Below are 56,421 nucleotides of genomic sequence, written 5' to 3'. Positions count from 1 at the left end.
GGTGCCCTTCGGGCCATCTAGCGCAACAAATAGCGGACGTTTCATTCTTCGGTACGGTGGGGAGCGGGTCTGGATAAGGAGATGGCCATGATGCACTGAAAACTGGCCACGGTCTCGCTTGTCGGCCTGATGGCGGTTATCAGGCAGGAGTACAAGTGTACTCCTCCCGTGTTTCGCCTTGATGATGCTCAGATCTGCGCCTGGCCACCGTCCACGAACAGCTCGGCGCCGTTGACGAAGCTGGCATCATCGCTGGCCAGGAACACCGCAGCATTGGCGATTTCTACCGGTTCCCCTACGCGGCCCAGCGGCACCTGTGCTGCAAGGTAATCGAGCAGGCCCTGCTGTTGCGCGGCATCCGGCCCGGCGAGGTCGACCAACCCTGGCGTACGCGTTGCGCCCGGGCTGAGGGTGTTGACCCGAACGGCGCGATCCTTCAGGTCAAGGATCCAGCTACGGGCAAAGGCCCGAACGGCCGCCTTGGAAGCCGAATACACGCTGAATGCCGCCGTGCCGGAGCTGCCGGCCGTGGAGCCGGTCAGGATGATCGACGCGTTCTGCGCCAGCAGCGGCAACGCCTTCTGCACGGTGAACAGCACACCCTTCACGTTACGGTCAAAGGTATCGTCATAGTGGGCTTCGGTAATGTCACCCAAAGGCAGCATGGAACCACCGCCAGCGTTGGCGAACAGCACATCCAGGCGCCCCTTTTCCTGAGCGATGCGGGCGTAGAGTTCGTCCAGTTGCTCCAGCCGGGTGGAGTCGACCGCAATACCGGTGGCATTGCCAACCTGCGCCACAGCCTTGTCCAGCTCAGCCTGGCGACGCCCGGTGATGTAGACATGGGCACCCTCCTCTGCAAAGCGTTTTGCCGTGGCCAGGCCGATGCCGGTGGTGCCGCCGGTGACCAGTGCGATCTTGCCTTCGAGTTTCTTGCTCATGGTGTTTCTCCCGTTGAGATGGTGAGTAGCTGTAGGGAGAAGCGTATCGACTAGTAGGCCTTTTCAAAATAGAATCATTTGAAAGCCATCATTGCAGAAATGAAATGCCAAGAATTCCGGATTTCGAAGGCCTGGCGATGTTCGCCAAAGTGGCCGAAGAAGGCTCATACGCCGGCGCCTCACGCGCCATGGGCGTTTCGGTACCCACCGTATCGCGTGCCGTGGCGCGCCTCGAAGAGCGGCTGGGTGCGCGCCTGTTCAACCGCACCTCGCGCCAGCTCTCACTGACGGAATTCGGCCAGCGCATGGTCGAGCAAGCCAGCGCGCTGTATCGCCAGGCTGAAGAAATGGAAAGCGCGGCCCAGGAACTGTCGTTGCAGCCACGCGGGCTGGTGCGCCTGGCAGTGCCGATGTCCTTCGGCTTGCGTTGGGTTGCGCCGCTGCTGCCCGAACTGCTGGCACACTACCCTGAGCTCGAAATCGACCTGCACCTGTCCGATTCAACCGTCGACCTGGTCGCTGATGGCTTCGATGCCGCCTTGCGCATCGCCGCCCTGCCCGACTCTTCGCTGGTGGCGCGGCGTATCTGTCCGGTCAGCCAGTACCTGGTGGCCGCGCCGTCGTACCTTGCACGCCACGGTCAGCCCACGCACCCGCGCGAACTGGCTGGCCATGCCTGCATGAGCTACGCCTATCGCGCCCGTAGCCAGGTGTGGCGCTTCAACCACGGCGACGGCAGCGAGCAGGACGTGACGCCCCATGGGCCGCTGCGGGTGACCAATGCGGATGCCCTGATCGCTCCCCTGCTGGCAGGCATGGCGATTGCCGAGCTACCGGAATTCATCGCCGCCGAGTACCTGGCCGACGGCCGCCTTGTGCACCTTCTGCCCGAATGGCGGATGACCCAGGGAGGGCTGTACTTCGTGACCCCGTCCGCGCGCACCCGGCCGCGCAAGGTCCAGGCCGTGGCCGAGTTCTTTATCGAGCGGTTGTCGAACCCGCAGTGGCAATTGCAGCCGTCCGGGTAGCGTCGAGACGTTCAGCTGTACTGTGCGTCACTTCTTTCCAGCAAAAAAAGCCACGATCGCGGCTCTTTCTGTTTGGGCTCAAGCGCGCGGAATGCGTGTGTCGCCGGCCAGGATTTCAGGTGGTTGTTTTCCATCCACCATCAGCGCACCACGGCCAGCAGGCTCGCCGCGTCGCTGACTTCGAACTTGCCCGGCGCCTCCACCGCAATGTGCTTGACCACGCCATCGTCAACCAACATGGCATAGCGCTGCGAACGCCGCCCCAGGCCGCGGGCCGAGAGGTCCTGGATCAACCCCAGCGCCTCGCTGAACTCGCCATTGCCGTCGCCGATCATCTTCACCGCGTCGCCTACCTGCAGGCTGTTGCCCCAGGCGTTCATGACGAAGGCGTCATTCACCGAAACACAGAGAATCTCGTCAACGCCGGCCGCGAACAGCTCCGGCGCCGCGGCGACGTAACCGGGGACGTGGCGCTCGGAACAGGTGGGCGTGAAGGCGCCGGGCAAACCGAAGATCACCACCTTCTTCTGCTTGCAGCGCTCACGCACCGGGAACGCATTCGGGCCGATCGGGCAGGCACCCTCGCTGTTGTTGTATTCGTAAAGGGTAATGTCTGGCAGTTGCTCGCCTGGCTTGATCATCGCTGACTCCTGGGTAAGTGGATGGCCGAGCTGGCTATCATGCAGCAATCCATCAGGCCAGGTACATGAGTGGTTGGAGCTGCTTGGAGCAGCGCCAGCTCGGGATGCTCCTTGGCAACCTGTCACTCAGCCGCGCAGCTGATACCAGGTGGTCTTCAGCTGCGAGTACTTGTCGAACGAATGCAGCGACAGGTCGCGGCCGAACCCGGACTGCTTGCCACCGCCAAACGGCACGGTCACATCCAGCGCATCGACGGTGTTCACCGACACCGTACCGGCCTTGAGCGCACGGGCAACCCGGTGCGCGCGATTCAGGTCGTCGCTCCACACCGACGCCGCCAGGCCGTAGAGGCTGTCGTTGGCCAGGCCAATCGCTTCGTCCTCGGTATCGAACGCACTGACCGCCAGCACCGGGCCGAACACCTCGTCCCGGGCCAGGCTCATGCGCTTGTCGACACCGGCGAAGATGGTCGGCTCGATAAAGTTGTCCGAGGTCCCGATGCTCAGACGTTGCCCGCCACAGACCAGCCGCGCACCTTCCTCATGGGCCTGGCCGATGGCCCGGGCAATGCGCGTGGTCTGCTCGGCGTCGACAATGGCACCCGCACGGCTGGCCGGATCCAGCGGGTTGCCTGGCTGCCACTGGCGGGCCTTGGCCTGCAGGCGTTCGATGAACGCGTCATGGATCGAGCGCTGCACATACAACCGCGAGTTGGCCGAGCACACCTCGCCCTGGTTGAAAAAGATGCCAAAGGCAGCCTTCTCCGCCGCCAGGTCCAGGTCCTGACAGTCGGCGAACACCAGGTTCGGGCTCTTGCCGCCACACTCCAGCCACACCTGCTTGAGGTTGGATTGGGCCGAGTACTGCATGAAGTACTTGCCGACCTGGGTAGACCCGGTGAACACCAGGCAATCGACGTCCGGGTGCAGGCCCAGTGCACGCCCAGCCGTTTCGCCAAGGCCCGGGACCACGTTGAGCACGCCTTCCGGCAGGCCGGCCTCCAGCGCCAGCTGGGCCAGGCGCAAGGCCGAAAACGGCGATTGCTCGGCGGGCTTGAGCACCACACTGTTGCCGGCTGCCAGCGCCGGGGCGAGTTTCCAGGCGGCCATGTCGAGCGGGAAGTTCCACGGCACCACCGCGGCTACCACACCCAGCGCTTCGCGGGTGATGGTGGCCAGGGCATTGGCGGCGGTCGGCGCGACCTGGTCGTAGAGCTTGTCGAGCGCCTCGCCATACCAGGCGAAGACATGGGCCGAACCGGGCACGTCGATGTTGTAGGCATCCATCACAGGTTTGCCCATGTTCAGCGAGTCCAGCAGCGCCAGTTCTTCGCGATGGGCCATGATCAGCTCGGCCAGGCGCAGCAGTACCTTCTTGCGCTCGACGGGCGCCATGCGCGGCCAAGGCCCTTGCTCGAACGCCTTGCGCGCCGTGCTGACGGCAAGGTCGACGTCGGCCTGGTCACAGGCAGCGACACGGGCTAGCAGCTGGCGGGTCGCAGGGTTGATGGCGTCGAACGTTGCACCGCTGGCGGCCCCCAGCTGGCGGCCGCCGATCGAGGCCTTGTCTGGCAAGCTAAGCCCTGCCGCGCGCTGTTGCCAGTATCCGAGATCGTACATACACACTCCTGACGACCGTCCGTGCGGTCCGATTGTTATGGGTCTGGCGAACATTCTTGGCCCAGCCACAGGCCCGGCGAAACCAGCTTTTTGTTGCCCCTTGCAGAGGAAAAAACTCGCCAGCGACGGGCGCCAGGGTTTACGCGACCAGCACGCAATGCTCCCCCCAAAGGGTGATTTCGAGGCCTCATCGAGTGTGGGAGCATTCGAGCCGCGCCATCCCAGCCCCACCCCAACTCCCTCACCAGTAGCGAGCCCGTTCGCCTACTGCAGCTTCCTGCATCCCATTTCAGGAGTCAGCCATGCATACAACAACAACTACAGCCCAGCCCCATCACCCTCAGCCTGCGTCAGCCAGCAACCCTGCAGGCCGCTTCAGAAAGTCCATGGGCATGACCGCGCTGGTCCTGTTCGGCCTCGCCTACATGGTCCCGCTTGCCGTCTTCACCACCTATGGCCTGGTCACCCAGATGACCAAGGGTCACCTGCCCATCGCCTACATCCTCACCCTCGCCGCCATGCTGCTGACGGCCTACAGTTACGGCCGCATGGTCCAGGCCCATCCCTATTCCGGTTCCGTCTACACCTACACACGCAAGGCGTTCGGCAGCCACTTCGGCTTTATCGCCGGCTGGACCTTGCTGCTCGACTACATCTTCCTGCCGCTGCTCAGCTATCTGTTGATCGGCATCTACATGTCCGAGTACTTCCCGGCCATCCATGCCTGGGTATGGGTGGCCGGGTCGATCGCTCTGGTGACCTTCCTCAACCTGATCGGCATCGAGTCGATCACCCGGGTCAACTGGGTCCTGGTGGTGGCTCAGCTGGTGTTCATCGTGGTGTTCGTCGCGCTGTCGATTCGCCACATGGACAGCCAGGCCGCGCCGGTGTCGCTGCTGGCGCCGTTCCATCATGAAGGTTTCAGCGTGCCACTGATCATGACCGGCGCGGCGGTGCTGTGCCTGTCGTTCCTCGGCTTCGATGCGGTGTCGACCATGGCCGAGGAAACCAGCAACCCGACCCGGCGCATCCCGCAGGCGATCATGGCGGTGTCGTTGATCGGTGGCCTGCTGTTCCTGGTGGTGTCGTACTTCGCGCAGATGGTGTTCCCCGACTGGGCCAGCTTCGCCGACCCGGATTCGGCGTCGGTAGACGTGATGCGTCGGGTCGGCGGCGAATACCTGGTGACGGCCTTCACCGCGACCTATGTGGCCGGCTGCTTCGCCTCGGCGATGGTGTCCCAGGCCAGCGTATCGCGGGTGCTGTTCGCCATGGGCCGTGATGGCGCGCTGCCGCGGATGTTTGGCCAGCTGGTGACCAGGAAACGCGTGCCGGCGACGGCAATCATGCTGGTCAGCCTGCTGTCGCTGGTGGCGCTGTTCATCACCTTGGATACCGTGGCCAACATGATCAGCTTCGGCGCCCTGTTCGCCTTTTCGGCGGTGAACCTGGCGGTGGTCAAGCACTACCTGGTGGACCAGCAGTTGCGAGGGATGCGCAACTGCCTGCTGTACGGGGCGATCCCGGCGCTCGGCTTCCTTGGCACGATCTGGCTGTGGACCAGCCTGTCGAGCATGTCCTTCACCATTGGCTTGAGCTGGATGGGCGTGGGGTTCCTTTGCCTGCTCGGGTTGACCAAGGCATTTCGGGTGAAGTTGCCGGAATTGCAGATGGCCGATTGAGCGGGTGCCAGGCGCTGCAAAGCTGTCGTCCACCCCCCCTGCCCCCTCGAATGGTATGATCCCTCATTAAACGTTTCAGCATGTTTCATAAGGGACCGCAATGTCTGTTCAGGAATTACCGCCGCTCGCCACGACCAAGGGCAAGGTCGGCAAGATGGAAGCTGCCATGGCGCTGGGCAGCTTCGCCATCGGCACTGGCGAATTCGCCATCATGGGCCTGATGCCCGATATCGCCAGCAACTTGCAACTGAGCGAGCCGCAAGTTGGCCATGCCATCAGCGCCTACGCGCTGGGTGTGGTGGTCGGCGCCCCGACCCTGGCCATCCTCGGTGCCAAGCTGCTGCGCAAGCACATGCTGCTGTGGCTCATGGCGCTGTATGCCATCGGCAACCTGGCCACCGCCTTTGCCCCGTCGTTCACCAGCATGGTGGCCTTCCGCTTCATCAGCGGCCTTCCCCATGGCGCCTACTTCGGCATCGCCGCCGTGGTGGCGTCGAGCATGGTGCCGAGCAACCAGCGCGCCGGCGCCGTGGCGCGGGTGATGATGGGCCTGACCCTGGCGATGCTGCTGGGCAACCCGATGGCAACCTTCCTCGGTCAGTTGTTCGGCTGGCGTTCGGCGTTCATCCTGGTCGGCACCATTGCCCTGTGCACCATCGCCCTGGTCTGGCGATACGTGCCGCAGCCCGACGATGAGCCCCGCAGCGACCCGCGCAAGGAACTGCAAGCCTTTACCCTGCCGCAGGTATGGATGGCCTTGGGCATTGCCGCGATCGGCTTTGCCGGCATGTTCTGCGTATTCAGCTACCTGGCGCCGACCATGCTGCAGGTTACCCAGGTGGCGCCGGAATGGATCCCCTTCGGCCTGGCCGCGTTCGGCGCTGGCGGCATCATCGGCAACATTGCCGGCGGCAAGCTGTTCGACCGCCTGCAGTTCCGCGCCGTGGGCATCGTGCTGGTGTGGTCGGCGGCGGTGCTGCTGTTCTTCAGCTTCGCCGCCCAGGCGCTGTGGTCGGTGCTGTTGGGGATCGGCCTGGTCGGCACCATGATCGCCCTGGCCGCGCCGCTGCAGATCCGCCTGATGGACATCGCCCATGAAGCGCCAAGCCTGGCGGCCGCTTCCAACCATGCCGCCTTCAACCTGGCCAACGCTCTGGGCCCCTGGCTCGGCGGCATGGCCATCAGCGCTGGCCTGGGCTGGACCAGCACCGGTTACATCGGTGCTGCAACCGCCTTGGCGGGGTTGCTGATCTACCTGGTGGCACGCCGCATGAAGGGCGGGCACTGAGCCCCTTTACCGGCCTCTTCGCAGGCTTGCCGCGACGGGGCCGGGATCAACGCTGGGTAATAGCCAGCAAACGTTCCAGCGAGACCCTGGTCGACGGCGCCAGTTCGACTTCCTGCGCCGCACTGCCGTGCAATGCCTTGCCCACCATGTACAACGCCGTGACGCAGTGCGGCGGCAGGTAGCCTTCGTTACTCCAGGCATGCAGCTGATAGGCAAAGAACGCCGTTGCCTGGGGTTTGTCGGCGACCATATCCTCGATGCGCGCCAATAGCGTCTCCGAGAGCTCCTCGCGCTCACAGGCCTCCGGGCTTTGCGACAAGGCTTCATTGATGCGCGCAAACAGTTCGCCCGCGCGCGGGCACATCAGCTGCATCGCGCAACTCCTCAACTGCTGTTGTGGCGTAAACGTCAGCGGCATTTTGTCTGGCACTCCCGTCATCCGAAAGAGATAACACGTAAGGGTGGGAGTGTCGTGATATCGAAAAAGTGGCACCGCTGTGAAAAAAAAATTTTGCAGCGGTCAATGGAACGCCTGCGGCGTCGCGAGCTGTGCTCGCGGCTGGTCTTTTTCAGCCCTGTTTAGGTCCGTGCAGCGAAGGTATTTTTCACATTCATCTCACTGCTTGATAACACAGCCTGTGTCATCTTTGCATGGCGCATCTTCTAATTAACGGCGCCCCAACTTTTCATTAACTTTTGTTTCATATGAAACCTGCATTTCGTTAATTGCCCCGCTATCAAACCGCCTGACAATCGCCTCCGCTCCGAGCTGAACGCCAGTCCCTGCGCGCTCCAGGCACGAGCTCAAACCTCGATAACAGCCAATAAACTTTTCAGAGGAAGTTTATGAACGCGCCTGCCCCACACATTAACTTCGACCTTCACGAACATATACTGCTGACCGGCGCCACCGGGTTTCTTGGCGGTTCGGTAACGGCCCAACTGATTGCCAACGGCCGTAGCGCCAACCTGTGTTTCCTGGTGCGCGCCGACAGCTGTGAGCAAGGCCTCGAACGCCTGCGCGACAACCTGCGCCAGCATGGCGTTGCCGAGCGTGACTGCCTGGCCCTGCGCGCCGACCAGATCCTGTGCGGCGACTTCCTCGATACCCGTTGGCTGACAGACGCCACACCCCGGCTGATGCAAATCGATCGGGTGATCAACTGCGCGGCGGTGGCCTCGTTCTCGAAGAACCCGAACATCTGGCCGGTCAATGTCGAAGGCACCTACGCCTTCGCCGAAGTGATGAGCCGCTCGACGCGCCTCAAGCGCTTCCTGCACGTGGGCACGGCGATGAGCTGCGGGCCGCAACGCGAATCGCCGATCAGCGAGTCCTGGGAGTTCCCGGCTGCCGAGCAGCAGTTGGTCGACTACACCGCCTCGAAGGCCGAAATCGAACGACGCATGAGCGAACAACTGCCGCAACTGCCGCTGGTGGTGGCGCGCCCGTCCATCGTGGTGGGCCACCGCACCCTGGGCTGCCAGGCCTCGGCGAGCATCTTCTGGGTGTTCCGCATGGGCTTTGCCCTGGAGAGTTTCACCTGCGAGCTGGACGAACAGATCGATGTGATCCCGGTGGACTACTGCGCCGAGGCGCTGATCGGCCTGACCCTCAAGCCACGCCTGGAGCACAACCTGTACCACATCTCCGCCGGCCATCAGGCCGCTTGCACCTTTGCCGAGATTGACCAGGCCTTTGCCCAGGCCAATGGCGCGGCACCCGTGGGCGAACGTTACCGCAAGGTCGATGTCGATGACCTGAAGAGCCTGGCGCAGGACTTCGAAGCGCGCATCGGCCCGGCCAACCCACGCCTGGTATTGCGCGCCCTGCGCCTGTACAGCGGCTTCGCCGACCTCAACTACCTGTTCGACAACAGCCGTTTGCTTGAAGAAGGCATCGCCGTGCCACCGCGGTTCACCGATTACCTGGATGTATGCGTGAAATCGTCCAGTGGTGTGAGCATCGCCACCCAGATGCAGTGGGATTTCAAGTAAGCCACCCTGCCAAGCATGACCCGGCCCACCGGTGGGGGGGCGGGCATGCCCGCGCCCACCGGTTTAGGCGTTACTGCACGTTGACAAGGTTCGGCGGACGCTGGCCTGCCAAGGCACTCAGCAGGTTGTCCACCGCACAGCGCGCCATGGCCTCCCGCGTCTCATGGGTCGCTGAACCGATATGTGGCGTCGCCACCACATTGTCGAGCTGCAGCAGCGGCGAATCGGCAGCCAACGGCTCGCGCACGAATACGTCCAGCCCTGCCCCGCCAATCCGCTTCTGTTGCAGCGCTTCGATCAAGGCGGTCTCATCCACCACCCGCCCGCGGGCAATGTTCACCAGTATCGCCTCGGGCTTCATCAACCCCAGCTCGCGGGCGCCGATCAGGCCCTCGGTCGTGGCACTGAGCGGCACCGTCAGGCACACATAGTCCGACTCGGTCAGCAACCCATCCAGGCTGCGATAACGCGCCCCATGGCGTGCCTCCACTTCTGGCTTGGCCCGCGAGCTGTGGTACAGCACACGCATGCCGAAGCCGGCCGCGCCACGCCGGGCCAATGCTTCACCAATGCGCCCCATGCCGACGATCCCCAAGGTCTTGCCGTGCACATCGGTGCCGAAGTGCGCCGGCCCCAGGCTGGCCTGCCATTTCCCCGCACGCACCCAACCGGCCAGCTCCACCACCCGCCGCGCGGTGGCCAGGAGCAGTGCGAAGCCGGTATCGGCGGTGGTTTCGGTGAGCACGTCCGGGGTATTGGTCAGCATTACCCCGCGCCGTGTCAGGTCCGCGATGTCATAGTTGTCGACGCCCACCGACACGCTGGCAATCACCTCCAGTTGCGGTGCCAGGTCGAGCAGTTCAGTGTCCAGGCGCAAGCTGGCGCCCAACAGGCCATGCGCCCCGGGTAGCGCATCACGAAGGCGTGCCAGCCCGTCCGCAGCGCGGGTGTCCACCCAGGTGACGTCTACCTGTTCCTCAAGCTTTGCCAGCAAGGCGTCGGACAGGTGCTTGTACAAGACGATGCGTTTTTTCATTGCAGCTTCCTATTGGCTCATGGCCAGGCGTGGGCCGCCGCGCTTGGCCCGGCCCGAGGTCTGTGAGGTTTTTAGTACCGCGGTCAGCGCCACGGCCGTCAGCAGTGCCCCCGACATGAACAGGTAAGAGGCACCCGGGCCGCCAGTGGCGCCGTTCAGGTAGCCAACCAGCCAAGAGCCAGCAAACGAACCCAGCGCGCCCATGCTGTTGATCAGCGCCATGGCCCCGCCGGCCACGTTGCTCGGCAGAATCTCCGGCACGATGGCGAAGAACGGGCCATAGGGTGCGTACATGCAGGCACCGGCAAGCACCAGCAGCGCGTAGGACAGCCAGAAATGCTCGGTGCCCAGCGCGTAGGAGCCATAGAACGCCACGGCGGCGATCAACAGCGGTGGCCAGACGAAACGCTTGCGCTTCTGCAGGCGGTCCGAGGCCCATGACACCCCGACCATGGCCAGCACCGCCGCCATGTACGGCACCGAGGCCAACCAGCCGGCCTCGACGATATCGACATTGGCTGCCTGCTTGAGAATCGACGGGAGCCACAGCACGAAGCCATATATACCGATGCTCCAGCAGAAGTACTGCAACGACAGCACGATCACCTGCGGCGAGCGGAATGCTTCGCGGTAGTTCTTCACCGGCTTGATGCCTTGCTGTTCGGCCGCCAGGGCCTGCTCCAGGCTGGCCTTTTCCCGCTCGCTCAGCCACGTCACCTGGGCCGGCCGGTCATCCACCAGGCGCCACCAGATAAAGGCCCAGAGCACCGCCGGCAGGCCTTCGATGATGAACATCCAGCGCCAGTCGAAGTGCTTGATCAGGTAGCCCGAGACCACCGACATCCACAAGATGGTCACCGGGTTACCCAGCATCAGGAAGGTGTTGGCCCGCGATCGTTCGGCGCGGGTGAACCAGTGGCACAGGTACACCAGCATGGCCGGCATCACCGCCGCTTCCACCACTCCGAGCAGGAAGCGGATGGCAATCAGCAGGTAGACGTTGCTGATCATCCCGGTCAGCGTGGCCAGGCCGCCCCAGAGGATCAGGCTGACGAAGATCAGTTTCTTCACGCTGCGCTTTTCGGCGTAGATCGCGCCGGGCACCTGGAAGAAGAAGTACCCCAGGAAGAACAGCGCACCCAGCAGCGAAGACAGCACGGGGGTGATTTTCAGGTCGTCGGCCATGCCCGAGGCCGCGGCGAAGCCGTAGTTGGCGCGGTCCAGGTAGGCCAGGCTGTAGGTGATGAAGACGATCGGGATGATGTACCACCAGCGACGTGGTGAGAGGCGAGTCGATTGCATGAAACGTTCTCCTGAGCTTGTTGTTTTTGTCGCAACAGGGCCGGCATGCCGGCGTTCAGCGGTTCAGGCACTTCTGCGCAGTTCGTGCGCTTGCAATTGGTGGCGGTGTGGCAGGCCTTCCATGTCGCCACGTGATTGCACGGCGCGGCTGCCGCACCAGTTGCCGCGCGCCACCGCGTCGGCCAGCGGGCGGCCTTCGAGCAGCGCGCTGACCACGCCGACGGCAAAGGCATCGCCGGCGCCCACGGTGTCCACCACCTTGGCCACCGGCACCGGGGCAACCTGCCCTGCGCCATGGCCAGTGCGGTAATAGGCACCCGCATCGCCAAGCTTGATCACCACGTGCTCCACCCCCTGGTCGAGGTAGAAGGCAGCGATGTCGGCGGGTGTCTGCCGGCCGGTCAGCAAACGGCCTTCTTCCAGGCCCGGCAGCACCCAGTGGGCCTTCACGGCCAGGGCGTTGATCTCACGGATCATGGTCGTGCGGTCAGGCCACAGTGACGGGCGCAGGTTCGGGTCGAAGGACACGCTGCGCCCGGCCTCGCGCATGCCCTCGACCAGAGCATGGGACAGTGCCCGGCAACTGGCCGACAGCGCGGGCGGAATGCCGGTGGCATGCAGGTGGCGGGCCTGCAGCAATGCCGGGTCGAGCAGCGCAGTGGAGAGGCGGCTGGCGGCGGAGTCGCTGCGAAAGTACTCCACAACCGGGTCACTGCCATCATCGCAGCGGCTTTTCAGCTGAAAGCCCGTCGGGCGGCTGCCATCGACTTCGACGCGGCTGCAATCCAGGCCTTCCTCGCGCAGGCTGGCCAGCACGAAGCGCCCCAGCGAGTCATCGCCCACGCGGCTCAGCCAGCGCACGCGAAAGCCCAGCCGGGCCAGACCGATGGCCACGTTGCTGTCGGCGCCGGCAATGCGCTTGCCAAAGCGGCCCACACTGGCCAGGTCGCCGGGCTGTTCGGCAACGAACATGGCCATGGTTTCACCGAAACACAGCACGTCATGTTCAAGCATGGCTCACCTCCTCGCCCAGCCCCAGCCTAGCCAGGTTGTGCACCTGGGCGCGGGTCAACGCCAGCAGGTCATCACCAACCAGCGGGTATTCGACCGCACGCACCAGCCCGGGGCTGAATTCATCGAACAGCGCCTCCCAGGCCAACAGGTCGGCCGCCTTTGGCGGTACGGCGTGCAAGCGGCCATCTGCGCCTGGCAGCACCGCCTTGCAGTGCACGTAGCGTACCCAGCGGCCGAGCTGGCGAGCGGCCTGCAGCGCGGACTCGCCCTGCCATTGCCAGTTGCCGATGTCGAAGGTCATGCCCAGCGGCAAGGCCCAACCTTGTGCGTGCTGGAAGAACCGCAGCAGCGGCTCGATGCGCCCGCCTTGTGCGGTCTGGTCATTTTCCACCAGTAATACAGGGTTACCCTCGCGCAGCAGCGGCTGCAAGGCAGCGACATCGCATTGCTCATGGTAATGCCCAAGCGAGACCTTCAGCGCCACGGCGCCCAGGGCCTTGGCCAGCGCCAGCTTCGCCGGCAGCTCCGGGGCTGGCTCGCCTTGCGCCGTCCACAGCTCCAGCGGCGAGGAGTACAGGCACTCAAGGCCCGAGGCAGCGATCGCTGCCGCAAGCGCGGCCGTGTCGGGAGCCTCGTCGAACAACTCTTCGCGCAGTTCGATGCGAGTGACGCCAGCAGCCGCCAGCAGTTCGATGAAGCCCATCTGGCCACGCTGCCGCACAAGGCTGGCGCCGTAGCTCGAGAGGCTGATGGAAACGGGGTTCTCATGCATTGTTGTTGTCCTTATGAAACCGGTTTCATTTTTGATTGCAGCCCTGCGGGCAGCCTGGCTGCCCGCAGTTATCCCTGTGCTTGAGTGGAACCTCGGGTGATCAGCTGCGCCTTGAAATCGATGCGTCGCGGCGCATCGCCACTGCCGCGCAGGCGCTCGAGCAGGCACTCGAACGCGGCCACGCCAATGCGCTCGGTAGGCTGGGCCAGGGCAGTGATGCCGCTGCCGACCAGCGGGTACCAGTCCAGTTCGTCGAGGGCAATCAGGCCCACGTCGCTGAACAGCTTGCAGCCTGAATCGTGCAACACCCGGGTAACCGCCAAGGTGGCCACGCCGTTGAAGGTGAAGATCGCCTGCGGGCCGTGGCCCTTGCTGGCCAGGAAGGCACCGAGCTTGGCCGGCAGGCCGGTATCGACCTCCAGCAGCTGCTGGCGCATGCCGTTGCGGTTGCTGATCGACGCGGTGAAGGCTTGCACCCGCTCCAGGCGCGAGCTGGTGCCATCGAGCGGTTCGGTGACCGCGAGAATGTCGCGGTAGCCTTGGGCCTGCAGGTGGTCCAGGGCCTGTTCGACGGCATCGGCGTTGTCCAGGCCGACCAGGTCGACCTTCAGCTCGGGGAGTTGCCGGTCGACCAGTACCATGGGGATGTCGCGCTGCAGGTTGAGCAGTTCGCCGGGGTGGCGGCCGAGGGTGTTCACGATCAGCCCTTCGACGTTGTACGACTGCAGGGCCGTCAGGTGATGGCGCTCCTGCTCGTCGTCACGGTTGGTGTTGCACACCACCAGGCTGTAACCGTGCTGGCGGCAGGCGGTTTCCACGCCATGCATCACGGCCACTGAATAGGGATTGAGGATATCGGCCACGAGCATGCCGATCAGACGCGTCTGGCCACGCTTGAGGCCGCGGGCCATCTGGTTGGGCCGGTAGCCCAGGCGCTCGATGACCTGCTCCAGGCGCTTGGCGGTCGCCTCAGCCAGCAGCTGGCGATCGCCGCCGATGTAGCGCGAGACCGTGGCCTTGGAGACCCCGGCCACACGTGCCACTTCACTGATAGTCACCCGCTCGCGGGGACTGGAGGGTGAATCGGTCATTGCGGGTCCCTTGTGATTGTTGTCGGTGACAGCGAATGAAACCGGTTTCAATACAGCAAAACCTTGCGCGTTCGTCAACCTGCCTTTTTGGGGAGTGTCACAGGGAGAATGAGGTAAAGCAACAGGTATGCTTCTTAACTTCTTGATCTTTATGAATATTAAATAGGAAAAACTTGTGGGAGCGGGCTTGCCCGCGAAGCAGGCAAATCGGTGTATGGCACCGGCTTCGCCGGTGTTCGCGGGCAAGCCCGCTCCCACGGTGGTTTTCTGCTGGGCTCAGCGGAGAGGTTTCACATCAGCGGCGCTGACCGGGCTGCCCTGGTTACCCCAGCTGCTACGAATGAAATTGACCACATCCGCCACTTCCTGGTCACTCAGGCGCCAGCCGAATGGCGGCATGCTGAAGTTCGACGGCGCCGTCTGCGTGGCCGGCACGGTCGCGCCCGCCAGCACCACATGGATCAGCGAGGTGGCATCGGCCGTCTGCACGACCGGGTTGCCGGCCAGCGCCGGGAACACCCGGCTGTAGCCATGGCCATCGGTGCGGTGGCACGCTGCGCAGTTGTCGATGTACACCGACGCCCCCGGCTTGCTGTCATCGCCCTGCCACAAGGCCTCGGCCACCTGCTTGTCATACACGTGCGGCGTGTCGTTCGGATCGCCTGGCGGCAAGGTCTTCAGGTACCGGGCGATGGCGGTCAGGTCGGCATCGCTCAGGTGCTGCATGCTGTGCTCGACCACATCGCTCATGCCACCGAACACTGCGCTGCGGTCACTGCGTCCAGTCTTGAGGAACTGCACCAGCTGCGCCTCGCTCCAGTTGCCCAGGCCGTCCTTGTGGTCGCCCCGCAGGTTCTTGGCGATCCAGCCCTCCAGCGGCGCACTGCCGGCCAGGAACTGCTCGCCATCCGCAGGGCTTAGGGCCTCCTCCTGCATTGTCAGGGCGCGCGGGGTGTGGCAGGCGCCACAGTGGCCCAGGCCTTCGACCAGGTAGGCGCCACGGCTGACCACCGGGTCCGCACCCGCCGGCGCCTGCCAGGCCTTGATCTCGGGGGCGAACAGCCCGCGCCAGATCGACAGCGGCCAGCGCATGCTCAGCGGCCACGGTATATCGGTCGGTTTGTTGGGCTGCGCCACCGGTTCGACGCCTTGCATGAAGTACGCATACAGCGCCTGCATGTCGTCGTCGCTGACCCGCGCATAGGACGGGTACGGCATCGCCGGGTACAAGGTACTGCCGTCCTTGGCAATGCCTTGACGCACGGCCCGGTCGAAGTCGGCGAAGCTGTACTGGCCGATGCCGCTGGCGTCCGGGGTGATGTTGGTGGAGTACACCGTGCCGATCGGGGTTTCCATCGGCAGCCCGCCGGCAAAGGGCTTGCCGCCCTTGGCGGTGTGGCAGGCCACGCAGTCACCGGCGCGGGCCAGATATTCCCCTTGCCTCACCAGGGCCTCGTCGGCCTGGGTGGCAGTGGCAGCGCCCAGCAGCAGGGTGGCGATCAACAGGTTCTTCATGTTCATCGCTCCTCAAGCCTGGACCAGCGGGCCGGGGTTCTTCAGGTACTGCTCGCGGATCGCCCGGGCCGACCAATAGGTCAGCGCCGCCACCAGGCCAGTGGGGTTGTAGCCCAGGCCCTGAGGGAATGCCGAAGCACCGGGGACGAACACGTTGTGCACGTCCCAGCTCTGCAGGTAGCGGTTCAGCGCGCTGGTCTTCGGGTCGTTGCCCATGATCGCGCCGCCGTTGAGGTGGGTGGTCTGGTAGTTGGCGGTGTTGAAGTGTTCCTTGACCTTCTTGCCAAGCACGGCGATCGACTTTGGGTTCATCGCCTGGGCGATCTTGCTCAGCTTGTCGACCATGAACTGGTTCATCCTGATGTCGTTTTCCTGCCAGTCGAAGGTCATGCGCAGCAACGGCTGGCCGTAGGCGTCGCGGTAGGTGGGGTCGAGGTCGAGGTAGTTGCCGCGGTACGACTGGTGCGCACCGTGGGCGTCCATCGACACCTGGTGGGTGTAGTAGTCGGCCGTGGCCTTTTTCCAGGCGCTGCCCCAGGCCGGGGTGCCCGGTGGCGTGCCGCCTCCGGCTATAGGCCGGGTGCCGGCCTGGTTCACCCACATCGGCGAGCCGCCGACGAAGCCATGCGGGCCATGGTCGAAGTTGTCGGCGTTGAAGTCGTCGATGGCCACGCCGTTGCCGCCGGCACCGATGAAGTTGTTGGTGTAGGTGTCCTTGTCGAAGAACGCCTTGACCGTGCCCATGTTCTGGTAGGCGAAGTTGCGCCCGACCACGCCTTCGTTCTTGATCGGGTCGTAAGGCTTGCCGATGCCGGACAGCAGCATCAGGCGCACGTTGTTGAACTGGAAGGCGGCGAGGATGACGATGTCCGCTGGCTGCTCCACTTCGCGGCCCTGGGCGTCGATGTAGGTCACGCCGGTTGCCTTGCGCTTGCTGTCGTCGAGGTTCACCCGCAGCACATGGGCGTTGGCGCGCAACTCGAAATTCGGCACCTGGCGCAGGGCCGGCAGGATGTTCACGTTCGGCGAAGCCTTGGAGTACATGTAGCAGACGTAGCCGCTGCAGAACCCGCAGAAGTTGCACGGCCCCATCTGCGCGCCGTACGGGTTGGTGTACGGCCCGGAGGTGTTGGCCGACGGCAGGTTGTAGGGCCTGTAGCCGAGGCTGGCGGCGGCCTGTTCGAACAGCTTGGCCGATACCACGTTCTTCTGCGCCGGCAGTGGGAACGGGCTGGAACGGTCAGGCGCGTAGGGGTTGCCGCCCTTCCCTTCGCCCACCAGCTTGCCATTGACGGTCCAGGCCTGGCCCGAGGTGCCGAACACCTTCTCGGCGAAATCGAAGTGCGGCTCGAGTTCTTCGTAGCTGACGCCGAAGTCCTGGATGGTCATGTCTTCGGGAATGAAGCGCTTGCCGTAGCGTTCCTCGTAATGGCTGCGCATGCGCAACTCCATCGGGTCGACCCGAAAGTGCACGCCTGACCAGTGCAGGCCCGCGCCACCGACGCCCTTGCCCGGCAGGAAGGCGCCAAGCTGGCGGTTGGGCAGCGCGACATCGTTGACGCTGTGGCGGATGGTCACCGTCTCAAGAACAAAGTGTTCGCCTAAGTACTTGCTTGCCCATGGGCCGCGCAGGCGGCCCATGTTCCGCAGCGTGCCGGCTGGGCCGGCGCGCTGCTTCCCTCCCCTGACCAGAGTGTTTTATGCCTGAAATCCTCAATGACCTTTCGCTGGCCGAGCTGGCCGCACCGATCGACGGTGGCAGTGGCGAAGACTTGAGCTTCTCCGCCTTGTTCGACCAGATCAAGGAGGCGCGCCGGGCAGACCCTGACTACCTGACCCAGGGCGACTGGCAGACCGACCTGAAAACCGCCGACTGGGAACAGGTCATCGCCCTTTCGGCCCAGGGGCTGGCGCAACAGAGCAAGGACCTGATGCTGGTCGCCTGGCTCTGTGAAGGCCTGGCCCAACGCGAGCATTTCGAAGGCATCAGTTTCGGCCTGGAGCTGACAGAACGCATCCTCGACACGTTTTGGGACAGCGTCTATCCGTCGCTCGAAGACGGCCTGGAGGAGCGCGCCGCGCGACTTTCCTGGCTCAAGACCACGCTCACCGACATTGCCGGTGGCTTGCCCATTACCCAGGGGCAGAATTTTGGCGTGCTGCGCTATGACGAATCACGCCATGTAGAAAACCTCGCCTTGCAGAACCCCAAGGCGATGCAGACCGCGCTGAACGAAGGCAAGATCAACGCCGAGATCTTCCAGCGCTCGGTCGCCCTCAGCGATACCGAGCACTTGCGCGCCAAGGCCTTGCAGATTGCCGCCAGCCTGCAGGCCTGCAACCGCTTGCAGGCCAGCACCGACCGCCTGTTCGGCCACGAAGCTCCAAGCTTCGCCAGCCTAGCCGACATGCTGTCGCGTGCCAGCCATCTGGCGGAAAAACTGCTCAAGGACCGCGGCGTCGAACTGCACCCGGTTGTCACCCCGGCCGCAGAACCCGTCGCCACCGTTGCCCCCTCCAGCGAAGCAGGTGAACCGATGAACACGTCCGTCCAGGCCACCGCGCCTGCGCCCATGCGCACCACGCCCCTGACCCGCGACGAGGCCTTCACCATGCTCGCGGGCATTGCCCAGTTCTTCAAGCACAGCGAGCCGCAAAGCCCCGTGCCCTACCTGATAGAACGCGCCATCAAGTGGGGCAACATGCCGCTGGAAGGCTGGCTGAGCGACGTGATCAAGGACAGCAATGTGGTGGACAACATCCGCGATGTGCTTGGCACCCGCGAGCCAAGGTCCTGATCCTGTGCAAGGCTTACGGGCCTCTTCGCGGGCAAGCCCGCTCCCACAGGGACCGCACATAGTCTGAAACCTGTGCAGTACGTGTGGGAGCGGGCTTGTCCCGCGAAGAGGCCGGCACAGCCAGCATAAATACTGCTACCTTGAGCGCTCTTCACTGCCAAGGACCGCCCCATGTTGCACACTCCCCCCGGCTTCATCCGCGTCCGTGGCGCCCGCGAGCACAACCTCAAGAACATCGACGTCGACATCCCCCGTGACGCCCTGGTGGTGTTCACCGGGGTGTCCGGCTCGGGCAAGTCTTCGCTGGCCTTCTCCACCCTCTACGCCGAGGCCCAACGCCGCTACTTCGAATCGGTCGCCCCCTATGCCCGGCGCCTGATCGACCAGGTCGGCGTGCCGGATGTCGATGCCATCGAAGGCCTGCCCCCGGCCGTGGCCCTGCAGCAGCAACGCGGCACGCCCAGCGCGCGCTCGTCGGTGGGCAGCGTCACCACCCTGTCCAGCTCGATCCGCATGCTCTACTCCCGCGCCGGCAGCTACCCGGCCGGGCAGCCGATGCTGTACGCCGAGGACTTTTCGCCCAATACCCCGCAAGGCGCCTGCCCCGAGTGCCATGGGCTGGGGCGTGTATATGAGGTGACCGAGGCGACCATGGTCCCCGACCCGTCGCTGACTATCCGCGAGCGCGCCGTGGCGGCGTGGCCGATGGCCTGGCAGGGGCAGAACCTGCGCGACATCCTGGTGACCCTGGGCTATGACGTCGACATCCCCTGGCGCGACTTGCCACAGGCACAGCGCGACTGGATCCTCTATACCGAGGAGACACCGACGGTACCGGTGTACGCCGGCCTGACACCGGCACAGACCCGCGCCGCACTCAAGCGCAAGCTCGAACCGAGCTACCAGGGCACCTTCAGTGGTGCCCGGCGCTACGTGCTGCATACCTTCATGCACTCGCAGAGCGCACAGATGCGCAAGCGCGTGTCGCAGTACATGCGCCCCAGCCCGTGCCCGCTGTGCCAGGGCAAGCGACTCAAGCGTGCGGCGCTGGAGGTGACCTTCGCCGGCCGCGACATTGGTGAGCTGTCGCGGCTGCCGTTGCAGGCATTGGCCGAGGTGTTCCGCCAGGTTGCAGCGCCGGGCTACCTGGAGCAGCACGACGACAACCTGACCCTGGAAAAGCGCCTGGCCGCACAACGCATCGCTCATGAACTGCTGGAACGTATCGACACCCTGATCGACCTGGGCCTGGGTTACCTGGCACTGGAACGCAGCACGCCGACGCTGTCGTTCGGCGAGCTGCAACGCCTGCGCCTGGCCACCCAGCTCAACTCGCAGCTGTTTGGCGTGATCTACGTCCTCGACGAGCCTTCCGCCGGCCTGCACCCGGCCGACAGCGAAGCGCTGTTCGATGCCTTGCAGCGGCTCAAAAAGGCGGGCAACTCGGTGTATGTAGTGGAGCATGACCTGGACACCATGCGCCGCGCCGACTGGCTGGTGGACGTCGGCCCCGCTGCCGGCGAGCATGGCGGGCAGATTCTCTACAGTGGCCCGCCAGCCGGCCTGGCACAGGTCGAAGCCTCGCGCACTGCCGCCTACCTGTTCACCGAGCAGCAGCGCCATGCGCGCACGCCACGCCAGCCACACGACTGGCTGGTGCTGGAAGGCATTACCCGCAACAACCTCGACAATCTCAGCGCCCGCTTTCCAGTGGGCTGCTTCACCTCGGTCACCGGCATTTCCGGTTCGGGCAAGTCGAGCCTGGTCAGCCAGGCTCTGCTGGAGCTGGTCGGCGCCCACCTCGGTCATGCCGGGCAGAAGGCCGAGGCTGACGAACAAAGCCTTGAAGACGAACCCGAGCAGTACAGTGCCGGGCGTGTGACTGCCGGGCTCGACAGCATCAAGCGGCTGGTGCAGGTGGACCAGAAGCCGATCGGCCGCACGCCACGCTCCAACCTGGCAACCTACACCGGGCTGTTCGATCATGTGCGCAAGCTGTTCGCCGCCACCGAACAGGCCAAGGCCCGCGGTTTCGATGCCGGGCGTTTCTCGTTCAACGTGGCCAAGGGCCGTTGCGAGAACTGCGAGGGCGAGGGCTTCGTCAGCGTCGAACTGCTGTTCATGCCCAGCGTCTACGCGCCCTGCCCGGTCTGCCACGGCGCTCGATACAACCCCGAGACGCTGGCGGTGAGCTGGCAAGGCATGAACATCGCCCAAGTGCTGCAACTGACAGTCGAGCAGGCGCTAGAGGTGTTCGCCGAGCAGCCGGCGGCGCGGCGTTGCCTGCAGGTGCTGCAGGATATCGGCCTGGGCTACCTGCGCCTGGGGCAACCGGCTACCGAACTGTCCGGTGGCGAGGCGCAGCGGATCAAGCTGGCCACCGAGCTGCAGCGCGTGGCCCGTGGGGCGACCTTGTACGTGCTGGACGAACCGACCAACGGGCTGCACCCGCAGGATATCGACCGCTTGCTGGTGCAGCTCAATCGGTTGGTCGAGGCCGGGCACAGCGTGGTGGTGGTCGAGCATGACATGCGTGTGGTAGCGCAGAGTGACTGGGTGATCGACATCGGGCCGGGGGCTGGAGAAGCCGGCGGTCGGGTGGTGGTCAGCGGTACCCCGCAGGCGGTGGCTGGGTGTGGGGAGAGTCGTACTGCCGAGTTTCTGGCTCGAGCCTTGTAGCGCCAGAGCCGGCCTCTTCGCGGGCACGCCCGCTCCCACAGGGATGGTGTGGATCCTGTGGCAGCGGGCGTGCCCGCGAAGAGGTCGGCGCAGGAGAAAAATTCCTTCCTATACTCCCCTTGGCATCCTTGCATGCCGACTGCCCAAAAATCGCGATACCTCACATAACAACAACCGAGGTGGCAAATGGTCTGGCAGCAAATCTACGACCCGTTCGCAAGCCCCGTGCTCTCGACGCTGATGGCCGCCGTACCGGTGGTGGTGATGCTGGCGGCATTGGCCTTCTTCCACATCAAAGCGCACATCGCTGCCCTGCTCGCCCTGGGCTCGGCGCTGCTGATCTCGATCTTCGCCTTCGGCATGCCGGCCAGCATGGCAGGCTCGGCGGCGTTGTACGGCGCGGCCAACGGCCTGCTGCCGATCGGCTGGATCGTGCTCAACATCATCTTCCTGCACCGGCTGACCACCGAGAACGGCTCGTTCAAGGTGCTGCAGGATTCGCTGGCGCGCATCACCGACGACCGCCGCCTGCAACTGCTGCTGATCGCCTTCTGCTTCGGTGCCTTCTTCGAGGGGGCGGCCGGCTTCGGCACGCCAGTGGCGGTGACCGGGGCGATCCTCATCGGCCTGGGCTTCTCGCCGCTGGCCGCGTCCGGGCTGGCGTTGATCGCTAACACTGCGCCGGTGGCATTCGGCGCGCTCGGCACGCCGATCATCACCCTGGCCAAGGTTACCGGGCTGGATGAAATGGAGCTGTCGGCCATGGTCGGTCGGCAACTGCCCTTCTTCTCGGTGATCGTGCCGTTCTGGCTGATCTGGGCCTTTGCCGGCTGGCGCAAGATGCTCGAAGTATGGCCGGCGATCCTGGTGGCCGGGGTGACGTTCGCAGTGCCGCAGTACCTGGTGTCGAACTTCCACGGGCCGATGCTGGTGGACGTGATCGCCGCACTGATCTCCATGGCCTGCCTCACCGGCTTCCTGCGGGTGTGGAAGCCGGCCAGCGTGCATACCTCGGCGGCGCTCACCGGGCGGGTCGACAATTCCAAGGTCGAAGACGACGGCAAGGCCGCTGCCGCGACGACCTTTGCCCAGAGCGGGCAGCGCAGCGTGTTCAAGGCCTGGTTGCCCTGGATCATCCTGACCGTGTTCGTGTTCGCCTGGGGCACGGCAGGCTTCAAGAACCTGTTCGACACCCGCCCGGCACTCGACCCGGCCAGCGGCACGGCAATGCTCGACCCGCAGGGCAAGCCGCTGCGTGAAGCCAACCCGGTGTTCGCCCCGGTGTTCACCTTCGACTCGATCCACCAGCAGATCGAGAAAGTGCCACCCGTAGTGCCCGCGCCGAAGAAAGAAGACGCCCAGTACAAGTTCACCTGGTTTACCGCCACCGGCAGCGGCATCTTTCTCGCGGCCATCCTCGGCGGATTGCTGATGGGTTACTCGCCTCTGGAGCTGGGGCGGCAATATTTACGCACGCTGTGGGTAGTGCGCTATTCGCTCATCACCATCGTCGCCATGCTCGCGCTGGGCTTCCTCACGCGCTACTCGGGGCTGGACGCGACCATGGGCCTGGCGTTTGCCGCCACAGGCATCTTCTACCCGATGTTCGGCACCCTGCTCGGTTGGCTCGGGGTGGCGCTCACCGGCTCGGACACGGCCTCCAACGTGCTGTTCGGCGGCCTGCAGCGGGTGACGGCGGAGCAGCTGGGGCTGAGCCCGGTACTGATGGCGGCCGCCAACAGCTCCGGTGGGGTGATGGGCAAGATGGTCGATGCCCAGTCGATCGTGGTGGCCTCCACCGCGACCCGCTGGTATGGGCATGAGGGCGAGATCCTGCGCTATGTGTTCTTCCACTCGATCGTGCTGGCGGTGCTGGTGGGTGGGCTGGTGACCTTGCAGGCCTATGTGGCGCCGTTCACCGCCATGGTAGTCGGTCACTAGGCCATTGTAGGAGCGGCCTCGTGTCGCGAAAGGGCTGCGAAGCAGCCCCAGCAATCTCTGCGTTCATGCTGATATCCTGGGGCCGCTTGGCGGCCCTATCGCGACGCAAGGCCGCGCCTACAAAAAACGCTTAAGGCAGTGCTAGAGTCAGCCCCATGGACAAATACACCCCACGCCAGTGGCTCCCGCACGAGAAGCCCAGCCTCCCCGGCTCCCCTTCCACGCCCCTGCACACGCCGGCCAAGCGCCTGGCCTATGGCGTGGTCGGCCTGCTGGTGGCCATTACCGGTGGCCTGGGTAACGCACTGGTCACCGCCAACCTGGTATTCCTGCAAGGCGCGTTGGGCGCGACCAGCGCCGAGATGGCCTGGTTGCCGGCGGCCTATGTGATGACCAACGTGTCGATCAACCTGCTGCTGGTCAAGTTTCGCCAGCAGTTCGGCCTGCGCGCCTTCACCGAGGTGTTCCTGGTGCTCTACGCCCTGGTCACCTTCGCCCACTTGTTTGTCAACGACCTCAACTCGGCCATCGCCGTGCGCGCCGCCCATGGCATGGTCGGCGCAGCGCTCAGTTCGCTGGGCCTTTACTACATGATCCAGGCCTTCCCTGAGCGCTGGCGGCTCAAGGCCATGGTGCTGGGCCTGGGTGCCTCGCAATTGGCCCTGCCGCTGGCGCGAATCTTTTCCGAAGACCTGCTGCAGATCGCCGAATGGCGCGGCCTGTATCTGTTCGAACTGGGCCTGGCACTGGCCGCGCTGGGCTGCGTGTTGCTGCTCAAGCTGCCACCCGGTGACCGCTTCAAGACGTTCGAGCCACTGGACTTTCTCACCTTTACCTTGATGGCCAGCGGCGTCGCCCTGTTGTGCGCCGCGCTGTCGCTCGGGCGTATCGACTGGTGGCTGGAAGCGCCCTGGATCGGCGTCGCCCTGGCCGCTTCGATCGCCTTGATCTTCACTGGCCTGGCGATCGAGCACAACCGCCAGAACCCACTGCTGATGACCCGCTGGCTGGGCAGTGGCGCGATCATCCGCCTGGGCCTGTGCGTCATCCTGATCCGCATGGTCACCTCGGAGCAATCCACCGGCGCCGTGGGCTTTCTGCAGCTACTGAACATGGGCAGCGAACAGATGCGCTCGCTGTACTGGATCATGCTGCTCGGCGCCGTGGCGGGCCTGGCCACCAGCGCATTGACCATCGACCCCAGGCACCTGGTGATCCCGCTGTTCATCTCGTTGTTGGCGATGGCCACCGGGGCGTTCATGGACAGCAGCTCGAGCAACCTCACACGCCCGGCACAGATGTACTTCAGCCAGTTCCTGCTGGCCTTCGGCAGCACCTTCTTCCTCGGCCCGTCCATGGCCCTGGGCATCAGCCACGTGCGTGCCAACCCACGCAACCTGGTGAGTTTCTCGGTGCTGTTCGGCATCTGCAACAACCTCGGTGGCCTGATCGGCGCAGCGCTGCTGGGCACCTTCCAGACCTGGCGCGAGAAGTTCCACTCCAGCCACCTGATGGACCGCCTCAGCTACCTCGAACCGCTGGTCAATGCCCGCGTGCAAAGTGGCGGCGCCGGTTACGCCGGGGTCCTCGCCGACCCGGCATTGCGCAGCGAGGCCGGCCTGCGCGTGCTGGCCAGCGCCGCCACCCGCGAGGCCAACGTGATGGCCTACAACGACGTGTTCGTACTGATCGGCAGCATCGCCGTGCTGACCATGATCTGGATTACCCTTCGCGGCTCCTGGCTATGGTATGTCGCCCGCCAGGCTGCTTCATCCGACTCCACCAGCGGTACTGCCAACCGATGACCGAACAAACCCGCACCTCGACTACCACCGCCATCGCCGAAACCCCGGAAGGCAGCACACCGCCCAGCGAACCGACCAGCCCGGTGCGCACACGGCGCGTGCGCATTCTGTCCTCGATCAGCTTCGCCTGTGTGGCCCTGGCCGGCATCCTGCTGGTGCTGTATGCCTGGAACCTGCCGCCGTTCAGCAGCACCATCGAAAGCACCGAAAACGCCCTGGTCCGCGGCCAGGTGACGATCATCGGCCCGCAGCTCAGCGGCTATGTCGTCGACGTGCCCGTGCATGACTTCCAGTTCGTCAAGGCCGGCGACCTGCTGGTGCAGCTGGACGACCGCATCTACAAACAGCGCCTGGCCCAGGCCATCGCCCAACTGCAACAGCAGCAGGCGGCGCTGGCCAACAACCTGCAGCAGCGCAACAGTGCCGAAGCCACCATCGCCCAGCGCCAGGCGGCGATCGGCGATGCCGCGGCCCAAGCGACCAAAGCCAAGGCTGACCTCGGCCGCAACCAGGCCCTGGTCAGCGATGGTTCGGTGTCGCGCAGCGCGCTGGACCTGGCCCGCGCCAGCGAGGCTGCCGCCGTCGCCAGCCTGGCCCAGGCCAAGGCCGCGCTGGAAATCGCCCGCCAGGACCGCGAAACGGTGATCGTCAACCGCGCCTCGCTGGAGGCCTCGGTGGAAAACGCCAAGGCCGCCGTCGAACTGGCCCGCATCGACCTCGACAACACCCGCGTCACCGCCCCGCGTGACGGCCAGCTGGGGCAGATCGGCACGCGCCTGGGGGCCTACGTCAACTCGGGCGCTCAGCTGATGGCGCTGGTGCCCGATACCCTGTGGGTGATCGCCAACATGAAGGAAACCCAGATGGCCGACGTGCGTATCGGCCAGCCGGTGAGCTTCACTGTCGATGCCTTGAACCACCTCAAGCTGTACGGCCATGTGCAACAGATTTCGCCGGCCACCGGCTCGGAGTTCGCCTTGCTGCAGGCCGACAATGCCACGGGCAACTTCGTCAAGATCGCCCAGCGCATCCCCGTGCGTATCACCGTCGACCCCGACCAACCGGATGCTGCGCGCTTGCGCCCGGGGATGTCGGTGGTGGTCAGCATCGATACCCGGGAGCCGCCAGGGCATCATTGAGCGCAGCTTTGTGAACCCTGTCCAGATGCCGTACTGCCATGATTGCGCCGCTCTAGCCCGTAGGTTCTAATGCCGCCCACAGGTTAACTTGCCTCCCAAGGACGCTTGATCATGTACAGGACGATCGCACCGCTGGCGCTGCTGGCCACCCTGGCCGGCTGCTCGGACACCCACAACGCCAACGAGGCCAATTTCCGCAAGGCGGCCCAGGCTTACCTCGACACGCAGTATCCCCATTGCTTCGTGGTCACTGACTTCCCCACCAAGACCCAGGACTTCGACGTCACCGGCACCAACAAGGCGCTGCATGCACTGGCCGCGGTCGGAATTGTCAGCGAGAAGGAAATCGCCCGCGTCGAAGTGCCGGAGCGCCTGTGGCAGCCGGCCCGCACCGATATCTACTACGCCTACGACCTCACCGATGAAGGCCGCAAGTACTACAAGGCCGGGGCCCGGAAGATGCTCAACGGCCAGAGCCGCGGCGGACTGTGCTTCGGCAGGGCCGAGGTCACGGCGATCGAGCAGTTCAGCGAGCCGGGCCAGATGCGAGGGCACACCGTTTCCGATGTGACCTATGCCTACAAGGTCACCGGGTTGCCTGAGTGGGCGGCCAATGACCAGGTCAGGGCCAGCATCCGTGATCTGGGTAATGCGCTGGCGACCCATGAAACGCCGGCGCGGGAAAAGCGCGTGATGGTGCTGACCAACAATGGTTGGGTGCACGAACGGCTGTTCGAGCAATAGCCCTGCGGCGTCTCGTCGCAGGCCCTGGCCCCTTGGGCAAATCGGTCGCAAGCCGTAGAATCGCGCTTCCTTTTCGCCCGTCGCCTTGAACGGTGGCAACCGGCAGCAACGACAGAGTCCAGGCCTGAACACATGACGCCCATGTGAACTAGGCTCAACCGACCCCGCCTGGCCCGGCTCTTGAGGGCCCAGCGGTTGAGTCTTGCCCAGGTCGCATCCAGCCCAGGCACATCCGTGCACCTTCCTCTGCCCTCGACGGGTCGGTCTGGCGTGCGCGCTCGAAAAGGCGTTTTCCGACCGCCACTCCAACTTGAGGTACGTATGTCTCCGCGTTTGCTGGCCATGGCGCTGGCGCCCCTGCTCGGGCTGTTCATCATTGCCCTGGGCAACGGCTTCATGTCTTCCCTTACCACCCTGCGCCTGGACGCTGCCGGCGAATCGGCAACGACCATCGGTATCGTCTCGTCGACCTATTTCATCGGCCTGACCCTCGGCGCCATCTTCAACGACCGGCTGATCCTGCGCATCGGCCATATCCGCGCCTACACCAGCTTCGCCTCGCTGATCGCCGCGACCATTCTGCTGCAGGGGCTGTTCTATGACGCCACCTGGTGGTCGGTACTGCGCCTGATCAATGGCTGGGCAGCCGTCGGCGTGTTCCTGGTGATCGAAAGCTGGCTGCTGCTGGCCGGTGACGCGAAGATCCGCGGGCGCCTGCTGGCGCTGTACATGATTGCCTTCTATGGCGCCGGTGTGATCGCCCAGGCAGGCCTTGGCGAGATCACCCACCTGGGCGACAGTGCCCCGTTCATGCTGGCCGGCATGCTCGCTGCGTTGTCGGTCCTGCCGATCGTGATCCTGCCACGGGTGTCGCCGCTGCTGGACCAGGTCGAGCCGCTCAAGCCCCGCCAGCTGCTGGGCGTGGCCCCGTCGGGGCTGGTCGGCTGCTTCGGCTCCGGTGTGGTGATTGCCGGCATCTACGCGCTGCTGCCGCTGTACCTGCAGCGCATCGGCCTGGATGTCGGTGAAGTCGGCAACATGATGGCCTGGGTGATCCTCGGCGCCATGCTGCTGCAGTACCCGGTGGGGCGCTGGTCGGACCGCAAAGACCGCCAGGATGTGCTGATCGCCCTGGCTGCGCTGTGCATGGTGCTGTCACTGGTCACGGTGTTCCTGCCTTCGGGTTCGGCCCTGCTGCCGGCGGTGATGTTCTTGCTCGGTGGCGGCGTGTTCGCGCTGTACCCGGTGGCCGTGAGCCATGCTGCCGACCGCGCCCCGTCCGATGCCCTGGTGCCGATGATCCAGGGCCTGCTGCTGATCAACTCGCTGGGCTCGGCCATGGCGCCGCTGGCCATCTCGCCGGCGATGACCGAATTCGGCGAAGTGGGGCTGTTCTGGGCCTTTGCCGTGGTCAACCTGGGGATGGTGTGCTTCTTCCTCTGGCGGCGCGGCAAGCGGCCGGCCGCAGAGCACCCGGCACCGTTCACGGCGTCGACCACGTTCTCGCCGACCGGCGCGGAACTGCGGGTGACCGAGGACCTGATGCATGCAGCGCAGGAGCATCCGCCGTTGGAAGCGGTAACGCCTCACGCGCCGAGTGCGCAACCAGAAGGCAAGTAATGCAAGGGCCGCGGTCGCGGCCCTTTTTTTCGACCGCCCGTCGCCCGTCGGGCACCCTGCCCGCCTCGACGAGCCAAACGAATGACAGATCATCCCTTCAGGAGACTTGCCATGATCCGCATTCACTCGCTGTTGCTCGCCCTTGCCTTGGGTACCGCCGCTGCCACCAGTTACGCGGCCACGGACACCACCCATACCGACAGCCATCCGCAAACCGATCAGCGTGGCGGCAAGACTGCCGGCGAAGGCAGCAGCGTCAACAGCCCGGGCAGCGGCCGCGCCAATGACAGCAGCGACACCGGCAGCAATTCGGACGCCGCCGATGGCGCAGCCGGTGGCTCCAATAGCACCGGTGAAGCCACAGGCTCAGGCGCCGGGAGCACCGGGGGCACCGCCGAGGATCAGGACAGCCGCTGACCCTCAACTGGTCTACACTGCGGCGCATGGCCTTGCCGAGGAATCGCCATGAACCTCACCCCCTGGCTGCTCGCCGCCTTGCTGCCCTGCACCGCCCTGGCTGGCGGTGGCGACTCTGCCGCGCTGTCGATCAGCTCGTCGTCCTTCACCGATGGCGGTGTCATCGGCCTGCAGCAGGTCGGCCCGGACCCGGCATGCGGCGCCGGTGAAGGGCGCACACCCCAGCTGAGCTGGAAGAACCTGCCTTATGGCACGCAATCACTGGCCTTGGTGATGTTCGACCCGGACGGTGGCAAGGGCGTGGGCGTGGTGCACTGGGTGGCCTATGACATCGACCCGGCGCTCAATGGCCTGGAGGAAGGCGCCGGCTGGAAGACCAGCGAGGCGCTGATCGTCGGGCGCAACTCGCACGGCACCATGACCTATCGCGGCCCTTGCCCACCGGCCGGGGACAAGCCGCACCACTATGCACTGACCCTCATCGCCACCGACCTGCCGCTGGGCACCTTGCCGCAGGAACTGGATCGCGGTGGCTTGATGGAGTTGCTCAAAGACCATGCGCTGGGTGCGCAGAGCCTGGTCGGGCGTTATGGACACTGAAGCGTGATGCCTAGGCTACCGGCCTCTTCGCGGCTAAAGCCGCTCCCACAGGGACCGCACAGATTTCAAGCAATGCACCGTACCTGTGGGAGCGGCTTTAGCCGCGAAGAGGCCGGCACAGGCTATAGCCAGTATTGTGGGTCATCGACAATCTTCGCATGCCCTTCGAACAGTGGCGGCAGCTGCTCCTTGAGGTAATCGATCCAGGTCCGCACCTTGGCATCCAGGTAATGCCGCGACGGGTAGATCGCATACAGCGCATTTTCACGTAACCGGTACGGCGCCAGTAACCGCCGCAGGCGCCCCTGTTCGATGGCCTGGCTGGCGGTATAGAACGGCAACAAGCCAATGCCCATGCCCAGTTCGCTGGCCACCAGCATGGCGTCGGCGACATTGGTCAGGAAGCTGTCACGCGGGGCGATCACGCACTGGTCCAGGCCTTGGGGGAATACCCAGTCCCCTTCATGCATCGGGTAAGCCATGCGCAGGCAGCGGTGCTCGTGCAGGTCTTGCGGCCGCTCGGGCACGCCATGGGTTTCGAGGTAGCTGGGCGCTGCACAGGGAATGCTGAAGATGGTGCCCAGCGGCACGGCAATCAGCTGCGAATCGGGCAAAGCCTCGTCCACGGTAATCACCACGTCGTGCCCCTCGGCAAGCGGGTCGGGGTTGCGCTGGGACAGCGTCAGCTCGATGGCCACTTCCGGGCACAGCGCGTTGTAGCCGGCCACCAGCGGCATCAGCAACAGGCCCAGGCCATGCGGGCAGTGCAGACGCAGGCAGCCCCGTGGCGTGAGGTGGGCACCGCGTGCTTCGTCCACGGCCTCGTCGGTCAGGGCCATGATCTGCCGCGCCCGCTCCAGAAAGCGCTCGCCCGCTTCGCTCATCCGCAAACGCCGCGTGGTGCGATGCAACAGGCGGGTCTGCAGCTGGTTCTCAAGCTCCGCAACGATCCGCGACACCTGCGCCGCGGAAATATCGAGGGCATTGGCGGCAGCGGCAAAACTGCCGCACTCCACCACCCGGGTAAAGGTACGCATTGCGTGCAGCATGTCCATGGCGCTGGGCTCCTTCAGCACTCTTATTCGTGCGTTGCAGGCAGGAATCTATCACGACTTAGCCCATTTATTGAGGATCACCATTGAATACATCATTGGTAAAACATTGAAAAAGGAGCCTGCCATGAAACGTACGATTGCTTTTGTCGCCCTGTCTGCCGCCCTTGCTTCGTTCGGCGCCTTCGCCGATGCGCCGGCCAGCCAGCCCGTCGCCAGCCACTATGAATACGGCATGCCGCTGGATGTGGCCAAGGTCATCTCGATCACCCCGGCCATCAACGCTGCCGACTGCCAGGTCGGTACCGCGCACATGGTGTATGTCGACCATCAGGGCCAGAAGCGCGAAATCGAATACCGCGAAATGGGCAACTGCTCGCAGCAGTGAATCAGCCCAGCACCTCGTTGATCCAGCCAATCTGCCGGGCGAAGTCACGCAGCTTCTCCTGTGGGATGGCACCGCGGGCACGCTCGAAATTGGCCAGGCTCTGCTGCTTCTGACGCAGCATGCGCTGCCACTTGGTCAGGAAGGCCGGGCTTTTCTCACGCATCAGCAGCGGCCCGAAATACAGCTCTTCGGCACTGTAGGCCACCGCTTCGGTGGGTTCGGCCACGATGATCTCGTAGTCGAAACGGTTTTCCCGCAGCAGCTCTTCGCAGACGACCCGGTAACGGTTGTCCATCAGCCAAGCGCGCAACTCACGCTCATCGCCATTGGGCTGCAGAATCAGCCGCTCGTGGCCGTTCAGGCGCGCCTTGCCACGCTCGAGAATCTCGCACATGGTCTTGCCACCCATGCCGCACAGGCTGATGGCAGTGATACGGTCGTTGGCCTCGATGGCCTCCAGGCCGTCGGCCAGGCGTACGGTGACGGTGTCCGCCAGGCCGTTGCGGCGCACGTTGCGCTGGGCCGAGGCATAAGGCGTCTGCGCCACCTCGCCGGCTACTCCGGCTTCGATCACGCCACGCAGTGCCAAGGCCACTGGCAGGTAGCCGTGGTCCGAGCCGATATCGGCCAGCCGCGCGCCCTGCGGCACATGCGCCGCCACACGCTCCAGGCGCATCGATAATGTCTGTTCGTTCAACTCCGACCCCTTGCTCGACAATCGGCGGCGATTCTGACTGCCAGGGCGGGCTATTTCAATGCATAAGCGCCCGTCGGCTCGACCCTTGCGACAGGCTCGCGTAGGCTTGCCGCTTTCCTCCCGTTGCAAGGCGAACCTACATGGCAGATCTCATCTACACACCGGATTCCGACGCCGAGTCCATTTCCTCCGACGTCGCTGAGTACAACGGTATCCTGGTCACTACGCAGATCCCGGCCGATCTCGATGGCGACATCACCCAGCAGAGCGAGAGCACCCTGCAGGCGCTGAAGGATGCCCTGGAAAAGGCTGGCAGCGGCATGGACCGGGTCATGCACCTGACCATCTACCTGACCGACATGGCCGACCGCGCCGCCTTCAACGAGGTCTACCAGCGGTTCTTCAGCAAGCCGTGGCCGGTGCGCGCGGCGGTAGGCGTGGCTGCACTGGCCTTCCCTGAAATGCGCGTCGAAGTGACGGCCATGGCCGCCAAGCGCTGATTAGTGTTTTACCGGCTCCGCCTTCGGGCGGAGCCTTCTTCCAGAAAGCAGGACGCTGCATGCAACTCCCCCCTTTTCGCCGCAAGGCCCTGATCGTCTTGCTGCCCGGCCTGTGCCCACTGGCCCAGGCCGAACCGGTCACCACCTTCAATCTGCTGGAACCGGTGGTGGTCACCGGCACCTACGCCCCCAACCCGAGCTTCGACCTGCCCTACTCCATCGACACCGTAGAACGCCGGCAGATTGCCGATGGCCAGCTGGGCGTCAACCTGTCGGAAGCGCTCAACCGCGTACCTGGCCTGGTGGTGCAGAACCGCCAGAACTACGCCCAGGACCTGCAGATATCGTCGCGTGGCTATGGCGCCCGCTCGGCCTTCGGCATCCGTGGCATCAAGCTGCTCAGCGACGGGATCCCGGCCAGCACCCCGGATGGCCAGGGCCAGGCGGCCTCGTTGAACCTCGACGTGGCTGACCGCATCGAAGTGCTGCGCGGCCCGGCGTCCGCCATTTATGGCAGCAATGCCGGCGGGGTGATCCAGATGTTCTCTCGCGACGGTTCCGGCCCGCCCAAAGTGGGCGCCGAAACCACCTTCGGCAGCGATGGCTTCAACAAGAACCACCTCTACAGCGAAGGCGGCAGCGAACAGGCCGGTTTCCTGGTCGATGCCTCGCGCATGGACACCGACGGCTACCGCGACCACAGTGCCGCACGCCGCGACCAGACCTTTGCCAAGGTCCACGTCAAGCCCGATGAAGACAGCCGCCTGGCGCTGATCTTCAGCACCCTGGAGCAGAACGGCACGCAAGACCCGCTCGGCCAGACCTGGGATGCCTACAAGCACGACCCACGCTCGGTGGCAGCGCGCGCCGAGGAGTACAACACGCGCAAGAGCATTCACCATCAGCAGTTGGGCATGAACTATGAACGCTACTTCGGTGACGCCACCTTGCAGTTCAACCTGTATGCCGGCAAGCGCAGCGTGATCCAGTACCTGTCGATCCCCAAGAACACCGCGGCGAACAACCGTGGTGGTGGCGTGGTCGACTTCGACCGCGAGTTCCACGGCGGCACCCTGCGCTGGATCCAGCCGCTCAGCGCCGCCCCCGGCAACCTGACCCTGACCTTCGGCGCCGACTACGACCGCAGCCGCGACGACCGCCGTGGTTTCCAGAACTTCAACGGCGATACCCTGGGGGTCAAAGGCGAGTTGCGCCGCGACGAAAAGGACACCGCCACCAGCCTCGACCCGTATGTGCAGGCGCACTGGGAACTGGACCGCTGGACCCTGGACGCCGGCCTGCGCCACAGCAGCATGGAAATGGAGGTAGACGACCACTACCTGGCCAACGGCGATGCCAGTGGCTCGAAGAAGTACCAGCGCACTACCCCGACGCTATCGATAATGTATGCCTTCACCCCCGGCCTGCATGGCTACATCAGCGCCGGCAAGGCTTTCGAGACGCCAACCCAGGCCGAAATGGCCTATGCGCCAGGCGCGCTGGAAGGTTTCAACTTCGGCCTGGAGCCAGCCACCAGTACCCAGTACGAGCTGGGCCTGAAGATGCGCCCGGACGAACGCACGCGGATCAACGCAGCGGTCTTCGAAATCCGTACCAAGGACGAGATCGTGGTCGCGGCCTCCACCGATGGCCGCACCAGCTACCGCAATGCCGGCAAGACCCTGCGTCGCGGCTTCGAGCTGAGCGTGCAGCGTGAGCTGAATGAACAGTGGCAGGCCAACCTGGCCTACACCCTGCTAGATGCCACCTATGACGAAGCCTTCAGCCAAGGCAGCAATACCATCGACAAGGGCAACCATCTGCCCGGCGTGCCGCGCAGCAGCCTGTTCGGCGAGCTGGTGTGGAAGCCGCGTGACGGCATCAGCATGGGGCTCGAAGGGCAGTACCGAAGCAAGGTGTATGTCGAGGACACGAATGACCAGCACGCGGCGCCGGGTTATGCGGTGTTCAACTGGCGTACGCAGTTCCAGCAGCAGGTCGGGCCGTGGACGTTCCACCAGTTGGTGCGGCTGGACAACCTGCTCGACCGGCAATATGTGGGGTCGGTGATTGTCGGTGACGGCAATGGCCGGTATTACGAGGCGGCGCCGGGCCGCTCCTGGTATGCCGGAGCCGGCATGGAATACCAGTTCTAAGCCTTTGGGGCTGCTTTGCAGCCCTTTGCGGGTAAACCCGCTCCCACAGGTACTGCACAGGCCCAAGGCCTCAGGAAGTCCTGTGGGAGCGGGCAAGCCCGCGAAAGGGCCGGCACTGGCGGCACACCTCTCGGCACCCGAAGGTGCCAGCCAGGCATTTCACCGCTACAATGCCGCCCTAAACCGTGACAGCCCGAACCTATAACGACATGTCCCTTCCAAAGAATCACCTGGAACTGCTCAGCCCTGCCCGTGACGTGGCCATCGCCCGCGAGGCGATCCTGCACGGCGCTGATGCCATCTATATCGGCGGCCCGAGCTTCGGCGCGCGCCACAACGCCTGCAACGAAGTCAGCGATATCGCCGAACTGGTCGAGTTCGCCCACCGCTACCATGCACGCGTGTTCACCACCATCAACACCATCCTCCACGACAACGAGCTGGAACCTGCACGCAAGCTGATCCACCAGCTCTACGATGCTGGTGTCGACGCGCTGATCGTCCAGGACCTGGGGGTGATGGAGCTGGATATCCCGCCGATCGAGCTGCATGCCAGCACCCAGACCGACATCCGCACCCTGGAACGGGCCAAGTTCCTCGACCAGGCCGGTTTCTCCCAGCTGGTACTGGCCCGCGAGCTGAACCTGCAGCAGATCCGCACCATCGCCAGCGAAACCGACGCAGCCATCGAGTTCTTCATCCACGGCGCGCTGTGCGTGGCCTTCTCCGGCCAGTGCAACATCTCCCACGCCCAGACCGGGCGCAGCGCCAACCGGGGTGACTGCTCCCAGGCCTGCCGCCTGCCGTACACCCTGAAGGACGACCAGGGCCGTGTGGTGGCGTTCGAGAAGCACCTGCTGTCGATGAAGGACAACAACCAGACTGCCAACCTGGCCGACCTGGTCGATGCCGGCGTGCGCTCGTTCAAGATCGAAGGCCGTTACAAGGACATGGGCTATGTGAAGAACATCACCGCCCACTACCGCAAGCAACTCGACGCCATCCTCGAAGGCCGCCCGGAACTGGCCCGTGCCTCCAGCGGCCGTACCGAGCACTTCTTCCTGCCCGACCCGGACAAGACCTTCCACCGCGGCAGCACCGACTACTTCGTCACCGAGCGCAAGGTCGACATCGGTGCCTTCGATTCGCCTACCTTCACCGGCCTTGCGGTCGGCGTGGTGGAGAAAGTCGGCAAGCGTGACCTGCAGGTGGTCACCGAAGTGCCGCTGACCAACGGCGACGGTCTCAACGTGCTGGTCAAGCGCGAGGTGGTGGGCTTCCGTGCCAACATCGCCGAGCCGCGTGGCGAGTTCGAGGAAGACGGCCACAAGCGCTACCGCTATCGCGTCGAGCCTAACGAGATGCCGGAAGGCCTGCACAAGCTGCGGCCAAACCACCCGCTGTCGCGTAACCTCGACCACAACTGGCAGCAGGCCCTGCTGCGCACCTCGGCCGAGCGCCGGGTTGGCGTGGAATGGCACGCGGTGCTGCGCGAGCAGCGGCTGATGCTGACCGTCAGCAGTGAAGAAGGCGTCAGCGTGCAAGTGGCGCTGGATGGCCCGTTTGGTGCTGCCAACAAGCCGCAGCAGGCCCTGGACCAGTTGCACGACCTGCTCGGCCAGCTGGGCACCACCATGTACCACGCCAACCGCATCGAGCTGGATGCACCGCAGGCGTTCTTCATCCCCAACTCGCAGCTCAAGGCCCTGCGCCGTGAAGCCATCGAGGCGCTGACCGAGGCCCGGGTGAAGGCGCACCCACGTGGCGGGCGCAAGGCCGAGACCACACCGCCACCGGTGTACCCGGAGTCGCACCTGTCGTTCCTGGCCAACGTCTACAACCAGAAGGCCCGCGACTTCTACCACCGCCATGGCGTGCAGCTGATCGACGCGGCGTACGAAGCCCATGAGGAACACGGCGAAGTGCCGGTGATGATCACCAAGCACTGCCTGCGCTTCTCGTTCAACCTGTGCCCCAAGCAGGCCAAGGGCGTCACCGGCGTGCGTACCAAGGTAGCGCCGATGCAGTTGATCCAGGGCGATGAAGTGCTGACCCTGAAGTTCGACTGCAAGCCGTGCGAGATGCATGTGATCGGCAAGATGAAGAACCACATCATCGACCTGCCGACCCCGGGTAGCGCGGTGGCCCAGGTGGTGGGGCACATCAGCCCGGAAGACCTGCTCAAGACCATTCCGCGCGGGATGCATTGATCTGTTGCCGGTAAGGGCCATTCGCGGCTGAAGCCGCTCCCACAGGATCTGTGCTGCCTTACAGGCCGATGCGATTACTGGGGGAGCGGGTTTACCCGCGAATGGGCCGCACAGCGGCCCTGCCTTTACAGAATGCCCAGGCTCCGCGCCGTGCGGTCCACCGCAATCCGGGTCTTCTCCACCAGCTCATCCAGCTCGCTGTGGTTGGCCACCAGGGCCGGCGCCATGATCATCCGGCCCAAGGTCGAACGAATGATCACTCCCTCCTCGAAACCATAAGTGCGACACTGCCAGGCCAAGTCGTTCTCGTTGGCATAGCGCTTGCGGCTACCCTTGTCTTCGGCAAATTGCAGCGCCGCCACCAGGCCGGCGCCTTGCACCTGACCAATCAGTGGGTGGTTGGCGAACACCTCGCGCAGGATGCGCTGCAGGTACGGCCCAGTGTCTTCCTTGACCTGGCGCACGATGCCTTCATCGCGCAGCGCCTTGAGGTTGGCAATGGCCACTGCCGCCGCCACCGGGTGGCCGGAGTAGGTCAGGCCATGGGCGAACACCCCGCCACGCTCGACCAGGGCTTCGGCAATGCGCTTGCTCAGCACCAACCCGCCCATCGGCACATAACCCGACGTCAGGCCCTTGGCGATCGACAGGGTATCCGGCTCGAAGCCGAAGTATTCGTGGGCAAACCACTCACCGGTACGGCCGAAGCCACCAATCACCTCATCGGCACACAGCAGCACGTCGTACTGCCGGCAGATGCGCTGGATTTCCGGCCAGTAGCTTTCCGGCGGGAAGATCATGCCGCCCGCGCCCTGGAATGGCTCGGCGATGAACCCGGCGACATTCTCGGCACCCAGTTCGAGGATCTTCTCTTCCAGCTGCAGGGCGCAGCGGCGGCCGAACTCGGTCGGGGTCAGGTCACCGCCGGCGGCGTACCAGTACGGTTCATCGATATGCGCCACATCCGGGATCATCCCGCCCATTTCGTGCATGAACTTCATGCCGCCCAGCGCGGTGGCAGCCAGGGTCGAGCCGTGGTAACCGTTCCAGCGGCCGATCATGATCTTCTTGCCTGGCTGGCCGACCACCTGCCAATAGCGGCGCACAGTGCGGATCAGTACTTCGTTGGCCTCAGAGCCGGAGTTGGTGTAGATGGCGTGGCTGTAGTGGCCCGGCAGCAGGCTGAACAGCAGCTCGGACAGCTCGATCACTGCCGGGTGGGTGGTGTGGAAGAACATGTTGTAGTACGCCAGCTGGTCCATCTGCGCGGCGGCAGCGGCGGTCAGGTCCTTGCGGCCATAGCCGAGCTGGGTGCACCAAAGGCCCGACATGCCGTCCAGGTAGCGCTTGCCGTCGCTGTCCCACAGGTGCAGGCGCTCGCCGCCGACCATCACCCGTGGGCCCTCGGCGTTCAGTGCCTTCTGGTCGAGAAACGCGTGGATGTGGTGGGCGGCGTCGCCGGCCTGGTAGTCACGGGTATCGCGCTGGGCTTGCAGCGTGGCTTGGAACGGTGCGTTCATTGTTGTTCTCCGGGGTAAAACGCGGCGTGCAGTTGGCCCTGCCAGACCGCTGACAGTAAAAAACGGGTGGGGTGAAACGGCGCTTCAGCGCCTTCGCAGGTAGCTTTCCAGCGGGTCCTTGCTCAGGCCTTCCTGAGCCTGGGCGAGCGAGTCGATGAACAGCGAAAACAGCTCGGACTGCTTGGCGATATCGAGCTTGGTGTAGAGGTTCTTGCGGTGGGTCTTGACCGTGTCCTCGCTGATCCCCAGGCGCTCGGCCAGGGACCGGGTCGAGTGGCCGCGCAGCAGGTACTGGGCGATGCGGCACTCGCGTTCGGTGAGCAGCGAGGAGCCAAAGTTGTTCAGCGCGGCATTGATCTGCCGGCCCAAGGCACTCTCGAAACGCCCGCCCAGGGCGTCGACATCGAGGTGGCTCCACTGCCGCCGCACCGTTGCCACGACCCACGGCGCCACGCACTTGAGGTCATTGACCTGCTGGCGGCCCAGGCGGCGGGTGCTGGCCAGGGCCACGGCGATGGTCAGGTGCTCGTCGAGGGGGACGATGAAGTTGAGTTCGTCTTCCAGGTGGGCGTGCTGGTAGAACGCCAGGTAGTACTCGCTGCGCTTGAAGTGGTCAGGGGCGACGTCACTGAGGCGGTAGCAACCGGGGCCGATGCCGTCCATGCAGGCCCGGTAGAACGGGCATAGCAGGTAGTAGCCTTCGAGGTACTTGTGGATGTTGCCTTCCGGTAGCCACGGACCTTCCTCGTCCTTTTCGAACAATGCCGAGGGCAGGCCTTTGCGCGGGTAGAGGAACACGGTGATGGCCTGGCACGGGGCAATCAGCTTGAGCGCAGCGAACAGCGCCTCGACGAAGCCCGGCGAGCCCTGGGCGTCGACGACACGGGCCATCTGCACGTACCAGTCGGGCGATTTCAGCCGGTCTTTGCTCATTGTCGTGGTCCCATGCCGGGGTTGTTGTGGTTGGGATTCTTGCATGGGGCGTAGTGCACGGCCATCACCCTTCGGGGTGAGCTGATGCGATTGTGTGACAGCTGACAGGTGCTTGCCTCTGGATAGAGTCAAGGCTGACAGGTGCTGCAAGGTTTTCGGCGAACCCCTGCCAGCCTCTACGCAACCCTCACGCCCCCTCCTCAACTCACAAAGGAACCACCCACATGTGCTGCTGCCTGATGCTGTAGCAATCTTCAACTTAGCTATACAAGACCAACATCGTTGTACAATTGCTGCCCCTCAACATGGAGCCGGCATGAAGAAAAACCCACTGAGCCAACGCAAGGACGATCACCTGGATATCGTCCTGGCCGCCGGCAACAACGCCCATGGCGCAGACCCCGGCTGGTCGTCAGTGCACTTCGAACATTGCGCATTGCCGGAAATGGCCCTGGACGACGTCGACCTGAGCACCGAGCTGTTCGGCTGTGCACTAGGCGCCCCGCTGTTGATCAGTTCCATGACCGGCGGTGCCGAACGTGCGCACTTCATCAATCACCATCTCGCCGAAGCCGCCCAGGCACTGGGCATCGCCATGGGCGTTGGCTCGCAGCGCGTCAGCCTGCGCAGTGGCCAGGACCAAGGCTTGACCGGCGAGCTGCGTCACCTGGCACCCGATGTGCCGCTACTGGCCAACCTCGGCGCTGCCCAACTGCGTGAGGCCGACGGCCTGGACCTGGCACGCCGCGCCGTCGACACCTTGCAGGCCAATGCCCTGATCATTCACCTGAACCCCCTGCAGGAAGCCGTACAGCCAGAGGGCGACCGTGACTGGCGTGGAGTGCTGCAACGCATCGAAACCCTGACCCGCCAGTTGCCAGCGCCGGTGATCGTCAAGGAAGTCGGTGCAGGCATTTCCCCCCGGGTGGCGCGCCTGCTCTGCGATGCAGGCGTTGCCATGATCGACGTGGCCGGTGCCGGCGGTACCAGCTGGGCAGCCGTTGAGGCCGAACGTGCCGGCAATGCCGCTGAGCGCGAGGTCGCCCTGGCGTTTGCCGACTGGGGCATCCCGACCGCGCACTGCCTGCTGGCGGTGCGCCGCGCCGTGCCGGAAATCGGCCTGATCGCCTCTGGCGGCGTGGCCAACGGCGTCGATGCCGCCAAGGCCATACGCCTCGGTGCCGACCTGGTAGGCCAGGCTGCCAATGTCCTCAGTGCCGCCGTGATCTCGACCCAGGCCGTGGTGGAACATTTCGAGGTTGTTCTGCGCCAGTTGCGCATCGCCTGCTTCTGTACCGGCTCGCGCAACCTTGCGCATCTGCGCCGGGCACGCTTGCTGCCTGGCAACCTGACGCCGCCATGAGGCTGGCGGCTGTGGCATGATCAGCACCTCCCTTCATCCTGGCCCGCGTGCATGCTGATCGACGAAGAACTGACCCTGAAAAAGCTCGAGACCTTCCTCGCCTTCATGCGCAGCGGCAACCTCGGCCGCGCCGCCGCCGAGCTGTCCACCAGCGCGGTCAGCGTACACCGCGCCATCCACTCCCTGGAAAGCGCGTTGCGCTGCCCGCTGTTCAAGCACGAAGGCCGCCAGCTGATCCCGCTGGAAAGCGCCTATGTGCTGGAGAAGAAAGCCCGCCAACTGATCCAGGACGCCGAACAGATGGTCCGCCAGACCCGCGAAGCCGCCGGTTTCTATGCCGAGCGCTTCCGCCTCGGCGCGCTGTACTCGCTGACCGTCAAGACCGTGCCGAAGCTGGTGATGGGCCTGAAACTGCGGCGCAGCGAGCTGAACATCGACCTGACCCTGGGTTCGAACGTCGACTTGCTGCAACGCCTGAAGAACCACGAGCTGGAAGCCATTCTGGTGTCACTGGACGAAAGCGCGGCGGACCCGGCCTGCGAGCAGTTGCCACTGTTCTCCGACGATATCTTCCTCGCCGTGCCCACCGATTCACCGTTCGCCGAGCAACAGGAAGTGGACCTCGCGGACCTGGCCGACTCCACCTTCATCACCCTGACCCAGGGTTTCGCCACTCACCGCGATGGCGCCCGGGTGTTCCAGCAGGCGGGGTTCGAGCCGAAGGTGGCGATGCAGGTGAATGACATCTTCACCCTGCTGAGCATGGTCAGTTCGGGCGTGGGGTTCGCCCTGCTGCCTGGGCGCATCGCAGCGGTATACGAGAACCGCGTGAAGCTGATTGCGCTGCAGGCGCGCTACCGACTACAGCAGCATATCGGGGTGGTGTTTTTGAAGGCCCGGGAGCGAGAGCCAAACCTGCTGGCATTGTTGGCTGAATGCAGGATGTACAGCCGCGGGGCCTGACACTGTGCAACCTGTCATTTATGCCAGTGGCGGCACACTGCGCGGGAAGACATGCTCTTGCCTGGTATTGGAGCATTACTCACGGTGGCTTATGACCTCAGATCACTTATCCTCTAGCGCGCTTCAGTTGCAGGACCGCGTGCTGAAGTATACCTGCTATGGATCCGACTCGGTTACCGGTAGGAGACCGTCGTATATGAGATTCAACGGCGAACGCAAGGAAACCTGGGCGAATTGCTATTTTCTTGGTCAGGGATATCGGCTGTACAGCGCCGAATTGATGCGTTTCAACTCGCCCGACAGTGATAGCCCCTTTGCAAGCGGCGGGCTGAATGCCTATGCCTACTGTGCTGGGGACCCTGTTAATTATCGTGATCCGGATGGCCACATGCCGTCTCGCTTGCCTGGTCGTTCTCCTCGAAGTCGTAGCCTGCCCCCGAGTGGGAGCGTAACGCCCAGTCGAGCGCGGACCCGCAGCTTAAGCCCAAGTCCACAACCAGGTTTGCAAGAACGCGGCGCTGGTGCGAACCCAAGCCTTGGAGGAAGTGTTGGATCCAGCCCCCCGAGCTCATTGGGGTCCAACGCCTCAAGCTCAAATTCGGAACTGCAAGGTTCACCAGAAACACCTGGTACGCCACCACGCGCCGAGCACCTACATGTAGCGATTGATGGTCGCAATAATCCAGTGCCACCTGAAGTACTCAGAGCCCGTCTCGAAATGTTGGTCGCTGGTCAGGGTCACCGGGTTCAGCCTGGCAGTCTCCCAAATACTCCTAGACTGGTAATGCCCGAAGTACGTGAACCAACGCCAGTGTCTCGTTGAGTGAATCGACAGGGGCCGTAGAACGGCCCCTGATCTTCAACCTACCAATCCCCGCACGCAAAAATAGAGTACTGAAGGACCCATCAAGCACCCAAGTCCGGTATGGAAGGTCGCAGTCAACGCACCATAAGGCACCAGCCGCCGGTCGGTAGCCGCCAGCCCCGCCGTCACTCCCGACACAGTCCCCGCCAACCCACCAAACACCATCGCCGAGCGCGGGTTGTCCAACGCCAGCAACCGCGCCGACACAGGTGTGAACACCATCACCAGGATCGCCTTGATCAAGCCGGTGGCAATCGACAGCGCCACCACATCCGAACTCGCCCCCAGGGCCGCCCCGGTCACCGGCCCGACGATATAGGTCACAGCCCCCGCGCCAATGGTGGTCATGCTCACCGCATCCCGGTAGCCAAAGGCATAGGCCACCGCGCAACCCACGATGAATGGCAGCACCGTACCCAGCAGCAGCGACACCGCACCAATCAATCCGGCCTTGCGCGCCTCGGTGGCTTGCACCTCGAAAGCCGTGGCAACGATGGCGAAGTCGCGCAGCATGGCCCCGCCCATCAGGCCGATGCCGGAGAACAGCGCCATGTCGGCCAGGCCTTTCTGACCGCCAGTCACGGTACCGCCAACCCAGGCCAGCACCAAGCCGATGACGATGGCGATTGCCGAGCCATGCACCCGACCAAACGTCAGGTACTTCGACAGCAGCACCGACAACCACATGATCCCGCCAACCACCGCGAAGGCAGTGATCAGGCCGTTGTGTTCCAGGGCATTGTCAATGATCGGCCACATGATCAGCGCCCTCCGGCAGGGGCGACTTGCGCGCTGGCAACTTCAGGCGCATCAGGCGCCGGCAGGGGTTCGCCGCGATGGCTGCGGCTGATCACCGCGATGGTCAGCCCGCACACCAGCACCGCACCGATCGCCGCCAGCAGCGCCACCGGCCCGCCGTGCAGCGCGGTAACCACGTTCTGCTGGGCGGCCATGGCCACCACCACCGGGATGTACATGGCGCCCCAGAAGCCGACACCGAACTCGCACTCCTTGCTCATGCCGCCATTGCGGTGCATGTACAGCCGCGCGCAGATCAGCAGGATCATGGCGATGCCGACCCCGCCCACATTGGATTTGACGCCCAGCAGCACGCCCAGGAAGTCGCCGACGATAACGCCAGCCAGCGTGCATACCGCCAGCAGAGCCACACCATAGATGATCATTGTTGTTGTCCTCAGCTTGAGTCGAAGTTGCTTGTTGTTGTTCTTCGAGTAACAGCGCCGTCATCGGTTGTCGGCCACCTCCTGGCGCAACAGCGCATCGACGGTATCCCAACGGGTGGCGTCGAGGGCGACCACCCTGCCCTGTTCGAACACCGGGCGGGCCAGGCCGCTGAGCACGCTGCCCGGTGGTATCTCCACCTGCAGGCGCACGCCGCGTTCATAGGCGTTGCGCAACGTAGCACGCCAGTCGACCAGCCGGGCCATGTTGCCGGCCAGGTCATCGCGCAGGCGTTGTGGATCGAAGATCGGCCGCGCACTGCTGCCGCTCAGGTACGTGATGCGCGGGCGCCGCAGTTCGACGCCGGCAAAGGCAGCTGCCAGCTCGGCGGCCGGGCCGTCGAGCAACGCGCAGTGGGATGGCACGCTTACCGCCAGGCGTCGGGCTACGCCCTGACCACGTTGGCGAGCCCTGGCAGCGACCTCGGCCATGGCGGTGTCGCTGCCGGCGATGACGATCTGGTTGTCGCTGTTGAGGTTGGCCAGGTACACCTCACCGCCCACCTCGGCCAGCAAGCCTTCGACAGTGCCCAAGTCGAGGCCGCTCAGGGCGGTCATGCCGTAGCCCTGCGGATAGGCCCGCTGCATCAGTTCACCACGCAGGGCCACCAGGCGCACTGCATCGGCGAACTGCAGCGCCCCGGCCGTTACAGCGGCGGGATAGGCACCGATGGACAGCCCGGCAACATAGTCCGGCGCCGGGCTGCGCTGCAGCAGCCAGCGCGCCCAGGCCACCCCGGCCAGCAGCAGGCACAACTGCACGGCGCGGGTCGACTGCAACGCCTGCCTACTGTCGAGCACCGATACCTGTTCACCCAGCGCATCACTGGCCTCTTCCAGTAACGGCGTGGCGCCCTCGGGCAAGCGCTCCAGCATGCCTGCCTGTTGCGCGCCCTGGCCAGGGAAGGCAAACAGGCTGCTCACGCCGCATACTCCAGAGCCTGCCAGGGGTCCGCTACCAGACGTGCGCCATGGCACGATTTGAGCAACACCCGGCGCGCCATGCCGGCCCATTCACGCAAGGCTACCGCACCCGCCGGCGTCTCCAGTTGCACGTCGATTCGGCACTGGCCGCAGTCGAGCATGTCGAGCAGCTCGCGCGCCTGCGCCCGGGTCATGCGCTGCGGTGTACGCACCAGCAGATCGAGGTCACTGGCGCCATGCACGACGTTGCAGCCGGTGGCCAACTGGTAACCGACGCCCCCGGTCGGCCCCCAGGCCAACCCGCTGGCATCGAGTACCGGCGCCACCGAGGCCAGCGCCCGCAGGGCTGGCCAGGCCCCTTCACCGGCGCCGCGCAACGCCTCGGGGCTTGTTTGCCGCTGGATGTCGCGCACGCGCATCAGCACACCCAGGCGCTGCTCACGGCCCTGCCCGCGCACGCCCACGGCCACCCAGCCGCTAGCGCAGGCGGCACGCCGCACCACCACCGGCTGCCCGGTGGCCAGTGCCTGCACGGCCCAGGCAGGCGCGTCGCCAGGCAGGTCGGCTGCGGGCATGCCCCAGAGCAGGTCGTGTGGCTGTGGCTGGTTCATCTCAGGCCTCCTGCCACTGGCTGCGCAGGCGTGCGCGTACATCGCGCGAGGCACTGCGGTTCTCACCGTTCAACCGCGATGCCAGGTCAGTCGAATGGCCGATATCACGCACGGCGTCGGCCAGGCAGGCACGCACCTGGGCAATGTCGGCGGCACTCGGCGCCTCGGCACTTGCGACCTGCAGGCGCCGCCATAGCAAGCCCAGCGAGGCATAGCTGGCGAGGTCATAGGCCATCGGCGGCACCTCGGCGGCCAGCGCCTCCAGTTGCTCGACACTGCGCAGGGTGATGCGTGCTGCTGCCGCCTTGCCCATGGCATGCACCATCACCCCGCTGTCATCCAGGGCGATCAGCCGTTGCGCCTGGTAGCCGTGGGCCAGGAAGGCACCGGACATGGCCTTGCCGACCAGCAGGCCAATCACCGGGTGCCCCGCCAGGCGCGCTTGAGCGTAAGCCTGCACAGCCCCAGCCAATGCCTGGTGGATCCCCAGGGCTTCCTCGCGTCGGCCATAGGCCTGGCTTGGCACATCGATGACGGCAACGATGACGCGCTTTTCACCCTCGCGGTCCAGTTCGACCGCATCGCTGACAGCCTTGGCCAGGCCCCAGCCTTCTAGCAGGCCGACTTCGCCCGCACGCGCTCTTGGGAACGGGTTGTGCGCGTCCGGCACTACCGCAATGAAGCGCGCCAGGCGGTTGTCCAGTTCGCCATCGACCACTCGCAACGAGGCGGGATAGCCTGCCAGCGGTTCGCCCGCGGCCAGGCCAGGCAGCCAGTTCAGGGCACGGTTCATGGGGCATCTCCTTGGTAGAGGGCACGCACGGCGGCGGCGTCCAGTTGCGGGCAGTCGACGCCCAGGCTGGCCAGGCGTTGCAGGTACCAGGCGTGGCGGTCGGCGCGGTTGGCCGACGGCGCGTCCAGCAGGTGCAGCAGTTGCTGGCGCAGGCTGTCGACGTCGTCTGCGGCAAAGGCATCCACCAGGCCGCTGGCATACCGCTGTTCGCCACCGGTCAGGCTCCAGATGAATGGGCGGTCCTTGGCGTCGTACTCGGCGATACCGGCCTCCTGCTCGATCACTTGCGGGCCATTGAGGCCCAACCGCGCCTCGCGGGTGACCAGCAGGTGGCTGCACAGCCCGGCCGCGATGGACATGCCACCGAAGCAACCAACCGAACCTGCGATCAAGCCGATCACTGGTTGATGCGTGCGCAGTTCGACAATCGCCGCCTGGATCTCGGCAATCGCTGCCAGGCCGAGGTTGGCTTCTTGCAGGCGTACGCCGCCGGTTTCCAGTAGCAGTACGGCGCAGGTGGGGATGCCGTTGCGGTTGTCCTCGATGGCCAGCTCCAGGGCGCCGGCAATCTTGGCGCCACCCACTTCGCCCATGCTGCCGCCCTGGAAGGCACCTTCGATGGCGGCAAGCACGGTCTGGCGGCCATTGAGCCGGCCCTTGGCGATGACCACGCCGTCATCGGCCTGGGGCACGATGCCTTGGCGCGGCAGCCATGGCGACATCAGGCGGTCGAACGGGCCGAGCAGTTCGCGGAAGCTGCCAGGGTCGAGCAAGGCGCGCGCGCGCTGGCGAGCGCCCAGCTCGACGAAGCTGCGGCTTTGCAGCAGACGGGCGGTGTCAGTCATGGGCAATCTCCTCGAAACCTTGCTCCAGGCGCAGGCGCACCACGCCAGGGGTGGCGCCGAAGTCGTGGATGTCGATCTTCACGGCGGGTAGCGTGCGGCCATCGAACAGGCGCCGGAACAGCTGGCTCCAGCGGGCGCTGCTGCCGTTGACCGAGGTAACCACCTGGATCTCCAGGCGACCGGCACTGCCGGGCTCGATCAGCACTTCCAGGTCGCCGGAGCTGACGCAGCCTACCAAGGTGCGGCCGCGGCCAGGCTCGGCGGCGGGGAATTGAAAGTTCAGGGTTTCCATTTCACAGGCTCCCGGCATTGTCGAGGAACAGGCAGGCGGCCAACAGATCGGCGGCGCCACCCGGTGAGGCATTGAGCTGCAGCAGTTGCGCGTCCAGCAGGCGCAGCTGACGGCGGCCAGCGAGGCTGGAGCAGCCGCCGGCATCGAGCACTGCGCGGGCCCCCGCTTGCAAGGTGTGCAGACCGTGCGGGCCGGCGCGCCAGAGCACGCAGGTGTCACTGAGCGCGGCCATGATCGCCAGCAAGGCATCCAGCCGGGCCTGGCTTTCGCTGGCGCCGGCGGCGCGGCTGCGGCGCAGTTGGGGCAGGCCGTGTTCGAGCACCGCGGGGAAGCCTTGTTGGGCCTGTTCGCGGGCCCCCCCGGCGCCGTAGCGCTGGCGCACCTGGATGCCGTGGCTGTCTTGTGCGATGGCGGCCGGGTCGTCGATCAGGGCGATGCGGCCGGCGCGAGCAGCAACTGCCTGGGGCGCGGCTTTGACATCGAGGGCCTGGGCGGCGACCAGCAGGCCAAGGGCCCAGATTGCGCCGCGGTGGGTATTGATGCCGCCTGTGGTGGCGAGCATGGCCTGTTCGCCTGCGCGGCCGATACGGCCCAGTTCGGCGCGCAGCGGTGGGCCAATTTCGCCATGGGCTTGCGCGGCTTCGGCCATCTGCCGCAGGCAAGGCCATAGGGCCAGCGCCGAGGCGTGCATCAGGGCCAGGGTCATGTCGGCGTGGGCGCCACTGCTGCGGCGGTCGACCAGGCCGGGTTTGGGCGACAGGTCGGCTTCGTCGATGAGCGCCTCGACGGCCAGGTCGGCAAGTCGGTCGGCCTGGAAGCTATCGGTTTGCAGGTCCGGCCTCTTCGCGGGCGCGCCCGCTCCCACAGGGATCGCGCGGGTTTCAGGTACAGCACAGTAACTGTGGGAGCGAGGGTGCTCGCGAAGAAGCTGATGCGGTTTCAAGTCGTGCGCAGTCATCACCAGCTCCTGAACCGTGCGGGCGGGTTGTAGAGGCCGCCGGACCACTCGACCAGGTCGGCGATGCTGCGCGCGGCGAGCAATTCGCGGCTGGCGTCGGTGCGGCGGATGCCGAGGTCCTCGGGCAAGGCGATCAGGCCTTGCTGGCGCAGGCGCAGGGTGTTTTTGGGATCGTGACGCAGGCCGATGGCGGTGACGCCGGCCACGGCGGCGATCATCTGCTGGCGTTCTTCCAGGCTGCGCGCCTTGTACAAATAGGCAATGCCTTCTTCGGTGAGCAGGTGGGTGACGTCGTCGCCGTAGATCATCACCGGCGCCAGGGGCATGCCGGCTTTCTTCGCCACGTCCACGGCGTCGAGCGTTTCGACGAAGGTCGGTTTGCCACCTTCCTGGTAGGTCTCGACCATCTGCACCACCAGCTTGCGGCCGCGTTCGAGCAGGGTCTCGGGCACGGTCATGTCGAGCCAGGCCGGGGTCGCGTGGCGCCGGCCGCGAGGGTCGTGCCCCATGTTCGGCGCCCCGCCGAAGCCGGCCAGGCGGCCACGGGTGACGGTCGAGGAATGGCCGTCGCCATCGACCTGCAAGGTGGCACCGATGAACAGGTCGACCGCGTATTGCCCGGCCAGTTGGCACATCATCCGGTTGGAGCGCAGCGAACCATCGCGGCCAGTGAAGAACACGTCCGGGCGCTGGGCGATGTAGTCCTCCATGCCCAACTCGGTACCGAAGCAGTGCACGCTTTCGACCCAACCGGTCTCGATGGCCGGGATCAGGGTCGGGTGCGGGTTGAGCGTCCAGTTGCGACAGATCTTGCCTTTGAGGCCCAGCGACTCACCGTAGGTCGGCAGGATCAGCTCGATGGCGGCGGTGTTGAAGCCGATACCATGATTCAGCGACTGCACCTGGTGTTTCTCGTAGATGCCGCGAATCGCCATCATCGCCATCAGCACGTGCACCGGCTTGATGTGGCGTGGGTCGCGGGTGAACAGCGGTTCGATGTAGAACGGCTGATCGGCGACCACCACGAAGTCGACCCAGGATGCCGGAATGTCCACCCGTGGCAGGTCGTCGACCCGCTCCACCAGCCGGTTGACCTGGGCGATCACCAGGCCGTCGCTGAAGGCGGCTGGCTCGACCAGCGCCGGCGTGTCTTCGGTGCTGGGGCCGGTGTACAGGTTGCCGTCGCGGTCAGCCATGAAGCCGGCGACCAGGGTGACATTGGGGATCAGGTCGACCAACAGCCGCGAATACAGCTCGATATAAGTATGAATGGCGCCCACTTCGAGCAGGCCGTCTTCCAGCAGTTGGCCGATGCGCAGGCTCTGCGGGCCGGCGAAGGAGAAGTCGAGCTTGCGTGCGATGCCGCGCTCGAACAGGTCCAGGTGCTCGGCGCGGCTGACGCTGGGCATGATCATGTGCAAGTCGTGCAGGCGCTCAGGGTCGGCCTTGGCCAGCGAACGCGAGAGAAAGTCGGCCTGCTTCTGGTTGTTGCCCTCGAGCACCACGCGGTCGCCGGGGGCGATCAGCAGTTCGAGGGCTTCGACGATCCGCTCGGTGGGCAGCACCACACCGTCGGCCAAGTGACGGACGCGGTCCAGACGGCGCTGCTTCTCGGCGCGCCGCCTGGACCATTGCGGCGGTGGATTCTTGGTTATGGTCATCAGGTGACTCCACGGGTTCGCTGTCGTGGAGGCACAGTAGGACGGGGTTGGTCGGGAGATCAATCAAGCTGGGGGGATGATCGTTACGGTTGGAGTAATGGTTTGCGGTTCGAGGTGCCTGGCGATGGTTTTTCAGTGGTTTCGAGACCGAGCGCCGCCCGCGCGGCGCATCGCGGGCAAGCCCGCTCCCACATCTGTTTCGGGCCAATCTCTCCTGTGAAGCCAACAGGAACCGCCTTGTTGGCATGGCGATGCATCTCGGTGGAAGCCAACAGGGGCATGGCGATGCATCCTGGCGGGCGCTGATGCTGTTCCACCTGTATCCAGTCATGCACCAAGGCGGATCCTGTTGGCGGTACAGGAGTGACTGGCCCGAAACAGATGTGGGAGCGGCGGTGCGGCGATCCGACTTGCCCGCGATGCGCCGCGCGGGCGGCGCTCGGTCTCACAGGCGCTGCAGAACCCAAGCCAGGAACAACTCAAGGCATAAACGCACGATCCCCCTGCAGATTTGTCCATTGCGTAAGATAAATTCGCATGCCAGGATCCAGCGATCCTCCAGCGCACTCCAGACTTCACTTGGAAAATCAATAACAAAGCAGGGAGAACGCGATGACCGCGCACGCTCATACCTCGGCAACGGCTCATGTACTGGCCGAGGTCCGCAACCAGATTGGCCACCTCACCCTCAACCGCCCAGCCGGTCTCAATGCCCTGACCCTGGACATGGTGCGCAGCCTGCGCCAGCACTTCGACCAATGGGCCGACGACCCTCAGGTGCAGGCCGTGGTGCTGCGCGGCGAAGGCCCCAAGGGCTTCTGCGCCGGTGGCGACATCCGCTCGCTGCACGACAGCTACAAAGCAGGCGATACGCTGCATGAAGACTTCTTCGTCGAAGAGTACGCCCTGGACCTGGCCATCCACCGCTACCGCAAGCCGGTGCTGGTGCTGATGGACGGCTTTACCCTCGGCGGTGGCATGGGCCTGGCCCAAGGCTGCGACCTGCGGATCGTCACCGAACGCAGCCGGCTGGGCATGCCGGAGGTCGGCATCGGCTACTTCCCGGATGTCGGTGGCAGCTACTTCCTGTCGCGCATCCCAGGCGAACTGGGCACCTACCTGGGCGTCAGCGGCGCTCAGATCCAGGCCGCCGATGCCCTGTACTGCGGGCTGGCCGACTGGTACGTGACCAGCGACAAACTCGCAGCCCTGGACCAAGGGCTGGATACCCTGCGCTTTGGCGCTCACCCGCTCAAGGACCTGCAGAACCTGCTGGCCAAGCTCGGCAGCCAGGTGCTGGGCGATGCGCCGCTGGAAAAACTGCGCCCGGCCATCGACCATTTCTTCGCCCAGCCCGACCTGGCGGCGATCATCGAACAACTGCGTGCGGTGCGCATCGGCGACAGCCACCCTTGGGCATTGGCGACCGCCGAACAGCTGGAAACCCGCTCGCCGCTGGCCATGGCGGTTACCCTGGAGATGCTGCGCCGCGGCCGCCACCTGGCACTGGAAGACTGCTTCGCCATGGAACTGCACATCGACCGCCAGTGGTTCCAGTACGGTGACATCATCGAGGGCGTGCGTGCCCTGATCATCGACAAGGACAAGCAGCCGCGCTGGAACCCGCCAACCCTGGCCGGGTTGTCGCGCCAGCGGGTCGACCAATTCTTCGAAGGCCTGTGAGCCCGGGAGTACACAGATGCAAGACCTGGAACTGAACGAAGAACAGATCATGATCCGCGACATGGCCCGGGACTTCGCCCGTGGCGAGATCGCGCCGCATGCCCAGGCCTGGGAAAAGGCTGGCTGGATCGACGATGGCGTGGTGCGCAAGATGGGCGAGCTGGGCCTGCTGGGCATGGTCGTGCCCGAGGCGTTCGGCGGCAGCTACACCGACTACGTCGCCTACGCCCTGGCAGTCGAGGAAATCGCTGCTGGCTGTGGCGCCACCGGCGCGATGATGAGCATCCACAACTCGGTCGGTTGCGGCCCCCTGCTCGCCTACGGCACGCCTGAACAGCAACAGGCCTGGTTGCCGCGCCTGGCCGCTGGCGAGGTGATCGGCTGCTTCTGCCTGACCGAGCCACAGGCCGGCTCCGAAGCACACAACCTGCGCACCCGCGCCGAACTGGTCGATGGCCAGTGGGTGATCAACGGCGCCAAGCAGTTCGTCAGCAACGCCCGCCGCGCCGGATTGGCGATCGTCTTTGCCGTCACCGACCCGGAGCTGGGCAAGAAAGGCCTGTCGGCCTTCCTGGTGCCGACCGACAACCCAGGCTTCAAGGTCGACCGCAGCGAGCACAAGATGGGCATCCGCGCCTCCGACACCTGCGCGGTGACCTTCGACAACTGCCGCATCCCGGCAGCCAACATCCTCGGCGAGCGCGGCAAGGGCCTGGCCATCGCCCTGTCCAACCTCGAAGGCGGCCGCATCGGCATCGCCGCCCAGGCGCTGGGCATTGCCCGTGCTGCGTTCGAGGCGGCGCTGGTGTATTCACGTGACCGCATCCAGTTCGGCAAGCCGATCAACGAGCACCAGAGCATTGCCAACCTGCTGGCTGACATGCAGGTGCAGGTGAATGCGGCGCGCTTGCTGATCCTGCATGCCGCCCGGCTGCGCACAGCAGGCAAGCCGTGCCTGTCGGAGGCCTCGCAGGCCAAGCTGTTCGCTTCGGAAATGGCCGAGCGCGTGTGCTCGATGGCGATTCAGGTGCACGGCGGGTATGGCTACCTGGAAGACTACCCGGTCGAGCGCTACTACCGCGATGCGCGGATTACCCAGATCTACGAAGGGTCGAGCGAAATCCAGCGCATGCTGATCGCACGCGAACTCAAGCACTACCCGTTATAAGCCCCCTCAGTGGCGCTGCCTGAGGGTTTCCGAAGGCAGCTCGCCAAAGCGCTGGCGATACACCTCGGCGAACCGCCCGAGGTGCATGAAACCGTAATCCATGGCCAGCTCGGTCACACTGCGCACCGCGCAACGGCTGTCACGCAGGCACGCATGCACCCGCTCCAGCTTGCGCTGGCGCACGTATTGCCTGGGCGTGATGCCCAGTTGCCGATCGAACAGCGCATACAGCGAACGCACGCTGATGCAGGCCTGCTCTGCCAGCGTCTCGGCTGACAATTCAAGCTTGAGATTGCGCTCGATGTAATCGAGGATCCGCTCCAGGCTCACCCTTGGCGTACCCAGGCTTTCGCGGCGGATATTGGTGCTCATCAGGGTGATCAGCTTGCTGGCGACGATCTGGCTGTAGTGCCTCTGCACCCGCGGGAGCGAATCACTGACCTCGGCTTCGTGGCAGACCATGGCCAACAGGTTTACGAAGCCGTCCAGCTCATCCAGCCGGTAGTGGTTGCGCAAGAACCGCACGCCGCCGTCCGGCCGCTGCCAGCGCTGCTCGTCGCAAATGCTGTCGAGCATGCGGGTCGGCACTTTGAGGATGAATTTCTCGCAGTCTTCGGAATAGGTCAGGTCGACCGGGTCGTCCGGGTTGATCAGCAGCAGTTCGCCCGGCACCAGGTAGTGCTCGCGCTGGTGCCCGCGCCACAGGCAGTTGCCGTTGAGCAAGACCTGCAAGTGATAGATGGATTCCAGTGCCGGCGAGGTGACCCGCACGCTGCCGCCGTAGCTGATACGACACAGGTCGAATTCGGCGAACTTGCGGTGGCTGAGGCTGGCCTGCGGGTGGCTGGTGCGTGACAGGCCGATGCAGTGCTGGCCGACATGCTGGTTCACATAGTCGGACACCGCGTAAGGGTCGGCGTGATGGAACACGCTACTGCGCTCGCTCAGCAGGCGGCTTTCCATAGGCAAGGCACTCGGCATCGTTATTGTTCTGGGCGCCGCTTCCTACTGGCCCGAAGGCCTGTGATTGCGGTCGTTCACGGTCATTCTATCGGGCCGGGGTCAGGTAGTTCGGGGCAGCTGACCACTGGCGCACGCGGGTTACAGCTAAGCAAAAAGGCGGGGCTTGGGCAATCAGATGTTCGGATTGGGTGGGCGAATAGCGGACAACGGAGGGAGACTCGCTGGGCGATCATCGGACAGTCCCGGCTCACTGTACCGGCAGGAAGTTCATCAACAGCAGGCTTTGCGCGTAGTTCAAGCCGATCCGCCGATAGCGCTCGTCGAGCAACTCAGCCAGCAAATCCAGCCGCGCCACGATCTTGCCGAACTCCACGGCAAAACTCAGGTTGCTGCCCTCTTCGGATATTTCGTTGGAAAACAGCAGCAGCACGCCGTTGGCATCCTGGCGCTGGCTGAGCATCCAGGTGGCCTTCTCGATATTGCGTGCCGCGTTGTTGATGAACAGCGGGTCGAGGGTGTCGGTCATGTAGAACTCGGTACGCCCGCCATGCGCGGTGATCAACATGCTGCCGATGGCGTAGATGAAGGCGCCGACCCGGTCGCCGCGAAACTCCGGGTTCAAGGCATAACTCAGTGCAGCGAGGTCGCGGCGGTTGCCCAGTTGCGGCAGGGGTTGGCGCTGTTCGATGGCAATGCGGATCTGCCGTTCGGCAGTGGCGGCGTCGAGGTAGCCGGACATCTTCCACTGGTTGGGGTTGCGCAGGTACAGCTTGTTCATCAGCAGGTACAGGCTTTGCAAGTTGTCGCGCATGGCCAGGGTGGCCATACGGTCGACGCTGGTCTGGAACAGCTCGCTGGGCTTGCCGTTGCCGATCTGGCTGACGATATCGTGGCCTTGCTGCTGGCTGCAGCCGGCCAGGCCCAGCAGGGCGCCTGCCAGCAGCAGACGCGGGAAAAATCGGGGATTGCTTGCAACCATCGGCACCGGGTCGGAATCGGCGGCCGCGCCGGGGATCGGCGCAGCCTGGCCAAGCATAGAGCCCGGGAATCGGAAAAAGTGCAGTGCCGGTCAATCCGCTGACCGGATCACATGGCGTGGCGGAGCATCTTCACCACCTGCGCATGCAGCGCCGGGTCACCACAGGCCACCACACAGCCGCCATGTTGCGCGCTGCTGCCGTCCCAGGCAGTGATCACCCCGCCCGCCCCTTCGATGATCGGCATCAGCGCCTGCACGTCATACGGCTGCAGGCTCGCCTCGACGATCACATCGACGAAACCCGACGCCAGCATGCAGTAGGCGTAGCAATCACCACCGTAGCGCATCAGCCGCGCCTTGCCTGCCACAGCCTCGAACGCCGCCTTGCGCTCGGTGGTGTCGAACATGTCTGGCGTGGTGCACATCAGCGTGGCCGCCGTCAGGTCGGCACAGGCGCGGGTCTTCAGCGGCGTACCGCTGCGCCATGCACCTTGCGGGGTGCCGACGAAGCGCTCACCGGTGAAGGGTTGGTTCATCACCCCCACCACCGGGCGAGTGCCATCGTTCAGGGCAATCAGCGTGCCCCACAGCGGCAGGCCGGTGATGAACGCACGGGTGCCGTCGATCGGGTCGAGCACCCAGGTCAGCGGGCTGCTGCCCACCGCGACGCCGGCCTCTTCGCCGAGAATGCCATGCTCCGGATAGCGCGCCTGGATCAGCTCACGCATGGCGTCTTCGGCTGCCTTGTCGGCCACGGTCACCGGGTCGTACAGACGCCCGCCCTTGTCCTCGACCTCAAGGCTTGCGCGGAAGTACGGCTGGATCGCCAGCGCAGCGGCATCGGCCAGTTGCTCGGCGAAGGCTTGGAATTCGCCGATCTGTTCAGCGCTCAGGGACATGGTGCAGGCCTCGTGGAAAATATCGGGGCTGCATCATACCCGACAACCGACATGGCAGTGGACGCCTGAAGAGGTGCCACTATTATGACATTATTGCCACTTCATTTAACGGTCACTCAATCGTTGTACTAGGATACCAACCACCTCCCGCAGCCGGCCCAGGATGCTGGCCGGCAGCCAGGCGGGACCCGTTCCACCGGACCTCATGGATGACACGATGAATTCGCACTTGCTCTACCCGCAGATCGGCAAAGTCATTGCCAGTACCGGCAGCCGCCAGTTCCCACGCATGCTGCACGACCTGATCCAGGCCCACCTGACCATCGATGCCATGCAGATTCGCCAGTTACCTGTGCAGGCAGCCGAACGTGGCAACGACTCGACGCTGATCAACGAAACCGTGTTTTCTTCCGACCGCCACCCCGAAGGTGATTTCGACGACCCGGCGCGGTTGCACCTGATCCGTCGCAAGGGTGAATCGCGTTATGAGATCCAGGTGCTGCGCGCAGGCTCGACCTATGGTTTTTCGGCCCATGAACGCAGCCGCCTTGATGACATCTCACCCCTGCTGCTGCCGATGCTGGAGAAGCATATCGATGCCCTCAAGCCTGTTGCCCAGCGCTGCGCAGCGGAAAGCCTGGAAGCGCGTTTTCTGGAGCGTATCACCCAGTCCGGGCTGACCCTGTCGGAACGTGAATGCCAGGTGTGCCTGGGGTTGCTGGCCGGGCTTACGGCGCCCGAGCAGGCCGAGCGGCTGGCGCTGAAGGTGAATACCGTGGAGAGCTACCTGCGCCGGGCGGCAATCAAGCTGGGGATCAGTGGGCGACACTCGTTGATGCGTTGGATGTATGCCGAGGCCTGAATCTCTTTAGCCTGATCCGGCCCTTTCGCGGGCAAGCCCGCTCCCGCAGCTACTGCACTGCACTGCACTCAAGGGTGGTGATATCCCTGTGGGAGCGGGCGTGCCCGCGAAGAGGCCAGAACAGGCCGACCTCAATCCCTGGCCAAGGCCTCGATCGGGTCCAGCCTTGCTGCATTCCTGGCCGGCACAAACCCGAACACCACCCCGATCAACGTCGAACAGGCAAA

Annotated in this window: 51 protein-coding genes and 2 pseudogenes (2 of these 53 running past the window's edge); 23 read left to right on the top strand and 30 right to left on the bottom strand. The window is 64.8% G+C overall.

What is annotated here, in order from left to right; translation table 11 throughout:
• On the bottom strand, positions 1-45 hold the beginning of the coding sequence (locus tag CQW31_RS06230; RefSeq protein ID WP_099814088.1) for a dTMP kinase. 579 nt of this gene lie to the left of the window's left edge; the window shows 45 of its 624 coding nt (coding positions 1-45); its start codon is at positions 43-45; its stop codon lies off the left edge, out of view.
• 143 nt (positions 46-188) lie between these two features.
• Positions 189-941 carry an SDR family NAD(P)-dependent oxidoreductase gene (locus CQW31_RS06225; protein WP_099814087.1) on the bottom strand — a complete coding sequence of 251 codons (753 nt, stop codon included), beginning with the start codon at positions 939-941 and terminating at the stop codon, positions 189-191.
• A 104-nt stretch (positions 942-1,045) separates the two neighbouring features.
• On the opposite strand from CQW31_RS06225, the gene CQW31_RS06220 reads away from it, so the two are divergent.
• Entirely contained in the window at positions 1,046-1,969 is a 924-nt protein-coding gene (locus CQW31_RS06220; protein WP_099814086.1) for a LysR family transcriptional regulator, read from the top strand.
• Between the two features lie 140 nt (positions 1,970-2,109).
• On the opposite strand, the gene CQW31_RS06215 is transcribed toward CQW31_RS06220, so the two are convergent.
• Positions 2,110-2,610: a peroxiredoxin gene (locus tag CQW31_RS06215; protein ID WP_099814085.1), complete on the bottom strand. Its 501-nt coding sequence runs from the start codon at positions 2,608-2,610 to the stop codon at positions 2,110-2,112.
• Between the two features lie 126 nt (positions 2,611-2,736).
• Positions 2,737-4,230 (bottom strand): aldehyde dehydrogenase, encoded by a 1,494-nt coding sequence (locus CQW31_RS06210; RefSeq protein WP_054886073.1) that lies wholly within the window; start codon positions 4,228-4,230, stop codon positions 2,737-2,739.
• 302 nt (positions 4,231-4,532) lie between these two features.
• Between CQW31_RS06210 and CQW31_RS06205 the strand changes: the two genes are divergently transcribed.
• Both CQW31_RS06205 and CQW31_RS06200 read left to right on the top strand, forming a co-directional pair.
• A complete protein-coding gene (locus CQW31_RS06205) occupies positions 4,533-5,912 on the top strand; it encodes an APC family permease (protein ID WP_099814084.1) in 1,380 nt (459 codons plus the stop codon).
• A gap of 100 nt (positions 5,913-6,012) precedes the next feature.
• Entirely contained in the window at positions 6,013-7,200 is a 1,188-nt protein-coding gene (locus CQW31_RS06200; RefSeq protein WP_177332406.1) for an MFS transporter, read from the top strand.
• Between the two features lie 46 nt (positions 7,201-7,246).
• Here the strand turns inward: CQW31_RS06200 and CQW31_RS06195 are convergent, their stop codons facing one another.
• Positions 7,247-7,573, bottom strand: coding sequence for a hypothetical protein (locus CQW31_RS06195; RefSeq protein ID WP_099814083.1), 327 nt, complete (start codon positions 7,571-7,573; stop codon positions 7,247-7,249).
• Positions 7,574-8,046: 473 nt separating this feature from the next.
• Here CQW31_RS06195 and cprA point away from each other — a divergent pair, with 473 nt between their 5' ends.
• Complete coding sequence (cprA, locus tag CQW31_RS06190) at positions 8,047-9,195, top strand: cationic peptide resistance protein CprA (protein WP_054886070.1); 1,149 nt, start codon at positions 8,047-8,049, stop codon at positions 9,193-9,195.
• Between the two features lie 70 nt (positions 9,196-9,265).
• Here the strand turns inward: cprA and CQW31_RS06185 are convergent, their stop codons facing one another.
• From CQW31_RS06185 to CQW31_RS06155, 7 genes and pseudogenes are all read right to left on the bottom strand, one after another.
• Positions 9,266-10,231 carry a D-glycerate dehydrogenase gene (locus tag CQW31_RS06185; protein WP_099814082.1) on the bottom strand — a complete coding sequence of 322 codons (966 nt, stop codon included), beginning with the start codon at positions 10,229-10,231 and terminating at the stop codon, positions 9,266-9,268.
• Positions 10,232-10,248: 17 nt separating this feature from the next.
• A pseudogene (locus tag CQW31_RS06180) lies at positions 10,249-11,533 on the bottom strand (MFS transporter).
• A 63-nt stretch (positions 11,534-11,596) separates the two neighbouring features.
• Positions 11,597-12,547, bottom strand: a complete 951-nt coding sequence (locus tag CQW31_RS06175) for a sugar kinase (protein WP_099814080.1) — start codon at positions 12,545-12,547, stop codon at positions 11,597-11,599.
• Positions 12,540-13,319, bottom strand: coding sequence for a sugar phosphate isomerase/epimerase (locus CQW31_RS06170; protein WP_099814079.1), 780 nt, complete (start codon positions 13,317-13,319; stop codon positions 12,540-12,542). The genes CQW31_RS06175 and CQW31_RS06170 overlap by 8 nt, the downstream gene beginning before the upstream one ends.
• A 68-nt stretch (positions 13,320-13,387) precedes the next feature.
• Positions 13,388-14,410 carry a LacI family DNA-binding transcriptional regulator gene (locus tag CQW31_RS06165; protein WP_054886065.1) on the bottom strand — a complete coding sequence of 341 codons (1,023 nt, stop codon included), beginning with the start codon at positions 14,408-14,410 and terminating at the stop codon, positions 13,388-13,390.
• A gap of 276 nt (positions 14,411-14,686) precedes the next feature.
• Complete coding sequence (locus tag CQW31_RS06160) at positions 14,687-15,925, bottom strand: cytochrome c (RefSeq protein WP_099814078.1); 1,239 nt, start codon at positions 15,923-15,925, stop codon at positions 14,687-14,689.
• A 12-nt stretch (positions 15,926-15,937) separates the two neighbouring features.
• A pseudogene (locus CQW31_RS06155) lies at positions 15,938-17,506 on the bottom strand (GMC family oxidoreductase); the annotation flags it as partial.
• Between the two features lie 119 nt (positions 17,507-17,625).
• Between CQW31_RS06155 and tssA the strand changes: the two are divergent.
• The 9 genes from tssA to CQW31_RS06110 all read left to right on the top strand — a co-directional run bounded on the left by tssA (position 17,626) and on the right by CQW31_RS06110 (position 29,668).
• Entirely contained in the window at positions 17,626-18,723 is a 1,098-nt protein-coding gene (gene tssA / locus CQW31_RS06150; protein WP_099814077.1) for a type VI secretion system protein TssA, read from the top strand.
• A 171-nt stretch (positions 18,724-18,894) separates the two neighbouring features.
• A complete protein-coding gene (gene uvrA, locus CQW31_RS06145) occupies positions 18,895-21,402 on the top strand; it encodes an excinuclease ABC subunit UvrA (RefSeq protein ID WP_099814076.1) in 2,508 nt (835 codons plus the stop codon).
• Positions 21,403-21,588: 186 nt separating this feature from the next.
• Positions 21,589-23,343 (top strand): L-lactate permease, encoded by a 1,755-nt coding sequence (locus CQW31_RS06140; protein WP_054885789.1) that lies wholly within the window; start codon positions 21,589-21,591, stop codon positions 23,341-23,343.
• 155 nt (positions 23,344-23,498) lie between these two features.
• Positions 23,499-25,148, top strand: a complete 1,650-nt coding sequence (locus CQW31_RS06135; RefSeq protein ID WP_099814075.1) for an MFS transporter — start codon at positions 23,499-23,501, stop codon at positions 25,146-25,148.
• Positions 25,145-26,287, top strand: a complete 1,143-nt coding sequence (locus CQW31_RS06130; protein ID WP_099814074.1) for an HlyD family secretion protein — start codon at positions 25,145-25,147, stop codon at positions 26,285-26,287. The genes CQW31_RS06135 and CQW31_RS06130 overlap by 4 nt, the downstream gene beginning before the upstream one ends.
• Before the next feature lie 111 nt (positions 26,288-26,398).
• Complete coding sequence (locus tag CQW31_RS06125; RefSeq protein ID WP_099814073.1) at positions 26,399-27,031, top strand: hypothetical protein; 633 nt, start codon at positions 26,399-26,401, stop codon at positions 27,029-27,031.
• Positions 27,032-27,352: 321 nt separating this feature from the next.
• Entirely contained in the window at positions 27,353-28,651 is a 1,299-nt protein-coding gene (locus tag CQW31_RS06120; RefSeq protein WP_099814072.1) for an MFS transporter, read from the top strand.
• Positions 28,652-28,762: 111 nt separating this feature from the next.
• A complete protein-coding gene (locus CQW31_RS06115) occupies positions 28,763-29,068 on the top strand; it encodes a hypothetical protein (protein WP_099814071.1) in 306 nt (101 codons plus the stop codon).
• Between the two features lie 48 nt (positions 29,069-29,116).
• Positions 29,117-29,668 carry a YbhB/YbcL family Raf kinase inhibitor-like protein gene (locus CQW31_RS06110; RefSeq protein ID WP_054885795.1) on the top strand — a complete coding sequence of 184 codons (552 nt, stop codon included), beginning with the start codon at positions 29,117-29,119 and terminating at the stop codon, positions 29,666-29,668.
• 122 nt (positions 29,669-29,790) lie between these two features.
• On the opposite strand, the gene CQW31_RS06105 is transcribed toward CQW31_RS06110, so the two are convergent.
• The gene (locus CQW31_RS06105) at positions 29,791-30,723 is read right to left on the bottom strand and encodes a LysR family transcriptional regulator (protein ID WP_054885796.1); all 933 of its coding nucleotides are present in this window, start codon (positions 30,721-30,723) and stop codon (positions 29,791-29,793) included.
• A gap of 124 nt (positions 30,724-30,847) precedes the next feature.
• On the opposite strand from CQW31_RS06105, the gene CQW31_RS06100 reads away from it, so the two are divergent.
• The gene (locus CQW31_RS06100) at positions 30,848-31,108 is read left to right on the top strand and encodes a DUF2790 domain-containing protein (protein WP_099814070.1); all 261 of its coding nucleotides are present in this window, start codon (positions 30,848-30,850) and stop codon (positions 31,106-31,108) included.
• Between the two features lies 1 nt (position 31,109).
• Here CQW31_RS06100 and CQW31_RS06095 read toward each other — a convergent pair whose 3' ends face one another.
• Positions 31,110-31,805 carry a tRNA (adenine(22)-N(1))-methyltransferase TrmK gene (locus CQW31_RS06095; RefSeq protein ID WP_099814069.1) on the bottom strand — a complete coding sequence of 232 codons (696 nt, stop codon included), beginning with the start codon at positions 31,803-31,805 and terminating at the stop codon, positions 31,110-31,112.
• A 140-nt stretch (positions 31,806-31,945) separates the two neighbouring features.
• Here CQW31_RS06095 and CQW31_RS06090 point away from each other — a divergent pair, with 140 nt between their 5' ends.
• From CQW31_RS06090 to CQW31_RS06080, 3 genes are all read left to right on the top strand, one after another.
• A complete protein-coding gene (locus CQW31_RS06090) occupies positions 31,946-32,305 on the top strand; it encodes a RidA family protein (protein ID WP_099814068.1) in 360 nt (119 codons plus the stop codon).
• Positions 32,306-32,364: 59 nt separating this feature from the next.
• Positions 32,365-34,461, top strand: a complete 2,097-nt coding sequence (locus CQW31_RS06085; RefSeq protein WP_099814067.1) for a TonB-dependent receptor — start codon at positions 32,365-32,367, stop codon at positions 34,459-34,461.
• Positions 34,462-34,670: 209 nt separating this feature from the next.
• Entirely contained in the window at positions 34,671-36,671 is a 2,001-nt protein-coding gene (locus tag CQW31_RS06080; protein WP_099814066.1) for a U32 family peptidase, read from the top strand.
• A 125-nt stretch (positions 36,672-36,796) separates the two neighbouring features.
• Here CQW31_RS06080 and CQW31_RS06075 read toward each other — a convergent pair whose 3' ends face one another.
• Positions 36,797-38,191 (bottom strand): aspartate aminotransferase family protein, encoded by a 1,395-nt coding sequence (locus CQW31_RS06075; RefSeq protein WP_099814065.1) that lies wholly within the window; start codon positions 38,189-38,191, stop codon positions 36,797-36,799.
• 84 nt (positions 38,192-38,275) lie between these two features.
• Positions 38,276-39,124 carry a helix-turn-helix transcriptional regulator gene (locus CQW31_RS06070; RefSeq protein ID WP_099814064.1) on the bottom strand — a complete coding sequence of 283 codons (849 nt, stop codon included), beginning with the start codon at positions 39,122-39,124 and terminating at the stop codon, positions 38,276-38,278.
• Between the two features lie 316 nt (positions 39,125-39,440).
• Here CQW31_RS06070 and fni point away from each other — a divergent pair, with 316 nt between their 5' ends.
• From fni to CQW31_RS32050, 3 genes are all read left to right on the top strand, one after another.
• Entirely contained in the window at positions 39,441-40,487 is a 1,047-nt protein-coding gene (gene fni / locus CQW31_RS06065; protein ID WP_054885804.1) for a type 2 isopentenyl-diphosphate Delta-isomerase, read from the top strand.
• Between the two features lie 51 nt (positions 40,488-40,538).
• On the top strand, positions 40,539-41,450 hold the full coding sequence (locus CQW31_RS06060; protein ID WP_054885805.1) for a LysR substrate-binding domain-containing protein: 912 nt from the start codon (positions 40,539-40,541) through the stop codon (positions 41,448-41,450).
• Between the two features lie 91 nt (positions 41,451-41,541).
• The gene (locus CQW31_RS32050; RefSeq protein ID WP_099814063.1) at positions 41,542-42,273 is read left to right on the top strand and encodes an RHS repeat-associated core domain-containing protein; all 732 of its coding nucleotides are present in this window, start codon (positions 41,542-41,544) and stop codon (positions 42,271-42,273) included.
• Positions 42,274-42,309: 36 nt separating this feature from the next.
• Here CQW31_RS32050 and madM read toward each other — a convergent pair whose 3' ends face one another.
• The 10 genes from madM to CQW31_RS31140 all read right to left on the bottom strand — a co-directional run bounded on the left by madM (position 42,310) and on the right by CQW31_RS31140 (position 49,975).
• Positions 42,310-43,074, bottom strand: coding sequence for a malonate transporter subunit MadM (gene madM / locus CQW31_RS06050; protein ID WP_099814062.1), 765 nt, complete (start codon positions 43,072-43,074; stop codon positions 42,310-42,312).
• A 2-nt stretch (positions 43,075-43,076) separates the two neighbouring features.
• Positions 43,077-43,499: a malonate transporter subunit MadL gene (gene madL, locus CQW31_RS06045; protein WP_054885808.1), complete on the bottom strand. Its 423-nt coding sequence runs from the start codon at positions 43,497-43,499 to the stop codon at positions 43,077-43,079.
• Positions 43,500-43,559: 60 nt separating this feature from the next.
• Entirely contained in the window at positions 43,560-44,480 is a 921-nt protein-coding gene (gene mdcH, locus CQW31_RS06040) for a malonate decarboxylase subunit epsilon (protein ID WP_099814061.1), read from the bottom strand.
• Positions 44,477-45,091, bottom strand: a complete 615-nt coding sequence (locus tag CQW31_RS06035; RefSeq protein WP_054885810.1) for a malonate decarboxylase holo-ACP synthase — start codon at positions 45,089-45,091, stop codon at positions 44,477-44,479. The genes mdcH and CQW31_RS06035 overlap by 4 nt, the downstream gene beginning before the upstream one ends.
• Before the next feature lies 1 nt (position 45,092).
• Positions 45,093-45,884 (bottom strand): biotin-independent malonate decarboxylase subunit gamma, encoded by a 792-nt coding sequence (mdcE, locus tag CQW31_RS06030; protein WP_054885811.1) that lies wholly within the window; start codon positions 45,882-45,884, stop codon positions 45,093-45,095.
• On the bottom strand, positions 45,881-46,729 hold the full coding sequence (locus CQW31_RS06025) for a biotin-independent malonate decarboxylase subunit beta (RefSeq protein ID WP_099814060.1): 849 nt from the start codon (positions 46,727-46,729) through the stop codon (positions 45,881-45,883). Before CQW31_RS06025 ends, mdcE begins: the two co-directional genes overlap by 4 nt.
• The gene (locus CQW31_RS06020; RefSeq protein WP_099814059.1) at positions 46,722-47,021 is read right to left on the bottom strand and encodes a malonate decarboxylase subunit delta; all 300 of its coding nucleotides are present in this window, start codon (positions 47,019-47,021) and stop codon (positions 46,722-46,724) included. The genes CQW31_RS06025 and CQW31_RS06020 overlap by 8 nt, the downstream gene beginning before the upstream one ends.
• A gap of 1 nt (position 47,022) precedes the next feature.
• Positions 47,023-47,979, bottom strand: coding sequence for a triphosphoribosyl-dephospho-CoA synthase (locus tag CQW31_RS06015; protein ID WP_099814058.1), 957 nt, complete (start codon positions 47,977-47,979; stop codon positions 47,023-47,025).
• A complete protein-coding gene (gene mdcA, locus CQW31_RS06010; RefSeq protein WP_099814057.1) occupies positions 47,979-49,640 on the bottom strand; it encodes a malonate decarboxylase subunit alpha in 1,662 nt (553 codons plus the stop codon). Before mdcA ends, CQW31_RS06015 begins: the two co-directional genes overlap by 1 nt.
• A gap of 83 nt (positions 49,641-49,723) precedes the next feature.
• The gene (locus CQW31_RS31140) at positions 49,724-49,975 is read right to left on the bottom strand and encodes a hypothetical protein (RefSeq protein WP_158238177.1); all 252 of its coding nucleotides are present in this window, start codon (positions 49,973-49,975) and stop codon (positions 49,724-49,726) included.
• A 277-nt stretch (positions 49,976-50,252) separates the two neighbouring features.
• Between CQW31_RS31140 and CQW31_RS06005 the strand changes: the two genes are divergently transcribed.
• Together CQW31_RS06005 and CQW31_RS06000 are read left to right on the top strand one after the other, a co-directional pair.
• Positions 50,253-51,323: an enoyl-CoA hydratase/isomerase family protein gene (locus tag CQW31_RS06005; RefSeq protein ID WP_099814056.1), complete on the top strand. Its 1,071-nt coding sequence runs from the start codon at positions 50,253-50,255 to the stop codon at positions 51,321-51,323.
• 16 nt (positions 51,324-51,339) lie between these two features.
• Positions 51,340-52,491, top strand: coding sequence for an acyl-CoA dehydrogenase family protein (locus CQW31_RS06000; RefSeq protein WP_099814055.1), 1,152 nt, complete (start codon positions 51,340-51,342; stop codon positions 52,489-52,491).
• Positions 52,492-52,497: 6 nt separating this feature from the next.
• Here the strand turns inward: CQW31_RS06000 and CQW31_RS05995 are convergent, their stop codons facing one another.
• From CQW31_RS05995 to hisN, 3 genes are all read right to left on the bottom strand, one after another.
• On the bottom strand, positions 52,498-53,454 hold the full coding sequence (locus tag CQW31_RS05995; protein ID WP_099814054.1) for an AraC family transcriptional regulator: 957 nt from the start codon (positions 53,452-53,454) through the stop codon (positions 52,498-52,500).
• Between the two features lie 247 nt (positions 53,455-53,701).
• A complete protein-coding gene (locus CQW31_RS05990; RefSeq protein ID WP_054885825.1) occupies positions 53,702-54,433 on the bottom strand; it encodes a hypothetical protein in 732 nt (243 codons plus the stop codon).
• Between the two features lie 107 nt (positions 54,434-54,540).
• Positions 54,541-55,332 (bottom strand): histidinol-phosphatase, encoded by a 792-nt coding sequence (gene hisN / locus CQW31_RS05985; RefSeq protein WP_099814053.1) that lies wholly within the window; start codon positions 55,330-55,332, stop codon positions 54,541-54,543.
• A 217-nt stretch (positions 55,333-55,549) separates the two neighbouring features.
• On the opposite strand from hisN, the gene CQW31_RS05980 reads away from it, so the two are divergent.
• Positions 55,550-56,194: a helix-turn-helix transcriptional regulator gene (locus CQW31_RS05980; protein ID WP_054885820.1), complete on the top strand. Its 645-nt coding sequence runs from the start codon at positions 55,550-55,552 to the stop codon at positions 56,192-56,194.
• A 131-nt stretch (positions 56,195-56,325) separates the two neighbouring features.
• Here CQW31_RS05980 and CQW31_RS05975 read toward each other — a convergent pair whose 3' ends face one another.
• Positions 56,326-56,421, bottom strand: the end of a protein-coding gene (locus CQW31_RS05975) for a MacB family efflux pump subunit (protein ID WP_099814052.1). Its footprint extends 1,908 nt past the window's final position; 96 of the gene's 2,004 nt are visible here — the last part of the coding sequence; its start codon lies beyond the right edge, outside the window — the gene reads right to left on this strand; the stop codon is at positions 56,326-56,328.

The sequence above is a fragment of the Pseudomonas sp. 382 genome, from assembly GCF_002759075.1.
Taxonomy (GTDB): domain Bacteria; phylum Pseudomonadota; class Gammaproteobacteria; order Pseudomonadales; family Pseudomonadaceae; genus Aquipseudomonas; species Aquipseudomonas vlassakiae.
Note: the sequence above shows the minus strand (reverse complement) of the source record. Positions and strands in the feature narration are given on the sequence as shown.

Bases quoted from the DNA above. Each gene is read 5' to 3' on its own strand.
- CQW31_RS06225 (WP_099814087.1), bottom strand. From the start codon at position 941: ATGAGCAAGAAACTCGAAGGCAAGATCGCACTGGTCACCGGCGGCACC.
- CQW31_RS06220 (WP_099814086.1), top strand. From the start codon at position 1,046: ATGCCAAGAATTCCGGATTTCGAAGGCCTGGCGATGTTCGCCAAAGTG.
- CQW31_RS06215 (WP_099814085.1), bottom strand. From the start codon at position 2,610: ATGATCAAGCCAGGCGAGCAACTGCCAGACATTACCCTTTACGAATAC.
- CQW31_RS06210 (WP_054886073.1), bottom strand. From the start codon at position 4,230: ATGTACGATCTCGGATACTGGCAACAGCGCGCGGCAGGGCTTAGCTTG.
- CQW31_RS06205 (WP_099814084.1), top strand. From the start codon at position 4,533: ATGCATACAACAACAACTACAGCCCAGCCCCATCACCCTCAGCCTGCG.
- CQW31_RS06200 (WP_177332406.1), top strand. From the start codon at position 6,013: ATGTCTGTTCAGGAATTACCGCCGCTCGCCACGACCAAGGGCAAGGTC.
- CQW31_RS06195 (WP_099814083.1), bottom strand. From the start codon at position 7,573: ATGCAGCTGATGTGCCCGCGCGCGGGCGAACTGTTTGCGCGCATCAAT.
- cprA (WP_054886070.1), top strand. From the start codon at position 8,047: ATGAACGCGCCTGCCCCACACATTAACTTCGACCTTCACGAACATATA.
- CQW31_RS06185 (WP_099814082.1), bottom strand. From the start codon at position 10,231: ATGAAAAAACGCATCGTCTTGTACAAGCACCTGTCCGACGCCTTGCTG.
- CQW31_RS06175 (WP_099814080.1), bottom strand. From the start codon at position 12,547: ATGCTTGAACATGACGTGCTGTGTTTCGGTGAAACCATGGCCATGTTC.
- CQW31_RS06170 (WP_099814079.1), bottom strand. From the start codon at position 13,319: ATGCATGAGAACCCCGTTTCCATCAGCCTCTCGAGCTACGGCGCCAGC.
- CQW31_RS06165 (WP_054886065.1), bottom strand. From the start codon at position 14,410: ATGACCGATTCACCCTCCAGTCCCCGCGAGCGGGTGACTATCAGTGAA.
- CQW31_RS06160 (WP_099814078.1), bottom strand. From the start codon at position 15,925: ATGAAGAACCTGTTGATCGCCACCCTGCTGCTGGGCGCTGCCACTGCC.
- tssA (WP_099814077.1), top strand. From the start codon at position 17,626: ATGCCTGAAATCCTCAATGACCTTTCGCTGGCCGAGCTGGCCGCACCG.
- uvrA (WP_099814076.1), top strand. From the start codon at position 18,895: ATGTTGCACACTCCCCCCGGCTTCATCCGCGTCCGTGGCGCCCGCGAG.
- CQW31_RS06140 (WP_054885789.1), top strand. From the start codon at position 21,589: ATGGTCTGGCAGCAAATCTACGACCCGTTCGCAAGCCCCGTGCTCTCG.
- CQW31_RS06135 (WP_099814075.1), top strand. From the start codon at position 23,499: ATGGACAAATACACCCCACGCCAGTGGCTCCCGCACGAGAAGCCCAGC.
- CQW31_RS06130 (WP_099814074.1), top strand. From the start codon at position 25,145: ATGACCGAACAAACCCGCACCTCGACTACCACCGCCATCGCCGAAACC.
- CQW31_RS06125 (WP_099814073.1), top strand. From the start codon at position 26,399: ATGTACAGGACGATCGCACCGCTGGCGCTGCTGGCCACCCTGGCCGGC.
- CQW31_RS06120 (WP_099814072.1), top strand. From the start codon at position 27,353: ATGTCTCCGCGTTTGCTGGCCATGGCGCTGGCGCCCCTGCTCGGGCTG.
- CQW31_RS06115 (WP_099814071.1), top strand. From the start codon at position 28,763: ATGATCCGCATTCACTCGCTGTTGCTCGCCCTTGCCTTGGGTACCGCC.
- CQW31_RS06110 (WP_054885795.1), top strand. From the start codon at position 29,117: ATGAACCTCACCCCCTGGCTGCTCGCCGCCTTGCTGCCCTGCACCGCC.
- CQW31_RS06105 (WP_054885796.1), bottom strand. From the start codon at position 30,723: ATGGACATGCTGCACGCAATGCGTACCTTTACCCGGGTGGTGGAGTGC.
- CQW31_RS06100 (WP_099814070.1), top strand. From the start codon at position 30,848: ATGAAACGTACGATTGCTTTTGTCGCCCTGTCTGCCGCCCTTGCTTCG.
- CQW31_RS06090 (WP_099814068.1), top strand. From the start codon at position 31,946: ATGGCAGATCTCATCTACACACCGGATTCCGACGCCGAGTCCATTTCC.
- CQW31_RS06085 (WP_099814067.1), top strand. From the start codon at position 32,365: ATGCAACTCCCCCCTTTTCGCCGCAAGGCCCTGATCGTCTTGCTGCCC.
- CQW31_RS06080 (WP_099814066.1), top strand. From the start codon at position 34,671: ATGTCCCTTCCAAAGAATCACCTGGAACTGCTCAGCCCTGCCCGTGAC.
- CQW31_RS06075 (WP_099814065.1), bottom strand. From the start codon at position 38,191: ATGAACGCACCGTTCCAAGCCACGCTGCAAGCCCAGCGCGATACCCGT.
- CQW31_RS06070 (WP_099814064.1), bottom strand. From the start codon at position 39,124: ATGAGCAAAGACCGGCTGAAATCGCCCGACTGGTACGTGCAGATGGCC.
- fni (WP_054885804.1), top strand. From the start codon at position 39,441: ATGAAGAAAAACCCACTGAGCCAACGCAAGGACGATCACCTGGATATC.
- CQW31_RS06060 (WP_054885805.1), top strand. From the start codon at position 40,539: ATGCTGATCGACGAAGAACTGACCCTGAAAAAGCTCGAGACCTTCCTC.
- CQW31_RS32050 (WP_099814063.1), top strand. From the start codon at position 41,542: ATGACCTCAGATCACTTATCCTCTAGCGCGCTTCAGTTGCAGGACCGC.
- madM (WP_099814062.1), bottom strand. From the start codon at position 43,074: ATGTGGCCGATCATTGACAATGCCCTGGAACACAACGGCCTGATCACT.
- madL (WP_054885808.1), bottom strand. From the start codon at position 43,499: ATGATCATCTATGGTGTGGCTCTGCTGGCGGTATGCACGCTGGCTGGC.
- CQW31_RS06035 (WP_054885810.1), bottom strand. From the start codon at position 45,091: ATGAACCAGCCACAGCCACACGACCTGCTCTGGGGCATGCCCGCAGCC.
- mdcE (WP_054885811.1), bottom strand. From the start codon at position 45,884: ATGAACCGTGCCCTGAACTGGCTGCCTGGCCTGGCCGCGGGCGAACCG.
- CQW31_RS06025 (WP_099814060.1), bottom strand. From the start codon at position 46,729: ATGACTGACACCGCCCGTCTGCTGCAAAGCCGCAGCTTCGTCGAGCTG.
- CQW31_RS06020 (WP_099814059.1), bottom strand. From the start codon at position 47,021: ATGGAAACCCTGAACTTTCAATTCCCCGCCGCCGAGCCTGGCCGCGGC.
- CQW31_RS06015 (WP_099814058.1), bottom strand. From the start codon at position 47,979: ATGACTGCGCACGACTTGAAACCGCATCAGCTTCTTCGCGAGCACCCT.
- mdcA (WP_099814057.1), bottom strand. From the start codon at position 49,640: ATGACCATAACCAAGAATCCACCGCCGCAATGGTCCAGGCGGCGCGCC.
- CQW31_RS06005 (WP_099814056.1), top strand. From the start codon at position 50,253: ATGACCGCGCACGCTCATACCTCGGCAACGGCTCATGTACTGGCCGAG.
- CQW31_RS06000 (WP_099814055.1), top strand. From the start codon at position 51,340: ATGCAAGACCTGGAACTGAACGAAGAACAGATCATGATCCGCGACATG.
- CQW31_RS05995 (WP_099814054.1), bottom strand. From the start codon at position 53,454: ATGGAAAGCCGCCTGCTGAGCGAGCGCAGTAGCGTGTTCCATCACGCC.
- CQW31_RS05990 (WP_054885825.1), bottom strand. From the start codon at position 54,433: ATGGTTGCAAGCAATCCCCGATTTTTCCCGCGTCTGCTGCTGGCAGGC.
- hisN (WP_099814053.1), bottom strand. From the start codon at position 55,332: ATGTCCCTGAGCGCTGAACAGATCGGCGAATTCCAAGCCTTCGCCGAG.
- CQW31_RS05980 (WP_054885820.1), top strand. From the start codon at position 55,550: ATGAATTCGCACTTGCTCTACCCGCAGATCGGCAAAGTCATTGCCAGT.